General features: G+C 49.1%; 41 protein-coding genes and 2 riboswitches (1 of these 43 only partly in view). Of the genes, 4 read left to right on the forward strand and 37 right to left on the reverse strand.

The annotated features are described in order from the left end of the window. From B2U10_RS12405 to B2U10_RS12430, 6 genes are all read right to left on the reverse strand, one after another. Positions 1-50, reverse strand: the start of a protein-coding gene (locus B2U10_RS12405; RefSeq protein ID WP_290754166.1) for an aspartate-semialdehyde dehydrogenase. Its footprint begins 943 nt before the window's first position; the window shows 50 of its 993 coding nt (coding positions 1-50); it begins with the start codon at positions 48-50; its stop codon lies beyond the left edge, outside the window. 13 nt (positions 51-63) lie between these two features. Beyond that, positions 64-1,263 (reverse strand): aspartate kinase, encoded by a 1,200-nt coding sequence (locus tag B2U10_RS12410; protein WP_035412361.1) that lies wholly within the window; start codon positions 1,261-1,263, stop codon positions 64-66. A 112-nt stretch (positions 1,264-1,375) separates the two neighbouring features. Then, a riboswitch (Lysine riboswitch) is annotated at positions 1,376-1,553 on the reverse strand. 70 nt (positions 1,554-1,623) lie between these two features. After that, entirely contained in the window at positions 1,624-2,994 is a 1,371-nt protein-coding gene (gene argH, locus B2U10_RS12415) for an argininosuccinate lyase (protein WP_290788068.1), read from the reverse strand. Next, entirely contained in the window at positions 2,991-4,196 is a 1,206-nt protein-coding gene (locus B2U10_RS12420) for an argininosuccinate synthase (protein WP_035412353.1), read from the reverse strand. Before B2U10_RS12420 ends, argH begins: the two co-directional genes overlap by 4 nt. 118 nt (positions 4,197-4,314) lie before the next feature. After that, a complete protein-coding gene (locus B2U10_RS12425) occupies positions 4,315-4,743 on the reverse strand; it encodes a GNAT family N-acetyltransferase (protein WP_290788071.1) in 429 nt (142 codons plus the stop codon). Continuing rightward, positions 4,740-5,888 (reverse strand): alanyl-tRNA editing protein, encoded by a 1,149-nt coding sequence (locus B2U10_RS12430; protein WP_290788075.1) that lies wholly within the window; start codon positions 5,886-5,888, stop codon positions 4,740-4,742. The genes B2U10_RS12425 and B2U10_RS12430 overlap by 4 nt, the downstream gene beginning before the upstream one ends. 128 nt (positions 5,889-6,016) lie before the next feature. Here B2U10_RS12430 and phnF point away from each other — a divergent pair, with 128 nt between their 5' ends. Continuing rightward, positions 6,017-6,751 carry a phosphonate metabolism transcriptional regulator PhnF gene (gene phnF / locus B2U10_RS12435; protein WP_081780439.1) on the forward strand — a complete coding sequence of 245 codons (735 nt, stop codon included), beginning with the start codon at positions 6,017-6,019 and terminating at the stop codon, positions 6,749-6,751. A gap of 56 nt (positions 6,752-6,807) precedes the next feature. Here phnF and B2U10_RS12440 read toward each other — a convergent pair whose 3' ends face one another. The 5 genes from B2U10_RS12440 to B2U10_RS12460 form a co-directional block, all read right to left on the reverse strand. Then, complete coding sequence (locus B2U10_RS12440; protein WP_290754186.1) at positions 6,808-7,917, reverse strand: LCP family protein; 1,110 nt, start codon at positions 7,915-7,917, stop codon at positions 6,808-6,810. A 324-nt stretch (positions 7,918-8,241) separates the two neighbouring features. Continuing rightward, positions 8,242-9,003: a glucosamine-6-phosphate deaminase gene (gene nagB, locus B2U10_RS12445; protein WP_290754190.1), complete on the reverse strand. Its 762-nt coding sequence runs from the start codon at positions 9,001-9,003 to the stop codon at positions 8,242-8,244. Beyond that, positions 9,000-10,157, reverse strand: coding sequence for an N-acetylglucosamine-6-phosphate deacetylase (gene nagA, locus B2U10_RS12450; protein WP_290754194.1), 1,158 nt, complete (start codon positions 10,155-10,157; stop codon positions 9,000-9,002). The genes nagB and nagA overlap by 4 nt, the downstream gene beginning before the upstream one ends. Before the next feature lie 184 nt (positions 10,158-10,341). After that, a complete protein-coding gene (gene mprF / locus B2U10_RS12455; RefSeq protein ID WP_290788079.1) occupies positions 10,342-12,900 on the reverse strand; it encodes a bifunctional lysylphosphatidylglycerol flippase/synthetase MprF in 2,559 nt (852 codons plus the stop codon). Further along, positions 12,897-14,252, reverse strand: a complete 1,356-nt coding sequence (locus tag B2U10_RS12460; protein ID WP_290788082.1) for an MATE family efflux transporter — start codon at positions 14,250-14,252, stop codon at positions 12,897-12,899. Before B2U10_RS12460 ends, mprF begins: the two co-directional genes overlap by 4 nt. A 92-nt stretch (positions 14,253-14,344) precedes the next feature. On the opposite strand from B2U10_RS12460, the gene B2U10_RS12465 reads away from it, so the two are divergent. Further along, positions 14,345-15,133: a CHAD domain-containing protein gene (locus tag B2U10_RS12465; RefSeq protein ID WP_290788085.1), complete on the forward strand. Its 789-nt coding sequence runs from the start codon at positions 14,345-14,347 to the stop codon at positions 15,131-15,133. On the opposite strand, the gene glsA is transcribed toward B2U10_RS12465, so the two are convergent. The 3 genes from glsA to B2U10_RS12480 all read right to left on the reverse strand — a co-directional run bounded on the left by glsA (position 15,124) and on the right by B2U10_RS12480 (position 19,624). Next, entirely contained in the window at positions 15,124-16,056 is a 933-nt protein-coding gene (gene glsA, locus B2U10_RS12470; protein WP_035412330.1) for a glutaminase A, read from the reverse strand. The genes B2U10_RS12465 and glsA overlap by 10 nt on opposite strands. Before the next feature lie 127 nt (positions 16,057-16,183). Beyond that, positions 16,184-18,760 carry an ATP-dependent chaperone ClpB gene (gene clpB, locus B2U10_RS12475; RefSeq protein ID WP_290788088.1) on the reverse strand — a complete coding sequence of 859 codons (2,577 nt, stop codon included), beginning with the start codon at positions 18,758-18,760 and terminating at the stop codon, positions 16,184-16,186. A 6-nt stretch (positions 18,761-18,766) separates the two neighbouring features. After that, the gene (locus tag B2U10_RS12480; RefSeq protein WP_035412324.1) at positions 18,767-19,624 is read right to left on the reverse strand and encodes a DnaJ C-terminal domain-containing protein; all 858 of its coding nucleotides are present in this window, start codon (positions 19,622-19,624) and stop codon (positions 18,767-18,769) included. A 195-nt stretch (positions 19,625-19,819) separates the two neighbouring features. Here B2U10_RS12480 and B2U10_RS12485 point away from each other — a divergent pair, with 195 nt between their 5' ends. Beyond that, on the forward strand, positions 19,820-20,014 hold the full coding sequence (locus B2U10_RS12485; protein WP_290754208.1) for a YwbE family protein: 195 nt from the start codon (positions 19,820-19,822) through the stop codon (positions 20,012-20,014). A 55-nt stretch (positions 20,015-20,069) separates the two neighbouring features. Here the strand turns inward: B2U10_RS12485 and B2U10_RS12490 are convergent, their stop codons facing one another. The 3 genes from B2U10_RS12490 to B2U10_RS12500 form a co-directional block, all read right to left on the reverse strand. Next, positions 20,070-21,245: a M20 metallopeptidase family protein gene (locus tag B2U10_RS12490; protein ID WP_290788091.1), complete on the reverse strand. Its 1,176-nt coding sequence runs from the start codon at positions 21,243-21,245 to the stop codon at positions 20,070-20,072. Between the two features lie 13 nt (positions 21,246-21,258). After that, positions 21,259-22,113, reverse strand: a complete 855-nt coding sequence (locus B2U10_RS12495) for a MurR/RpiR family transcriptional regulator (RefSeq protein ID WP_290788095.1) — start codon at positions 22,111-22,113, stop codon at positions 21,259-21,261. Between the two features lie 260 nt (positions 22,114-22,373). After that, positions 22,374-23,552 carry a CamS family sex pheromone protein gene (locus B2U10_RS12500; protein ID WP_035412315.1) on the reverse strand — a complete coding sequence of 393 codons (1,179 nt, stop codon included), beginning with the start codon at positions 23,550-23,552 and terminating at the stop codon, positions 22,374-22,376. A 134-nt stretch (positions 23,553-23,686) separates the two neighbouring features. Here B2U10_RS12500 and B2U10_RS12505 point away from each other — a divergent pair, with 134 nt between their 5' ends. Beyond that, complete coding sequence (locus tag B2U10_RS12505) at positions 23,687-24,268, forward strand: class D sortase (protein ID WP_035412313.1); 582 nt, start codon at positions 23,687-23,689, stop codon at positions 24,266-24,268. 70 nt (positions 24,269-24,338) lie between these two features. On the opposite strand, the gene ligA is transcribed toward B2U10_RS12505, so the two are convergent. The 20 genes from ligA to B2U10_RS12605 form a co-directional block, all read right to left on the reverse strand. After that, complete coding sequence (gene ligA, locus B2U10_RS12510; protein WP_035412310.1) at positions 24,339-26,333, reverse strand: NAD-dependent DNA ligase LigA; 1,995 nt, start codon at positions 26,331-26,333, stop codon at positions 24,339-24,341. 14 nt (positions 26,334-26,347) lie between these two features. Then, complete coding sequence (gene pcrA / locus B2U10_RS12515; protein WP_035412308.1) at positions 26,348-28,573, reverse strand: DNA helicase PcrA; 2,226 nt, start codon at positions 28,571-28,573, stop codon at positions 26,348-26,350. Positions 28,574-28,618: 45 nt separating this feature from the next. Further along, positions 28,619-29,314 carry a heptaprenylglyceryl phosphate synthase gene (locus tag B2U10_RS12520; RefSeq protein WP_023467081.1) on the reverse strand — a complete coding sequence of 232 codons (696 nt, stop codon included), beginning with the start codon at positions 29,312-29,314 and terminating at the stop codon, positions 28,619-28,621. 62 nt (positions 29,315-29,376) lie between these two features. After that, on the reverse strand, positions 29,377-29,601 hold the full coding sequence (locus tag B2U10_RS12525) for a hypothetical protein (protein ID WP_035398958.1): 225 nt from the start codon (positions 29,599-29,601) through the stop codon (positions 29,377-29,379). A gap of 12 nt (positions 29,602-29,613) precedes the next feature. Then, on the reverse strand, positions 29,614-30,993 hold the full coding sequence (locus B2U10_RS12530; RefSeq protein WP_290788099.1) for a TrkH family potassium uptake protein: 1,380 nt from the start codon (positions 30,991-30,993) through the stop codon (positions 29,614-29,616). Positions 30,994-31,030: 37 nt separating this feature from the next. After that, positions 31,031-31,345, reverse strand: coding sequence for a YerC/YecD family TrpR-related protein (locus tag B2U10_RS12535; protein ID WP_023467078.1), 315 nt, complete (start codon positions 31,343-31,345; stop codon positions 31,031-31,033). 68 nt (positions 31,346-31,413) lie between these two features. Continuing rightward, on the reverse strand, positions 31,414-33,153 hold the full coding sequence (locus B2U10_RS12540; protein WP_290788102.1) for an adenine deaminase C-terminal domain-containing protein: 1,740 nt from the start codon (positions 33,151-33,153) through the stop codon (positions 31,414-31,416). Between the two features lie 211 nt (positions 33,154-33,364). After that, the gene (purD, locus tag B2U10_RS12545; RefSeq protein ID WP_214856360.1) at positions 33,365-34,627 is read right to left on the reverse strand and encodes a phosphoribosylamine--glycine ligase; all 1,263 of its coding nucleotides are present in this window, start codon (positions 34,625-34,627) and stop codon (positions 33,365-33,367) included. Between the two features lie 15 nt (positions 34,628-34,642). Further along, entirely contained in the window at positions 34,643-36,163 is a 1,521-nt protein-coding gene (gene purH / locus B2U10_RS12550; RefSeq protein WP_035412295.1) for a bifunctional phosphoribosylaminoimidazolecarboxamide formyltransferase/IMP cyclohydrolase, read from the reverse strand. Beyond that, positions 36,160-36,735 (reverse strand): phosphoribosylglycinamide formyltransferase, encoded by a 576-nt coding sequence (gene purN, locus B2U10_RS12555; protein WP_056063393.1) that lies wholly within the window; start codon positions 36,733-36,735, stop codon positions 36,160-36,162. The genes purH and purN overlap by 4 nt, the downstream gene beginning before the upstream one ends. Beyond that, positions 36,732-37,766 carry a phosphoribosylformylglycinamidine cyclo-ligase gene (purM, locus tag B2U10_RS12560; RefSeq protein WP_056063391.1) on the reverse strand — a complete coding sequence of 345 codons (1,035 nt, stop codon included), beginning with the start codon at positions 37,764-37,766 and terminating at the stop codon, positions 36,732-36,734. Before purM ends, purN begins: the two co-directional genes overlap by 4 nt. Positions 37,767-37,782: 16 nt before the next feature. Next, positions 37,783-39,192, reverse strand: coding sequence for an amidophosphoribosyltransferase (purF, locus tag B2U10_RS12565; RefSeq protein WP_290754221.1), 1,410 nt, complete (start codon positions 39,190-39,192; stop codon positions 37,783-37,785). Then, positions 39,168-41,387: a phosphoribosylformylglycinamidine synthase subunit PurL gene (gene purL / locus B2U10_RS12570; RefSeq protein WP_056063388.1), complete on the reverse strand. Its 2,220-nt coding sequence runs from the start codon at positions 41,385-41,387 to the stop codon at positions 39,168-39,170. Before purL ends, purF begins: the two co-directional genes overlap by 25 nt. After that, a complete protein-coding gene (gene purQ, locus B2U10_RS12575) occupies positions 41,368-42,051 on the reverse strand; it encodes a phosphoribosylformylglycinamidine synthase subunit PurQ (protein WP_035412283.1) in 684 nt (227 codons plus the stop codon). Before purQ ends, purL begins: the two co-directional genes overlap by 20 nt. Beyond that, entirely contained in the window at positions 42,048-42,296 is a 249-nt protein-coding gene (gene purS / locus B2U10_RS12580) for a phosphoribosylformylglycinamidine synthase subunit PurS (RefSeq protein WP_023467069.1), read from the reverse strand. The genes purQ and purS overlap by 4 nt, the downstream gene beginning before the upstream one ends. Further along, positions 42,293-43,000: a phosphoribosylaminoimidazolesuccinocarboxamide synthase gene (gene purC / locus B2U10_RS12585; protein ID WP_290754225.1), complete on the reverse strand. Its 708-nt coding sequence runs from the start codon at positions 42,998-43,000 to the stop codon at positions 42,293-42,295. Before purC ends, purS begins: the two co-directional genes overlap by 4 nt. A gap of 59 nt (positions 43,001-43,059) precedes the next feature. Beyond that, positions 43,060-44,355 carry an adenylosuccinate lyase gene (gene purB, locus B2U10_RS12590; RefSeq protein WP_035398969.1) on the reverse strand — a complete coding sequence of 432 codons (1,296 nt, stop codon included), beginning with the start codon at positions 44,353-44,355 and terminating at the stop codon, positions 43,060-43,062. Further along, positions 44,352-45,455, reverse strand: coding sequence for a 5-(carboxyamino)imidazole ribonucleotide synthase (gene purK, locus B2U10_RS12595; RefSeq protein ID WP_290788107.1), 1,104 nt, complete (start codon positions 45,453-45,455; stop codon positions 44,352-44,354). Before purK ends, purB begins: the two co-directional genes overlap by 4 nt. Then, a complete protein-coding gene (gene purE / locus B2U10_RS12600) occupies positions 45,452-45,943 on the reverse strand; it encodes a 5-(carboxyamino)imidazole ribonucleotide mutase (protein WP_290754229.1) in 492 nt (163 codons plus the stop codon). The genes purK and purE overlap by 4 nt, the downstream gene beginning before the upstream one ends. A gap of 89 nt (positions 45,944-46,032) precedes the next feature. Beyond that, positions 46,033-46,134, reverse strand: a riboswitch (purine riboswitch). 208 nt (positions 46,135-46,342) lie between these two features. Continuing rightward, the gene (locus B2U10_RS12605) at positions 46,343-46,540 is read right to left on the reverse strand and encodes an NETI motif-containing protein (RefSeq protein WP_023467064.1); all 198 of its coding nucleotides are present in this window, start codon (positions 46,538-46,540) and stop codon (positions 46,343-46,345) included. Between the last annotated feature and the right edge of the window lie 117 nt (positions 46,541-46,657).

Below are 46,657 nucleotides of genomic sequence, written 5' to 3' on the forward strand. Positions count from 1 at the left end.
ATTTTTTGACCGACGGCGCCGGTTGCTCCAATGACGGCTACATGATACATGCTGTTTTCCTCCTTATAACTCGAACGCGTTTGCAATCGCTGCAACCGTCCGTTCAATATCTGCTTGTGCAATCGTATACGAGATGCTGATTTCTGATGTCGTGACTTGATAGAACGGGATGTTCTCTGCTCGGAAGATCGCGAACAACTTTGAGGCAACACCTGTCGCATCCCGCATCCCGATTCCGACGACAGACAACTTCGCGTGCTGATCGTGGCGATCGACCTTGACTGTCGTGAAGCGATCCATAATATCTTTCAATGCTTCGTCGAGGAACTCTTCCTCGTCGAGTGGACAAGAGAACGATAAGAAGATGTCACTGTCGAACGTCGTTTGACTGATCATGTCGATATTGACGTGACGGTTCGATAAGAGTTCGAAGATATCGGCTACTGCTGCATTCGTTTGCGGTACGTGTTTGATTGATACCGTCAAGACGTTCTTCGTGACACTGACACTCGTCACCGCTTTTTGTTCCATTGTTTCCGTCGCTTCCATGATCCATGTTCCCCTTTTCGATTCAAGTGTTTTCCCGACGAAGATGTGTACGCCGTATTTTTTTCCTAGTTCGACACTTCGCATTTCCATGACCTTCGACCCGAGGGCGCTCATTTCCATCATCTCATCATACGAGATATGTGGAATCGGTTGAGCGGCGGCATGGATTCGCGGATCAGCTGTATAGACACCGTCGACATCGGTATAGATTTCGCACCGTTTATCAAGGACTGCCGCAAGGGCAACTGCCGTTGTATCCGACCCACCTCGTCCGAGTGTCGTCACGTCACCAAGTTCGTTGACACCTTGGAATCCGGCGACGATGACGACATCGTACGTTTCGAGTTTTTGTCGTAACAGATCTCCATCGATCTGTTTGATCTTACTTTTCGTATGCACGCCCATCGTGCTGATTCCTGCTTGAGCGCCTGTTTGCGATAACGCTTTGACACCGAGCGAGTTGAGGGCGATGCTGAGTAATGAAATCGTCTGTTCTTCTCCGATGGCAAGCAGTCGATCGAGTTCTCTTCGCTCGGGGCGATCCGTGATGGCTTGCGCCTGAGCGATCAAAGAATCTGTCATCTTGCCCATCGCCGAAACGACGACGACGAGTTTTTCACCTTCGGCTGCGCGACTCTTCAAATAATTCGCAATAGACTGAATCTGTTCGACAGTCGCAACCGAGCTTCCACCAAATTTAAGTACAGTTGTCACAATCCTATCTCCTTTGTCCCGATACAGAAAAAAACGACGGGCCGGTAGGAGCGTTCCTACGGCCCGTCGTTATCACGATCGGACAAACGAAGACAAAGTCATTCGTTCTTTTACGTAAGATAGCGCTCCGAAACATCGGTTTCGGCAGTACAACGGATCTTAACCGTTGTACCAGCAAATAAGAAGAAGCATCTTCTCGTTCACTTCGGCGGACTTCCCCTTTCACATCATTCAGCATGCTTGCCTTCAAGAATGATGCTACTCATGTCATCCGCGCCTCTATCTGTCGGTTGTTAGTTACAGTTATAGCAGACATCTTTTGTTAAATCCAGTCATTTGACTGATTTTTTTCAAAATTCGTCAATTCGCAAGATGCTGTTTCGCGAGTTCGAGTTGCTCCGAAACGGCAGCAAACCCTGTACCGCCGTAGCTTGTCCGGCGTGCCACTGCTTGAACCGGATCGAGGAGCGGATAGACGTCTTCTGTGATATCAGGATGGAACGTTTGATACGTCTCGAGATTCAAGTCCTTCAGGAAACAACCGTTCTGCACACAGTAAAGGACGGCTTTCCCTACGATTTCATGCGCTTCCCGGAACGGTATGCCTTTCGTTACAAGGTAGTCGGCGAGTTCCGTTGCATTCGAGAAGTCTTGCATTGTCGCCTTCTTGAGCGCTTCGGTCTTAAACGTCGCGGATTCAATCATTCCGGTGAAGATTTGAACGGACTTGAGAACGGTATCTGCTGTATCGAAGACCCCTTCCTTATCCTCTTGCATGTCTTTGTTGTAAGCGAGTGGTAATGCCTTCATCGTCGTCAAGAAGCCCATCAGGTTGCCGTAGACGCGACCTGTTTTTCCACGAATCAATTCAGCAAAATCAGGGTTTTTCTTTTGTGGCATCATGCTTGAGCCTGTCGAGAAGGCGTCAGACAACTCGATGAAGCCGAATTCTTGCGACGCCCAGATGATGATTTCTTCACAAAAACGTGAGAGATGCATCATGACGGTCGAGGCGATTCCGAGATATTCAATGACAAAGTCGCGGTCGGAGACAGCATCGAGACTGTTCGGATAGACCGACTCAAAACCGAGCAACTCGGCAGAACGGAAACGGTCGATCGGGAACGTGGTCCCCGCGAGCGCGCCTGCCCCGAGTGGTGATTTCCGAATTCGTTTTTGATTGTCCGTCAACCGTTCGACATCACGTTCGAACATCCAGAAATAAGCGAGCAAGTGATGCGCAAGCGAGATTGGTTGTGCCCGTTGCAAATGCGTATACCCCGGCATAACCGTCTCGATATGTTGCTCAGCTTGTTCCGTAATGACCGATTGGAGCTCGCGTAATGCCGTCGTCAACGCTTCGACATGCTGCTCCATCCATAGATGTAAATCGGTTGCGACTTGATCGTTTCGGCTCCGTGCCGTATGCAGTTTCCCTGCAACTGGACCGATCTGTTCCGTCAACAAACGCTCAAGATTCATATGAATGTCTTCGTCCGCTAATGTGTAGGAATGGTCCTTTAACGTCGCTTCGAGTTGCTTTAATCCTTGCTGGATTTGTGTCCACTCATCTTGAGCGAGAATCCCTTGTTCAAATAACATCTGTGCATGTGCGAGACTGCCTTTCAAATCAACGCTTGCTAATTTTTGATCGAACGTGATTGATGCTCCGAAGGCTTCCGCTTGAGCGGAAGCACTTTCCGTAAAACGTCCACCCCAGAGTTTGGTCATTTCGTTACACCCGCCTGACGATGTACACTCGCATGCGTTGAAACGGCAAGACCGTGTAATTTGATGAAGCCTTTTGCTGCTTCATGATCGAATGCATCTTCTTTCGTGTACGTCGCAAGTTTCTCATCATAAAGCGAGACAGCCGACTGACGACCTGTAACAGTTGCATTTCCTTTGAACAGTTTAACGCGAACTTCTCCTGTAACGTCCTGTTGTGTTGCCGTCAAGAAAGCTTTCAAGCCTTTCGTCAATGGCGCATGGAAGAGACCGTTGTAGATTGTTTCTGCGTATTGTTTGCTGAGTAATGGTTTGAAATGCGCGACGTCCTTCGTCAATGTAATCGTCTCGAGTGCAGCGTGCGCTTTGAGTAAAACAGTTGCGCCTGGGCACTCATAGACTTCCCGCGATTTGATACCGACGAGACGGTTCTCGACGTGGTCGATCCGTCCGACCCCATGTGCTCCAGCGATGATATTCAGTTCCGTAATCAGTTTCGCTAATGGATACGTCGTCCCGTTGATAGAAACTGGAACACCTGCTTCAAAGCCGATAATGACTTCTTCTGCCTGATCCGGAGCGTCTTCTGGTGCTACCGTCAACGCATATGCGTCTTGTGGTGGTTCTGTCCATGGATTTTCTAGGACGCCACATTCATTACTCCGTCCCCAAAGGTTCATGTCAATCGAGTATGGGCTATCGAGGTTGATCGGGATTGGCACATTGTTTTCTTTCGCGTAGGCGATCTCTTCTTCCCGTGACCATTTCCATTCCCGAACCGGTGCGATGACTTCGAGTGACGGATCAAGTGCCGCGACCGAAACTTCGAACCGGACCTGGTCATTCCCTTTTCCGGTACATCCATGTGCGACCGCCGTTGCACCATATTCATGCGCGACTTCGACGAGTTTTTCTGCGATCAACGGACGCGAAAGCGCTGAGATCAACGGATAGGCATTTTCGTAATGGGCGCCATATTGAAGTGCTGGCAAGACAAAGTCTTGTGCGAATTCTTCTTTGACATCGAGAACGATTGATTCGATCGCACCGACGAGGAGTGCTTTTTCCTTGATGACGGATAAATCTTTTCCTTCTCCGACATCCATGCATAAGGCAATGACATCATAGTCCTTGCTCAACCATTTGATGGCTACTGATGTATCGAGTCCCCCAGAGTACGCTAAGATTAATTTTTGTTTTGACATGTATAATTCCCTCCTGGTTTTTAATTCATTTGTCTGTATAAAAATTCATTATGAATTATATATATACATAGAAAACAAAAAAAAGAAACCCTTTTTGCAGGATTTCTTTCAAAATAACTTACATTTTCTTCTCCATCGTCCGGTGTGGAATGCCCGCATCGTCGAATTCATCGGAGACGATCGTATAACCAAGACCTTGATAAAACGGGATGGCTTGGACTTGTGCACCGAGTGTCAGCAGTTGTTTTCCTTCACGTCGCGCGATACGTTCCATCGCCTGCATCAACTCACCACCGTATCCTTTTCCTCGGGCTGTCGACAGCGTCGCCACACGCTCCACCTTCATCCGTTGGTCGTCATATGGTCGTGTGCGACCCGTTGCAACCGGTCGACTCTGTTCATCGAGGACAAGCAGATGAATCGCTGTTTCATCATGTGTATCGTATTCAAGATGACGTGGTACGCCTTGTTCCTCGACGAAGACACGCTCCCGGATCATCCGAACGGCTTGATGTTGTTCTGCTGTACGTACTTGAATGACTGTCATAACTGATATTCCTCCCGTAATCGATCGACATATGCCATCGCATCATCCCGATTCGTAAATTGTGCTTGTGCCTGAACCGCACTTCCTCCACCTCGTCCATTGAATGCTTGGACATGCGCTTTAGCGAACTTCCCGAGATGGGGTTCCCCTGGACTACTCATCAGTAACTTGTTTGTCGTCCCATTCCAGACGACGCCGACGCGTCCCGCTTCTTGGATCGCTTTAGCGAGTTGCTCGGATGCTTTGATTTCTTCATTCAGATGTTCAAACATCAGAATACCTTCTTGTTGTTCTAAAGCTTGAGCGAGCGTGAATGTTGCAAGTTGTTCCTGGGCGTGTTCGACCTGTTTCGTTAAGCGTTTCTGTTCTTCTTGTAACGCTTGAACGGCTTCTAGCATTTGAACCGGCTTGACTGACAAAGCTTGCGCCGCTTCCCTCAAGGCGTGACGTTCTGACTGAACAAGTTGGTATGCCCGTTCCTTTGCGACATAGGATAGACGAATGTTCCCACGAATCCGTTCGACCCCAGTAAAGAGAATCAACTCGAGCTGTGCCGTCGAATCGAGATGCGTCCCACCACAGGCACTATAATCAAGTGTGCCGATTTGAACGACACGAATTCGTCCTTCGACTTGTGGTGTTTTTCGTAATGGTAGACGTAGGACTTCCTCCTCGTCATATTCAGTCGCCGTGATCGGTAATCCTTGTTCAATCACATGTCGTAATCGTCGATCCAGCTGTTCTTGTTGAATAGTTGTCCATTCAGGTGTCTCGATATCAAGCGTCGAAACCTCACTTCCCGTCCGAAAACTAAGCGTTTTGATGTTCGATTCATCGTGTAAGATCGCAGAGATGACGTGTTGTGCCGTATGTTGCGCCGCATGATCAATTCGGACTGCATCATCTATGATCCCGGTGACGTCTCCTGTGAGCGGATTCGCCAGTTGATGCCAGACGACACCGTCTTCGATTTGAACGTCAAGGACAGGTTGGTTGTTCAATGTTCCACGATCCGCTGGCTGTCCACCGCTCTCCGGATAAAAGTAACTTTTCTCTAAAGCAACCCAATAGCCGTCTACTTGTTTTGTCGCACGAAGGGATGTCTGAAAGGTTCGGACATCGGATTCTATTTGTTCGGGGCGCATGCCTCGACCACCTTTCTCTGTCAGTTTCACTCTGTATTATGCCATATTTCATCCAGAACCGTTTGTCGGCTTGCCTTTTTCCTAGTACACTAGACGAAAGACTACCGATCGCGAAGGGACGAAATGCCGTGATTCAGCACATCAATAAAAATTCACCACTCCCCATTTACTATCAAATTGAAGCTGCCTTAAAACAACAAATCGAAAGCGGCGTCCTTCAACCTGGAGACTTGATTCCGTCCGAGCGCGAATTCGCCGAGGCCCACCAAATTAGCCGAATGACGGTTCGTCAAGCCATTTCAAACTTGGTCAACGCTGGTTACTTGATTCGTCAAAAAGGACGAGGAACATTCGTCGCGAATAAAAAAATCGTCATGCAACTTTCCGGTTTGACGAGTTTCTCGGAAGAGATGGAACATCTTGGACTAGAACCGACGAGTGCGCTCCTCTCCTATCAAATCATCGACGCGTCGATGACGATCGCAAATAAGCTCCGGATTCGTGAAGGCGCATCCGTATATGAATTGAAGCGTTTACGTATTGCTGATGAGCAAGCTCTTGCTCTTGAGACTGTCTACATCCCAGAGCAACTCCTGCCTGGACTCGATCAAGACGTCGCGACCGCATCACTTTATGCATTTGCTGAAGCGAGTGGATTAAACCTCGGACGTGCGAGTCAAACGTTTGAATCACGTCTCGCGACAAAGGAAGAAGCGAGTCACCTTGGCTTGTCGACCGCTTCGCCTGTCTTATCCGTCGAGCAACTGACGTATCTCGCGACGGAACAACCGTTTGAATACGTCATCTCTGCTTACCGAGGAGATCGATATACCTTCACTGTCGAAATGGAACGCCAACGTTGAAAAACCCCTCGAACCGCCGTACTGTGACGGTGATTCGAGGGGTTTTCGTGTATAGATTACTGCGCAGGGATCGTTTCTGTCTCTGGTGCTTGTTCTGTCGTATCTTGTACAGCATCCGTTTCATCTGCGATCGGCTTGACTTCTTGACCTTGCATCGCTTTCGCTAAGTTGCTCTTCACTTGTTCCAGTTGATTCGGATCGAGGTGGTATTCCCATTTCCCGCTAATGCCGATATAGCCTTCTCCAGCGAGCTGATACTCCGTTGTGTCACGGAGTGCTGCAGTGAAATCTGCTAAGCGTGTGTAATCATTCGGTCCTAAGTTTGTTTCAACATTATCACCCACGGCATCCAAAATATCACGGTATGCACTGAGCGAACGGAAACTTGCCGCTTCTTTTGCGACCGCTTGAATGACTTGCATCTGTTTTTGTCCGCGACCGATATCACCGAGCGGATCATCATGACGGTTCCGGACATAGGCCAGTGCCTGTTCCCCCGTCAAATGTTGCTTTCCTTTATCAACGGTGATGGTACCCGCTTTACGTTTTGAATCTTGTTCTTTAAACGCATACCGTACATCGATATTGACACCATCTAATGCATCAATCAATTGAACGAATCCTTGGAAATTAACTTTGATGACGTGATCGATTTGAATCCCGAGTAGGTTTTCTGTCGTTTCACGTGCTAATTTAATGCCGTTGTAGGAATTCGATTTATCCATCGAACCGAAGTAAAGGGCATGTGTGATCTTATCTTGCTCAACAGCTGTCTTGCCGTACGGGATGTCATATTTCGAATAATCGATGTTCACGAGTGAATCACGTGGGATACTCGTCAACACTAATTGTTCCGTCTTTTTGTTCAAAATTCCGACGATCATGACGTCTGAACGAGCTGGTTCATGACGTTCCTTGCTTTTTTTCGTTTCATCCGTTCCGAGAATCAAGAATGATTCAGACGGAACATCATCATATTTAGAGCTCACTTTTGAGCCGGGAATCTTAATCTGCGTCTTTGCCAATGTTTCTTGCGTTTTGATAAAAACAGCTCCAGCATAACCAGAACCGATGATTGTGACGAGCAGGACGAGTGCAGCGACGACTTTCATGAACATCTTGCCAGCACTTGGCTGTCTCTTTCGTGCGGATCGCGTTTCCATCATGTAAACCCTCATTTTCATGTAAATTTTCCGTAAAGTTCGCTAATCTCCATTATCCGGACATTTAATGAAATGTCAATTTACGTTTCGATTAAAGAAACCGCACAGAATAGTTGCATCTAAAATAATTCCGGTATCGTAGCACTTTGCCTGATTAGCATGAATGCTACCAGCATGTCGTCTTTCGTTATTTCCTCACCTATCTCACGTTAAAATATAAAATCGCATGAGACCGGGCTTTATTCCCTTCTTTCATGAACCACAAAAAAGGTACAAAGCCAATTGATGGGGTGGCTCTGTACCTTGTAATTCATTCGTGTTTCTCCATCATGCTTTCATGAAATTCAAATAAGCAGCCCGCCCTGTACGTTTAGCGTCATCTGACAATAAAGAGGCGGCCTCTTCGTCGAGGATCACCATAACATCGGCATGGCGTTTGAGCACGGTCGCCGGACAATCCGTCGTCGCGACCCCTTCCATCATATCGCGTACGGCTTCTGCCTTTCGTTCGCTTGAAGCGACGAGAAGGATTTTTTTTGCTTCCATGATCGTACCGATTCCCATCGTGATCGCTTTCGTCGGCACTTCCTCCAATCGATCAAAGAAACGTTGATTCGCTTCTCGCGTCGATTCCGTCAATTCCGTCACGTGTGTCTTCGCATCGAACGGCGTACCTGGTTCATTGAAAGCGATGTGTCCATTCGCTCCGATTCCGAGCAATTGGATATCGATTCCTCGCTTGCGCACGAGCGCCTCGTATCGTTCACTTTCTTTAACCGGATCTTCCGTATTCCCGATTGGTACGAAAGACTCCTTGAAACGTACATCATTAAACAAGTGTTCTTGCATGAACGTATGGTAGCTTTGTGGATGTTCTGGGCTAAGACCGACATATTCATCTAGATTGACCGTCGTCACATGTCTGCAGTCAAGCGAGTCCTTCCGCCATTCCTCATACACACCGACCGGTGAACTGCCCGTCGCAAGCCCTATTGTTAATCCTTCCGGATGACGTTCAATTTCCTGTTTCAAAAATTGATACGCCACATGCGCTAATTCTTCTCCTTTTTCTACAATCATCCATTTCATGAGGTAGACTCCTTTCCGTTCGTGATCCGGTATCGCGTACCACGATGAATCGTTTCTTGAATGTGTAATCCCTCGTCGAGCAACACAATATCCGCATCCTTACCGACCGAGAGACTTCCCTTTTGTGTCAACTGAAGCTCTTTTGCCGCATTGACCGATGTCATACGAACCGCTTCTTCGAGCGTACAACCTGTATAGGCGATGATGTTTCGTAAAGCGGCGTCCATCGTCAAAATACTTCCGGCTAAACTACCATTCTCAAGGCGTGCCGCACCGTCTCGAACGAATACAGCTTGTCCCCCTAACTCGTATTCACCTTCTGCGAGTCCTTTGGCGCGCATCGCATCCGTGATGACGATCAATCGATCTGCACCCTTCATCCGGTAGGCGAAGTCCACCATTTCCGGTGCACTATGAATCCCGTCCGGAATGATCTCGGCATAGACTTCCGGTGTCAGGAGACAGTACCCGACTGTTCCCGGTTCCCGGTGATGCAGCGCACGCATTTGATTGTAGAGATGAGTACCATGGGTGACATGACCAGCTTGGTTTTGGGTATACGTCGCATCCGTATGGCCGGCAGACGGAATCGCACCCGTTAATCGCACTGCCTCCTCGAATGCACGCGCTCCCGGGCGTTCTGGGGCATAGGTCACGAGTTTGATCGTATTGCCAGACGCTTCCTGCCATTTCAGGAACTGTTCGACATCGGGTTCAACGATATATTCGCGCGGTTGCGCACCAGCATAATCCGGGTTGATAAACGGTCCTTCGAGATGAACACCGACGATCGTCGTGTCCTCTTCCTCAACGACTGTTCGCACCGTCTCGAGCGCTCGTGTGATGTCTGCCCAATCTTGGGTGATCGTCGTCGCTAAAAAGGACGTCACGCCTTCTTGTAACATCTGTCGACTGAAATGATGCAACCTTTCGGCATCTCCATCCATGACATCGACATCATATCCCCCATGAATGTGCACATCGATCATTCCAGGAATGAGTGATTGATGGTGCGCATCGATCGTCTCTTCTCCTGCGATTTCCTCAAATTCCGACATTGTTCCAATCGCCTCGATGGTTCGGTCAAAGCGAATGAACCCGTCTTCAATCGTCTGCTCTCCCGTGTAAATCCGGGCATTGATGATCACTGTCATCTGGCATCACCCTTTCTCTATCCGTTCCATGACTTGCTTTCGTATTTAGTATAACGTGATTATTTCTAGTTGTATAGACCTTTATACATTTGAACTGAAATTGCAAAAGGGCGATCCCGTTTGTCATTAGACAAAGGGTCGCCCTTTGTATACCCGTCTACTGCCATCTTCATGCGTCAGTCGATCAGGGTAATAAAATTCGGTCTTTCTTTCGAGAAATCAGACGCGTCGCTTTTAAGATTGCTATCGGTAACGATTGCCGCTTTCGGTAAGCAAGGTAGCGCCCTTCCCATTTTGGATCGTATTTTTCTTTGTATCGTCGTAGACCCGTGAAACTATACATGTAACGAATATTATTGAAGACATCTGCCGCCACACGTTCTTGCCAGAAGGACGTTTCATCCTCGCCAACGGACGAGAGTGGCGCCATTCCCATGTTGAATGTCCGGTAGCCTTCTTCTTTCGCATATTCGAATAGCCGAATGAACATCGCATCCATAATCCCGTTCGGTCCGTCCGGTCGAAAACGCATCAAGTCAATCGATAGGACTCCCTCTTGGTAAGCAGGCATGAACGTCATGAATCCAATCAACCGTCCTTCCGCTTCACGCATGATGCCGATTGGTGCTCGATTTAAGTAAGGTTTGTGGAAGTAACCGAGTGAGAAGCCTTTTTCAGACTTCCCACCTAACCATTCATCCGAGACCTCTTGCAGTTCTGCTAACAATGTATCCGAAAAAGGTGGCTCGATCACTTCAAACGTCATACCTTCTCGTTCAAAGCGATTTTTAATCGAGCGAAGTCCAGCTCGTTTTTTTCCTGATACGGTGAAAGACGGAATATCGACGATCGCTTCTTCGCCGAGTTTGAAGAAGTTGAAGCCGAAATCATGATACAGCGACATGTTTTGTGCTTGAATCTGATAGATGTTCGGAATGTATCCGAGATCTTCGACACGGCGCAGGAAGGAGGCGATGACTTGTGAATGCTCCTTTGGATCTCCACTTGGATCACCGAGTACCATGATCCGGTTGCCAGTCTGACTAAACTGAATGAACGAACGACCTGTTTCGGAAAAGAAGAAGCGCTTATCTCCGAGAAACGCCAAATGGCTCAAATAATTGCCACCCTGTTCACGTAATACCGTTTCGATTTTTTCAGCATCAAACTGCTCCCCGAGCACCGGTTGATTAAATGTGTTAAACAAGCGTATGAAAACTAATCCATAAACGAGCGCAAAGATGGATGAGCTTGCGGCAAACATGAAAATCTCATGCGACGGATACACTTCTGTTCCGTCTGCCGACCCGAGTGTATAAAAAGCGTATCCGAAAAAGACGAACCCGCCAATGTACAACAGACCAACGAACGCAACCCGGATGAAACGCGACGTCGTAATCAGTGTCCGTTCCCGATGAAACGCGTTACGAGACATCAGTAACAATCCGAGGACGACGACGACGGCAAGGAAGGAAATCAAGTTAAATCCACGAAGTGCCATCCCGACCAGCGCGAAGAACGATGCGCCATACATCATATACAAGGAACGCTTCGTTCGACGATAGAGCGCCGTCGATAAGAGGACAAATAATAGTCCGCCCATCAAAAAGAAACTGTTTGCGAGCAACAACGCTTCATGGGGCAATTTAGATTCCAGATATTCATATTGTGTCGAGACCGGTGGCAAAATCGCTAGCCCCCAGATCGTGATACCCGCGACAAGCGTAATCAACGCTAAGGTGAAGTGACGAATTTTACTGAGGAATCGCAATTGCAAGCGCCAAATGACACCCCCGACCTCAACCGACGGACCAACAATGGGTTTATCTTCGATCATCTTGACGACTGGACCACTAAACTCTCGAGCCGAGAAGACGACACCGATTAAGAAGGGAATCAAGTAATAAACGAGACGATAAATCAATAATCCCGTCAAGACGATGCCTTCCTCGACTCCGGCACGCTGCATACCGATCAAAAAGACTAAGTCGAATGAACCGAATCCGCCAGGTACCATCGAAATCAAACCGGCTGTCGCAGCGATGATGAAGACACCGATCACTTTTGCAAAACTGACGTCTGTTCCGAGTGCTGCCAAAATGAGATAGACGACGACACCGGCACTAAACCACTCCGCAAACGATACAACGGAGTATAAGGCAATCGATTTCGGATGAATGCTGCTGTTCCCACGTCGAAACGAGAACAATAGATAGAGCGGGAAGAATAAGGCAACACCGATGATGACAGGCCATAACCATTTCTTCATTTCAAGCACTTCAAACGCTGGGAAGACGTGCAAGAGGGATAACGTCGATAAGATTGACAAACCGCTAATCAATGTCGGCGCCATCCAACCGATCGCTTTCAACAGGCGTCCGCCTTCAACGAATGGTCGATACAGGGCGGACCGGATGGCCACCCCTGCGAGACCTCCGAAACCGATGATGCCATTAAAGGAGTTCGCAATCCAGGACGCTCGGAAAATCAATCCGACTGGTGCTTTTGCTTCTAGCGAGCGCAACAAAAAGAAGTCATAAAAGAACATCGTCGAGACTGCCACGAGACCTGCGAGAATCAACAGGATGAACTGCCAAGATGGTACTTGGCGGATTGCTTGAATCGATTCCTTTAGAGACAAACTGCGTAATTCATTTTGTCCTTGATAAAAAATGAATCCGATCAAGACGATCGGCAAGATGATCTTCGCAATCGTCATGAGCCGTTGTTTTGAGAATTTCAAGATGCCAGCCTCCTTGATTTACGGATTAAGTACATAAGACGAACAAGCAATAGTGTCGCTCCGACCGCAAGACCGATGATCAATCCCCACCAGTATCCATCTGGTCCAAGTGCTGTGTAGCGTTCAAGATAAAAACCTAATGGTAGTCCAATGACCCAGTAGGCTACGATCGTCAATAAGAAGGTGACGTTGACGTCTTTGAACCCACGTAGTGCACCTTGCGTTGGTGCAGCGACGGCATCTGACAATTGGAAGAATATCGCGAGAATCATAAAGTGTGCAGCTGCTTCGATGACTTTTGGGTCTCGACTATATAACGCTGCGAGTTCTTCATTCTTTAAGTACAACAGGATACCGGAAAACATGGAAACCGCAACACACATCGTCAACCCGATGCCAACATACTGAACCGCATCCTTGATCCGTTTAGCACCGACCTCGAAACCGACTGTGATTGTCAATGCGGACGCAGCGGACAACGGAATCATATAGACGAACGAGGCGAAGTTGATGGCAGCCTGATAGGCACCGATGATGACGTCGCCATACGCTCCAAGCAACAAGGTGACGGCTGAAAAAATACTGACTTCTGAAAAAATCGCGAGACCGATCGGCGCACCGAGTAGAATCAACTCCTTGATCCGCTTCATGTCCGGACGGTAAAAACGTCGGAGAACACCAAGACGCTGGAACAGCTCTCCTTTCATGACGACAGCGATGATTGCTAGACAAAGAATCCAGTACGTGATGGCAGTCGCAACTCCCGCACCGACACCACCGAGTTCCGGAAAACCGAAGTTTCCGAAAATGAATAGATAATTGAAAAGGACGTTAATGGGTAAAGAGATTAGTAGTAAGACCATCGTAATGTTCGATTTTCCTAATGAATCGATGAGTGTTCGTAAGACGAAGAAAACGAACATCGGCACGATGCCGAGCGCTAGCATCACGAGATAGTTCCGCGCGACTTCGCGCGCTTCTACCGATAACTCCATCCGCTCGAGAATCGGATTGACAGCGAGAAGTCCGATGACGACTGTCAAACCGATGATCACGACAGCGACGTACAACGCCTGCATGACGATCCGTTTGACTTCCCGCTCGCGTTTCGCTCCCATCGCTTGAGAAACGAGCGGCGCGACGGCAAGTAGAATACCGGTCAATCCTGTGTAAACAGGTGCCCATAGACTCGCTCCGACACCGACTCCTGCTAAATCAGCAGAGCCATATCGACCGGCCATGACCGTATCAAAAAAACTGATTAAATAAAACGCGACTTGCGTTACGAGAATTGGAAAGAAGATTTTCATGAATTGTTTCATCTTTCCTGAGAACGTAACTGTTTCTAACATGTTTCCACCACATTTCAGGAGGAGTCCTCCTTAATTTTAAAACGCATCATTCTTGAACTCTTACGAAATCAATCCAAGGAGGGATTCATCTCATGAACCATCGAGATACTGAAAAGCTAACTTTTGAACTACTCGAGACCTGGTCTACCTTCAATCATTATGCCAAAGAATCACAAACGTTTGAAAATCCGGAAGATATCCATCAAGCCCGGATTCGCTTGCGGAAACTGATCACGTTCGCTCGATTGGTCGAGTTGACGGAAGAACCCGTCTATTTGATTTGGAAGCGTCTGATGCACGCCTTCGGTGAAGTGCGCGATCTCGACGTACAGCTCGAAGCGACTTCGAAAAAAACAGAAATCGACCAATTGTTCGCAAACCATGTCGCCTTACAACTCCAAGGAAAACGTTCGACCTTGATTGAGACGATGCATCTCTTGATCTCAAATGAACTAGATCGATCCGTCCGTCGATTTTTAGCGAGTCCGATGACAAAACGCCTCAAGCGGATGTCAGAAAAAGAACTGATTCATGCCGCGGAGAAACGCTATGAGAAAAAACGTGAACAATTTGAAAAAGTACAACTAAAGGATGGTCCAAAACGTATCGAACGGATGCATGAGTTGCGGCTTGCGACGAAAGCGTACCGCTATACGGTCGAGTACTTGCGTCCCTATACGAATCAACCGAAGTCCGCTGTCGATCGTCTAAAAACTACCCAGACGCAACTCGGACATATCAATGACACGTATCAGCGACTGGAAAGATGGCGGTCATTCGAGGTTCCGACTGCTTATCAAGCAGAGCGCTTGCATCAGATCAAACGCTTAGAGGATGAACTGCGTAACGCACTCGATCAAGTTGAGATCGCTCACGGGTGACGTTGAACAAGTAGTTCAAGCATCTTTGTTCCGGCAATCGAATTGCCTTTCGCGTCAAGGGAAGGACCAAACACACCGATTCCGAGATCAGCCATATCGAAATCACTTCTACCACAGGCAACGACCGCACCGGAAACACCACTTTTTCCAGGAAGTCCGACTTGGACAGAAAATTCTCCAGATGCATCATACATGCCACATGTCGTCATGATGGCCCGGATGATTCGTGCGTTACGTCGCGAGATGACTTGACGCCCGGATGGCGTTTTTCCAGATGTACTTAAAATTTTCCCCATCATGGCAAGTCCTTTACAGTTCGTCAAAATCGCACATTGTTTCGTGTAGACGTCGATGATCTCTTCGACGTTGCCTTCGATGACGCCGTGATAGCGCATGAAGTAGAGCAACGCTCGGTTCAAATCTGTCGTTTCGAATTCTGATTCAGCGACATCTGCGTCATATTTTACCATTTCTACTTTAATATCCAATAGTTTTGCGATGAATTGACGCAATTGCAGTAATTTATCCGCAGCATCCGTTCCCGGCAACATGCTGGTCACTGCTAGTGCTCCTGCATTGATCATTGGATTGAGCGGTTTTGTCGGAATCGTCTCTTCAAGTTTCGCAATCGAATTGAACGCATCACCCGTCGGTTCCATCCCAACTTTCGAAAAGACATAATCTTCTCCGAATGTCTCGAGGACGAATGCCAGTGTAATGATCTTCGACACACTCTGTAATGTAAACATCGTGTCCGCATCACCTGCCGAAACGAACGTCCCGTCGGCATTACAGACAGCGATACCAAGTTGGGTCGGATCAACTTTCGCAAGCTCTGGGATGTAACTTGCGACTTGTCCAAGCACCGTATACGGACGACACTCCTCAATCAACTCCTCGAGTTGGGCTTGTGTAACATTCATGGCGTTCCCTCTTTCTCTTTTTTTCTAGCTTATCACGCATCTGGTGGATGCGGATATGGTTCTTCCGTAAACGCTAAAAGGAGTCGACTCGTTTCAGCTGAGTCGACTCCTTTTTCTAGCATCTGCTTTATCCGTTTACGACTAGTTCACCGTCTGCTACATCGATCGCAATCTGGGAACCATCTTGAATCGCCCCACTGATCAAAGCTCGGGCAAGCTTCGTCTCAATCGTCCGTTGCATATAACGGTTGATTGGACGCGCACCGTATTGCGGTTCGAATGCTTCTTCAAAGATCAGCGTCTTCGCAGCATCCGTGACATTAATCGTAATGCCGCGTCCAGACAAGCGAGAAGTCATCTTCTCGACCGCTTTGTCGATGATTCGTTCGATCTCTGTCCGGTGGAGTGGATGGAACAAAATCGTATCATCAATCCGGTTTAAAAATTCCGGTCGGAAGTGACGCTTCAGTTCTTGGCGAACGGCTTCTTCTTCCGCCGCATCGATGACACCATCTTTTGCTGCTTCAAGCAAGATGGGCGCACCGATGTTTGATGTCATGATGACGATCGTGTTCTTGAAGTCGACGACACGTCCTTGCGCATCTGTTAACCGACCATCGTCGAGCAACTGAAGCAAGATATTGAAGACATCTCCGTGCGCTTTTTCGATCTCATCGAATAGAAGAACCGAATACGGGCTCCGTCGGACGGCTTCCGTCAATTGACCGCCTTCTTCATAACCAACGTATCCTGGAGGCGCACCGACGAGACGGGAGACATTGTGTTTTTCCATATACTCCGACATATCGATGCGGACGATATGATCTTCACTATCAAACATCGCTGCCGCCAAGGCTTTTGCAAGTTCTGTCTTCCCGACTCCTGTCGGACCAAGGAACAAGAACGAGCCGATCGGACGATTCGGATCCTTGATACCTGCTCGCGCTCGAATGACAGCATCCGCGACGAGACGGACCGCTTCGTCTTGACCAAAGACACGCTCATGAAGCGTATCTTCAAGATAAAGTAATTTTTCGCGTTCGCCCTGCGCAAGCCGCGTCACCGGAATGCCAGTCCATTTCGAAACGATGTCGGATATCTCTTCTTCCGTCACGGCTTCTCGAACAAGTTCGTGTGAGACGTGTTCAGATGATTCCTCCGCGACTTTCAGACGTGCCTCAAGATCCGGAATTTGACCGTACTTAATTTCCGATGCCCGGTTCAAATCATAGCGCCCTTCCGCTTCTTGTAACGCCAGTTTCGCCTTCTCAAGATCCGCACGTAACTGCTGGACACTTTGCGAACTCTCTTTTTCCCGTTCCCATCGTGTCCGCAACGCACTCTCGTCTTCCCGGACAGAGCTGAGCTCTTGCTGTAAGACGGCAAGTCGTTTCCGGGATGCTTCATCCGTTTCTTTTTTTAACGCCGCTTCTTCGATTTCGAGCTGCATGACTCGGCGGACGAGCGAGTCGAGTTCAGCGGGCATCGACTCCATATCCGTCCGAATCATTGCACATGCTTCATCGACGAGATCAATCGCCTTATCCGGCATGAACCGGTCCGTGATATACCGATCGGATAACATCGCCGCCGCGACGAGCGCATTATCATGAATCCGTACACCGTGGTGAATCTCGAACCGTTCTTTTAATCCACGCAGAATGGAAATCGTATCCTCGACATCCGGTTCCGCGACGAGGACTTGTTGGAAACGACGTTCGAGCGCCGGGTCCTTTTCGATATACTTCCGATACTCATCTAGCGTCGTCGCACCGATACAGTGCAATTCTCCTCGCGCAAGCATCGGCTTGAGCATATTTCCAGCATCCATTGCGCCGTCCGTCTTCCCAGCACCGACGATTGTATGCAGCTCATCGATGAATAAGAGAATCTGTCCTTCGGCTTCCTTGACTTCATTCAGGACTGCCTGCAGGCGCTCTTCGAACTCACCCCGATACTTCGCACCAGCGACGAGCGCACTCATGTCTAAACTGAACAACTGCTTGTTTTTCAGACTCTCCGGTACATCCCCTCGAACGATCCGTTGCGCGAGTCCTTCAACGATTGCCGTTTTCCCAACACCGGGTTCTCCAATCAAGACGGGATTGTTTTTTGTCTTCCGACTCAAAATCCGGATGACACGTCGAATCTCATCATCACGACCGATGACCGGATCTGTTTTCCCGGACCGGAAATCCGCTACGAGATCACGTCCATATTTTTTCAGCACATCAAACGTCTCTTCAGGATTTTTCGTCGTCACCTTCCGATTTCCTCGCATACTGACGATCGCTTCCCGAAGTGTCTCTTCCGTTATGCCTTGACGACGTAAATATTGAGCTGCTGGACTTGATTGTTTGATCAATGCTAACAATAAGTGTTCGACGGAGACATAGTCATCCTGCATAAGACGCGCTTCCGTCTCTGCTTCCGTCAATACGTTCAGCAACGAGCCCCCGATCCGAGGCGTCGTCGCCTGGGACAAGGCAGGAAGCTTGCCGATCGCTTCGTCAATCGCTGCATTCAATGTCTCAATCCGTTGATTCAGCTTTTCAAAGACGACCCGTGCAATTCCCTCTTCTTGAGCAAGTAAGGCAAGCAATAAATGCCACTCTGTGATTTCACTATGACGACGTTGTTTCGCAATCGCTTGGGCAGAGACGATTCCCTCGTGTGCCCGATCCGTTAAACGTTCAAAATCCATCCTTGATCACTCCTTCACTGCAAGCTGACGTTCCCACTCTTCATAAAAGGCGCGGTCCATCTCAGGTAACTTGACTTCGAGTTGAACGAGTAACGCCCCACGATGACCATTCGCTTGACTCAGACCACGATTTGGAATCCGAAGTCGTGCTCCTGGTTTTGTGCCCGGTTTGACTTTCAGTTTGATGCGTTTTCCTTCGAGCGTATCCGCGACGACTTCGCCTCCAAGTACAAGTGTCGTCGGATGAACGCGGACGGTCGAGATGACGTCTTGGTCGACCCGTCGGAACTGATCGTCATCCTTCAGGTGAATCGTCACGTAAACATCTCCCGCGACACCTTGTCGGTTACGCATCGAACTTTTTCCACGTAAGCGGACTTTTTTGCCGTCATAGACATCTTTCGGTAGCGTCAACTGAATCGAACCGGTCGCAAGACGCACCGTGACTTTTTCATTCGTACTGAGATGACTGAGTGGAACCGTCAATTCAAGCTCTTCATCGGTCGACACTTCTTCCTGACTAAAGAACGAACCGAACATGTCTTCAAATCCGAACGATTGTCCAGGTCGTGTCCGTCCACCACCTCCGAACTGTCGGAACAGATCTTCATAATCTCCAGCGCCCCCAGCTCCAGCACCTGCCATCCGGTCGAAGTTACTGCCGTATCGATCGTACTGTGCTCGTTTCTCCTCATCCCCAAGCACATCGAAGGCTTCTTGGATATCCTTGAAGCGCTGGTCCGCACTCGCCTCCTTGTTGACGTCTGGATGATATTGCTTCGCCAGTTTGCGGTACGCGCGCTTGATATCTTGATTCGATGCATCCTTTGCGACACCGAGTGTTTGATAATAGTCTTTTGCCATTCGAGTTCACTTCCTTTTCCTATACTTCATTACCTTAATTATAAAAGTCACATCTTAATTGGTCAAATATAGTCAAACTTTTTTCTGACATTCTGTTCTCTTTTCACTTTACGTCCTTGCGACAAACAAGTTTCACCAGCTGAACCATGTTATACTGATAGCCAAACAGGAAATGAACGATGGGAGGATCTACAGATGGACGGTAAAACACGTAAAAATATCACACCTGGTCTTAAAGTCAGCATCGTGTTGAAACAAGATCAACGAACAGGTAAACGAACAGAAGGAATCGTTAAAGACCTTCTCACGAAATCACCGCAGCATCCGCACGGGATCAAAGTGCGATTAGAAGACGGACAAGTTGGTCGTGTTCAAGAAATTTTAAGTTAAAAAGACAATAATCGCTCGCCCTGATTCCTTTTCGGAGTCAAGACGAGCGATTTTTTCATGCTTCAGCAGTTTGTTCTAAATACCGCCACGTTGCTTCGACTAGAATACGTGCTGCGTCAAGCATCGCTGGCTCTTTAAAATCAAACTGGGGATGATGATGCGGTGGATAGGAAGCGTCCCCGGCTCCTGTAAAGAAAAATGCACCGGGTACGTGTTGCAGATAATACGCGAAGTCCTCGCCGCCCATTGTCGGTTCGATTTCAAATACATGCTTGTCTCCTAAGATTTCTCGTGCGACGGATTCGATCAATACGGTGGGTACCGCATGGTTGACGACAGCTGGATACCCTTTTTCGTATGTAAATTGATACGTCGCTCCGACCGCCTGACAGATTCCTTTGATCGTCTGCTCCATCCGCTCAATGATTTCGTCCGCTGTCGCTTCATTAAACGTTCGGACCGTTCCTGTTAATGTCGCTTGATCTGCGATGACATTAAACGTATTCCCCGCGTGCAACGTTCCGACGGTCACGACTGCCGGCTCTAGCGGATTAAGTTGACGACTGACGATCGATTGTAATTCCTTGACGATCGTTGCCCCGAGTAAGACAGCATCAATCGTCTCGTGTGGCTTCGCACCGTGCCCGCCTTTTCCATATAAGATCAGCTCGAACTTATCAGCTGCTGCCATGATCGGACCGGTTCGAATACCGACGTGTCCTTGATCGATCGTTGACCAAAGATGCGTTCCGAAGATGACATCGACCCCTTCAAGACAACCGTCGGCAATCATATCTCGCGCACCACCCGGGACGACTTCCTCCGCATGTTGATGAATCAAGACGACATTCCCCGGTAACGATTCCCGCTGTTGCATGAGCGTCTTTGCGACGGCAAGCAACGTCGCCGTATGACCGTCATGACCGCACGCATGCATCACGCCCGGAACTGTCGATCGATACGCGACCTCTTTTCCGTCAGCAATCGGTAAAGCATCGAAGTCGGCACGTAACGCGACGGTCTTCCCCGGTTTTCCTCCACGAATGTACCCGACGACACCACGTCCACCCACTCCTGTCTTGACTTCGATTCCGAGCGTTTTTAAATGTTGCGCGATATAACGCGGTGTCTCGACTTCTTGAAACGATAACTCCGGGTGCTGATGGAGATAACGACGACGCTCCACCATTTCCGGATACAACGCGTCTAGTCCGGCAGTTCGTTCTGACATGTATGTATCCCCCTTATTTTTTTTGATGCAGTGTCTTAACGCTCTCCCGCGTAAATTGGAGACGTTCGAGTGTATCTTCATAGTGTCCCGCAGAATAGGACAAGAATAAGACGTCAATCGCAAACAGTTGAGCCAGTCGTGAACTGAGTGCCGCACTACGAAGCGGCGCTTCCGGTGCGCGTGATGTCCAAAGCGCGATATCCGCTAGTTGGCTGATCCGATTGTCCCCGAAACGTGTCAGACTGATGACCTTCAGCCCTTGGATTTTCGCCAAACGGATCAACTCGACGACCTCTTCTGTCTCACCGCTGTAGGAAATCGCAAAGAAGACATCTTCTTTACGTGCATTCGCTAAGATCGTCGCAAGTAGATGCTGGTCCGTTTCTTGAATCGCTAGTTTCCCGACACGCGTCCATTTTTGAGCAGCGTCTTCAGCGACGACATGCGATGCCCCAATCCCGTAAAAATAAATCGCGCGTGCCTGATCAATCACATCAATCGCATCCGCAATCCGTTCATCATTCAACTGCTTCGCAGTATCCTGCAACGCTTGAATACTGTTACTAAGCGTTTTTTCAATCAAGTCGACGGGACGTTCATCCTTTTCGATATCGTGATACCCTTTTAAATCCGTCCGTGCTGTATCGGCAGAAATGCGCATCCGCAACTCCGGGTATCCTTTTAATCCAAGCGCGCGACAGAAGCGGACGACTGCAGCGGCACTTGTATCTGATTCCTCTGCAAGTTGGTGGATCGTCATGCGTGCAATTTGGTTCATATGCGTCAAGACATAGTCTGCGACTTTTCGTGAGGACGATGGTAGTTCCTCTCGAACTGCACCGATTTGTGAATAGATACCGCCTTTCATCTACATCTCTCCTTTATCATCTTCTTTAAAAGAACTGGCGATTCATCGCGCCGTCCCCGTTTATAGAACTGTTCTTCTTCCATTATGCTCTCTCCTACTGACTTTCGTAAATCTAAAAAATGGGAAAGTGAAACAAAATATCATTCTTCTTCCATACCCTTCCTTTCATACTCATATACTTCTATCTTCAAGCGTTCGTCATACAAAAAAGCGACATTCCGCTAAATAAGGAATGTCGCTTTATAAAGTAAATGGAGAAATCAACGAATCTTGACGATTGGTTTTTTTGTATCCGGATCGAGGAATAGCATCGCTTCCGTATCACCGTTCAAGTTCGTCACAGTGATCGTCGTCGGAATGTTTCGATTATATTCCCAGCGATTCTCAAGCAGGTACGTCACGTACTGAACGAATGCGACGAGTTCTGCTTTTCCGTAAAATTGAACGGGAATCTTCATTTCAAGCTTTTTAAGTTCATCTTCTTGATAGAAGCCTTCCCCCATCATACCAGTGTAGTTCGGGAAGTAGTCTTCTAGACGGTCTTTGAATAAATCAAATTTCGCCGCATCATCACGAACATCATTCGTTGCACGTGCTGACGGGTAGTAGTAATAGCGTTCATTGTAGTTCTTCCAATCATTCGCGCTGATTTGATTCCCGCGACCGATGAATGCAGACGAGAGATAATGACCGGAAACCGGTGAACCTTCTTTTTCCTGGAGGTAGAGGGCGACGTGAATCGGTGTCGTCTTCATACCCTGCGTCTTACGCATTTTCTTGACTAAATTGTTTGCCATCCGCTTCCCTTCAGCAACGACTTTCTTTTCATCAAGTTTAACGGTATAGGTCGGTCCATAGTTTTCATCTTGGAAAACATACTCACTATTTAAGACGAGAGCGATTGATGTACCACCGAGTTCAAGCTTCTTATCTTCTTCAAGCATGTAGTCTTGCTCTAAGATATGCGATAGAATCATAGGTGACTTTTGATTTTTTTCTTTATATGACTTACCTGACGTGTAGGCTGGGTTTAAACCTTCAGGATCGCTGACGCCATCGCCTGCTTTCCCTTTTCGTAACAACCATTTTGCGATTTGGTCGGCTTCGAGTAACTGACCTTCTTGGTAATAGTATTTTTCCGGATCAAAAAATTGTGTCGAATGACGCATCAATCCTGTTTCGATTTCATCGAGTTCAAGACGCGAACTGACACGCTTTTGTGTCATTCCACGTGCGACGCTTGGACGAAACGGTAAGACCGTCCGGTAATACGAATCCGTCGTATCAATGGCTGGACTGACGACGGCTTGGACTTCCTTACCTTGTTCACTTTCAGTAATGACTTCTTTTGTATCGCTACTTGGCGAAAGGTCGAACGAACAAGCACCCAAAAATAACGTGCTCGATAACGTCAACGCTACTGCTTTTTTATAGTTCATCTCTATTTGCACCCCATGTTTTCAAATCGTTCTCTTTATCATAACAGAATCGTTTTCCATCGGGGAAGGACAAGTTTTCCCCTGTTTTTCAAAAAAGATGATGCGCCCTCACGCATCCGAAAGGACTTTTTATCATGACACGCCGTAAATTCATCGGTCTGCTTTTTTTGTTAGCAGGCATCGCACTCATCGTTTGGCCCTTCATCAGTGATTATCAGCGCGAACAAGAAGCTGAACATTTAAAGAAACAATGGACCAACAGTCTAAAAATCGTCGATGCAAAAGAAACCAAACAACCTCTTGCAAAATCAGGTGTCGGATTACTCTCGATACCAAGCATTGATTTTGAACAAGTCATCTTAGAGGGGTCGACGACAGCAGTCCTCGATCGAAGTATCGGTCATATTCCGAAAACCGGATCGCCTGGAAAAGGCAATTATGCGCTCGCCGGACACCGAAGCTTCACAGAAGGTCTCCACTTCAATCGTCTGCCTGACGTCAAGAAAGGCGATACCGTTATCGTCACGACGAAAACACATCGGTATACGTACCGGATCACGTCAAGTCGTCTCGTCACACCGACGACGTTGTCCGTTCTCAATCAATCCGTCGCCTCTCCGACGATTACGTTGATCACTTGCGATCCACCGGAAACGGCAACGAATCGTCTCATCAAACAAGGTACCTTAATTCGAAGCGAGACGATTGCTTCGTGACAATTGGATCAATACGAATAAAGGAAGGCGGAATCCCGCCTTCCTTTATTTAGTTCATATAGCAGTGGTCTTAAGCCTCGTGTTTGGCTAATTCTTCTAACAGACGCGCTTCATCCCAAATTTCGATGCCGAGCGATTCTGCTTTCGTCAGCTTAGAACCTGCCTTTTCCCCTGCGACGAGCACGTCTGTCTTTTTACTGACGCTTCCCGTCACATCGGCACCAAGTGCTTCAAGACGCTTCCCTGCCTCTGACCGTTTTAGGCTTTCGAGTGTTCCCGTCAAGACGATCGTTTTTCCACCGAGCGGTGCATTCGTCTGATCAACTCGTTCACCAAGGAACTGTTGATTAACACCGAGTTGTTCCAAATCACGAATCAATGCTTGTGCTTCTGGGTGCTCGAAGTACTTTACGATGGAGTCCGCGATTTTCCCACCGATACCATCGATCGCGACGATCTCCTCGTAGCTAGCTGCCGCAATCCCTGCTAACGAATCAAAACGTTCCGCTAAGAGATACGCCGCTTTTTGACCGACGAGTCGAATTCCGAGACCAAACAAGAGACGTTCGACTGAGTTCTGCTTCGAGGCTTCGATCGCCGCAAGTAATTTATCGACGGACGTCTCACCCATTCGGTCGAACGTCAACAACTCGTCGCGATCGAGTCGATATAAATCGGCAATCGTCCGGATTGCTTCATGGTCATACAATTGACGGACGACTTTTTCACCGAGACCATCGATGTTCATCGCTTGACGCGAAACGAAGTGAATGATACCTTCCATCAATTGCGCTGGACATTCCGGACTGACACAGCGGATGTCGACTTCGCCTTCGAGACGGACGAGTTCCGATTGACAGGCCGGACAATGGGTCGGGAAGACGATTGGTGTCTCTTCTCCCGTTCGCTCTGCCGTGACGACTTGTACGACTGCCGGGATGACATCTCCCGCTTTTTTGATGATGACCGAATCTTGAAGGCGAATATCTTTTTCGGCGATGAAATCAGCGTTATGCAGTGTTGCATACGTCACCGTCGATCCTGCAACGACGACCGGTGCAAAACGGGCACGCGGCGTCACTTTCCCGGTCCGACCGACACTGAAATCAACGTCTTCGACTGTCGTCATGACTTCTTCCGCCGCAAACTTATAGGCTGTCGCGAAGCGGGGACTTTTTGCTGTGAAGCCGAGCTCTTCCTGATCATCGTATCGATCGACTTTCAGGACGATTCCGTCGATCTCATATGGCAGGCTCGCACGTGCTTCTGTCCAATGTGCGATGTAGGCAAGAATCTCTTCGACCGTCTCACACGTCTGCATATGTTGATTGGTCGGTAAGCCAAGTGAAGCGAGTTGTGCCATCGCTTCGCTATGTGAACGAGCCGTCAACGTATTGACGCCGACGCCATACACGAACAACGACAGATTACGCGACGCCGTGATCGACGAATCCAGCTGACGCAGACTACCTGCTGCCGCGTTACGTGGATTCGCGAACAACGTCTCTTCCCGGCTTGCCCGGTCTTCATTCAATCGTTCGAACGATTGTTTCGGCATATAGGCTTCACCGCGAACTTCGACCGTCTCTTCTGCCTGCAGACGAAGTGGTAAGGCTTTGATTGTCCGTAGATTCTGCGTGATGTTTTCGCCGACTGTTCCATCACCCCGCGTCGCCCCACGAACGAATCGACCGTCTTCGTATTTCAGCGAGATGGCAAGTCCATCGAATTTCAGTTCGGCGACATAAGTTGTCGAACGTCCGAGCGACCGCTCAATCCGAGCGACCCATTCGCGAATTTCTGTCTCATCAAAGACGTTTCCGAGTGACAGCATCGGTAAGTCATGCGTCACTTTCTCGAACGCTTCAAGCGGTGCTGCACCGACGCGCTGCGTTGGCGAGTCTGGCGTGATCAGTTCCGGGTGCGCTGTTTCTAGCTCCGTCAGTTCACGAAGCAATTGATCGTACGTCGCATCTGGTACCGTTGGTTGATCCAGTACATAATATTCGTAGCTATATCGGTTCAATGTTTGACGAATCTCATCTATACGCTGGCTTGCATCCATCTGTGGACCTCCCGTCATACCTTTTTAATCGGTGCGAATTTTGCGAGCAATCGTTTAATTCCGACTGCTGGGAATGCGATATCGATTTCAAGATTATCTCCTTCACCCCGAGTCTGGACGACTGTACCGAGTCCCCATTTCCCATGCTCTGCCTTATCTCCGACCGACCAACCGAGCGTTTCCGCACCTGACGTCTTCATTGCTGTCGGTTTACTGATTGAACGACCGATGACCGCTTTGCCTTGTGGGACAGGGCGATCTTCCCATGGGAGTGGCTTCGCTTTTTTACCGGTCCGCTCGATGACGACTTCCGGCAGCTCCGCTAGGAACCTTGATTCTTGGTTTGCGTTCGTTCGTCCGTACAGGGAGCGCATCCGCGCATGTGACAAGTAAAGACGTTTCTCAGCACGTGTGATCCCGACATACGCGAGGCGACGTTCTTCTTCCATCTCGTCTTCATCTTGAAGCGAACGGCTATGCGGGAACAAACCTTCCTCCATCCCAATCAAGAAAACGACTGGAAACTCGAGTCCTTTTGCCGAGTGGAGTGTCATCAACGTGACTTGTTCTTCCGGATCCGTCTCGTCGAGTGAATCGACATCGGCGACGAGTGTCAAGTCAGTCAAGAAGGCGATGATCGTCCGGTCTTCCGGATCGGCTTTTGCCGTCTCCTTCTCAAAGTTCTGTGCAACGGTGATAAACTCGTTGATGTTCTCAAGACGACTCTGTGCTTCAAGCGTCTTATCTTCCTTCAGCACTTGACGATAGCCCGATTTCTCAAGCACTTCTTCAACCAGTTCTGAAAGACTGATGAATTCTTGCATTTGACTGAGTCCGAGAATCATCGTCCGGAAATCCGTCAATTTCGCTGCCGTTTTTGGTGCGATACTCGACAATTCGATATCGCGAATCGCTTCCATCAGTGACACGCCTTGTAAATCGGCGAAATCACGCAGCTTATCAATTGTCGTCGCGCCGATACCGCGTTTTGGTTCATTGACGATTCGCGCGAAGGACAGGTCTTCGTCCGGATTCGAAATTAAACGGAGATAAGCGAGCACGTCTTTGATCTCTTTACGATCGTAGAACTTCGTGCCGCCAATCATTTTGTACGGAACGTTCGATTTGAGAAGTGTTTCCTCGATCGCACGCGATTGTGCGTTCGTCCGGTATAAAATCGCGATATCACTCAGTTTCATCCCGTAGCGAAGTGAATTCCGAATTTCCTGGACGATATAAAATGCTTCTTCCCGCTCGTTCTCTGCCGTATGAACGATCAGCTTCTCGCCTTCGTCGTTATCCGTCCAAAGTTTCTTATCTTTACGTGTTGAGTTGTTTTGGATGACATGGTTGGCCGCTTCCAAAATTCGTTTCGAGGAACGGTAGTTTTGCTCGAGTAGAATGACGGCTGCATTCGGATAATCCTCTTCGAACGAGAGGATGTTCGCAATGTCAGCACCACGCCAGCGGTAAATCGACTGATCCGAGTCCCCAACGACACAGAGATTCTGATGTCCCGAAGCTAACAGATTGACGAGATCATACTGAGCTTTGTTCGTATCTTGATACTCATCAACATGGATGTAGCGGAACTTCTTCTGATAGTACGCAAGGACATCCGGACTCTTCTTGAATAACTCTGTCGTTTTTCCGATTAGATCATCAAAGTCGAGCGCGTTGTTCCGGCGTAGGACCGCTTCGTATCCTTTATAGATTTCAGCAACGGTCTTCTCATACGGACTCGTCACGATCGAGGCGTAGAATTCAGCACTGCGTAATTCATTTTTCTGTGACGAGATGATCGTCAGCATCGATCGCGGATCCCATTTTTTCGGGTCCAAGTTTTGTTCCTTTAAGACGAGCTTGATCGCCGATTGCTGATCACTTGAATCAAGGATCGTGAAGTTGCGATCGTATCCAAGCTGATCGATGTCGCGACGTAACATCCGGACACACATCGAGTGGAAGGTCGAGACCCAAATATCGTTTGCGACACCACCGACCAAACGACCAATCCGGTCCCGCATTTCCCGCGCTGCCTTGTTCGTGAACGTAATCGCAAGGATGTTCCACGGCGCGACTTGTTTAGCCGCCATCAAATAAGCGACCCGGTGTGTCAGGACGCGTGTCTTCCCGGAACCGGCTCCTGCCATGATCAGCAGTGGACCTTCCGTATGCTTGACTGCTCTTGCTTGCTCAGGGTTTAGTCCACTGACGAGCTGTTCACTCAAATTAAACATATCAATAGCCTCATTTCTTATATTCCGAACTTTTGTTCCTATATTTTATCGTGTCGCTGCGACGGTCGCAAGCGCTGCTTTTAAATCCTCATAAATGACGTTCCCAACGACGATCGTATCCGCATACTGCAGCATCTCACGCGCCCGCTCCTCGGAGTCGATGCCGCCGCCGTAAAACAGGCGTGCCTGCTTCAACACATCGCGAACGGCTGCTACTCGTTCTGGTTCCCCGTAAACGCCACTGTATTCGAGATAGACGACCGGTAAGCGGAAGACGCTATCCGCAAGTTGTGCGTAAGCGACGGTTTCATCCAACGTTAACGGCTTTGCTTGTGTCACACGCGCGACCTTCGCATCAGGATTCAGGACGATATACCCTTCCCCGACAAGATCAGCGTGCGCCAGCATATGACCGACTTGTTCTAATGCCTCGACCTGTTTTTCGACGACATATTCTAATGTTCCCGCATTCAGGACCGTCGGCGTCAAATACGTATCGAATCCCATCGTCGCGGCTTCGAGTTCTGAAATCTCAAGTGCCACCGCGACTGGATATCGTCGCAAACGCATTAAGAGATCAAGCGTTGCATCGAGTGTGATGTCATCTGTTCCACCGACAAGAATCGCATCCGTTCCGGACGTCGCAATCGCCTGTAGGCTAGCATCATCAATTGGTTTTGCTGGATCTAGTTTAAAGACATGTCGCCATTCATTAAAAGGTAATAACACGGTTCGTCCCATCCTCTCTTTCTCATTCCACATTCAGTATAAAACAAAAAACCATCTCGCGCAGAGCGAGATGGTCAGACGTGTGTCCGTCGTTTCGTCAACAGTGACGCCAGTAACAACGCGAAGACGGCATATACCGGCACGAACGCCCACGGTTCTGCCAAAAAGAAGCCGAGTACCGGAACGTCCAGTAACGGTGAATCTGGCGAACAGAGCGCTCGCCCATTGACGAGCGCCAAAAACGGTAAGACAGGCACAGCAAAGATATACGCGAAGTTGATCCAAAAGGCACGTTTCATACAAGAGCCTCCTTATCCGATAATGACGGATTCCTTCGGATAGTTGTAGTTACGTTTCGGTTGGTTCGCTTTCAACAGAAGAACGAACGAGATGACACCGATTCGACCAATGAACATCAGCACAGACAACGTCCATTTTCCGATATCCGATAATTGATCCGTGATGCCGAGTGATAGACCGGTCGTACCGAACGCTGAACACGCTTCAAAGAACAGCACCAGGAACGGCGCGTCCTCAACGATCAACAAGACGATCAATCCAACCATCGTCACGCCAGTCGAGACGACGATGACGACAAAGGCCTTCCAAATATCCGATTGACCAATCTCACGACCGAAGATTTTGATACCATATTCCCCTCGTATGAAGGCGATGACACTCAAGACAGCGACAGCGAACGTCGTCGTTCGAATCCCCCCACCAACGGAAGACGGTGACGCTCCGATGAACATTAAGAGCGACAAGACGAAAATCGAGGCTTGTGAGAAGGACGTGATATCGACCGTCGTCAATCCACCGTTACGAGTCGTAACGGATTGGAACAAGGCGTCGACGAGCTTCTCATCGATTGGTAAGCCTTTAAAGGATTGGTTCCATTCGAATAGTAGTAGTGCTACCGTTCCAAAGAGAACGAGAATGAAGAACGTCGACGCCGTCAATTTCGTGAACAGTGAAAAATGATACGGTTGACGTGTCGCTTGACGTGTCGCCCGGTAGGAAATATAACGTCGGACTTCAACGAGTACCGGAAAACCGATCGCGCCGAGCGTCAAAAGCAGAATTTGCATGAAGACGACGAACAGATCCCCGCGAAACGGCAGTAATGATTCTCCCGTGATATCAAAACCGGCGTTCGTTGTCGCACTGACCGATCCGAACAACCCTTGAAGCATCGCTTCTCCGAGCGTCGGAAAATACTTTGTGTAGTACAGCCCGAGAATCAAAGCACCAATCAATTCAATCGAGACGATGATCAAGATGACTTCCCGAATGTATTTGACGACACCTTGCATCGTCGTCTGGTTCTGATCTCGGACGACGAGCTGACGCTCCCGGAAGCCAATTCGTTTTCCGAGGATGACCCACATCGCGATATGAAGCGACATCAAGCCGATCCCGCTGACTTGTACTAAAATCATGATCATGAAGTACCCGAACGTCGTAAAGGTATCCGAAACCGAGACCGTTGTCAGACCGGTGACACTAACACAACTGACCGCCATGAAGACAAGGTCCGTGAAGTCCCAGTCGTAATTTCCTTTCGTCGACCACGGTAAGCCGAGCAGAATGATCCCAATGATGACAGCAACGAAGTAGATGATGACGAGCGACTGGATAGGCGTCAGCTTACGAATGAAATGTTGAATTCTTTGTTGTAACGCAAAATCCAATGTAACACGCCCCCCTTCATAGAAGTAGCGGATAACATTAGTTATCCGCTACTTCTTGCTCGATAAGACCTAGGCGGGCAAGCGCCAGATCATAACCGCCCGAACCGTAGTTCAAGCAACGTTTGACACGCGAAATCGTTGCTGTTGAAGCACCGGTCGCCTTTTCGATTTTGTGATACGTATTGCCTTCACGTAATTGACGTGCGACTTCCAGACGTTGGGCGAGCGCCTGGATTTCGTTGACGGTCGCTAAGTCTTCGAACAACGTATAACAATCTTCTAATGAATCCATCTTCATGATGGCTGTAAATAACTGATCTAATTCTTTTCCACGCAATTTATCGAGTTGCATCTTGTGACTCCCTTTCCCATTCAATTGCTCTTTAATAGTTTAAAGCGCGACGTTTTAAAATTCAAGCGTCATCGCAAAATCGCCGGGAAAAGGACTTTTTTCCGAAGGACTTCGTAAATACCTTGTGGTGTGATTCGCACATATGGTAGATGTGTAGACGCTAGGAATAGCAACGTATAGACCGGATCTTCAAAGGCATATCCACGGGCAAATAATGCCTCCCGTAAAGCGGTTTCTTGAACGATCAAATCCTCGAGTGGTAAGTCGGACGTCTGCCCCATTAAGGTCAATGGAACTTCAGCGATGACTTCTCCGTCTTCGACGAGAACGATTCCACCGCCAAATGTTTTCATCCGCTCAAACGCAACTTGCATATCTCGTTTTGATTTACCGATCATCAAAATATCACCACTAATCGAGTACGAACTGACGAGACCTCCGACTTGTGTCGCAAAGTTCTTCAAGACGGTATTCAAACGCCACTTCCCTTCGCGGTCCAGTAGCATCAGGAAGGATTCATCGCAACCTGCTGGTAGCATAGGTACACTCGTGTCATGCTCGACTTGATAGAGCTTCATGATGACGGAATTGACCATTTCAAGACCAACCGGCATGCTGAATGAAAAATCCTGCTCCGTTAAGGAAATCTGGACTTCTGATTGTGGCATAAGGGCATAAGCAGCATCAAGCGCTTCGGCTGGGTAACATGGAATGTCGGCTTGACGGACCCATATGCCGCGTGCAAGTACAGCGACAGGTGTCGGAGCATCTTTTGCCTCAAGGAAATTGAGATGTGCAATCCGTCCTGGCGCGATACTTCCGAGTAGATGATCGAGATTAAAATGACGTGCTGCATTGTATGACGCAATCCGGTATGCTTCTTCGACCGGAATGCCTGCCTCGAGCATCAGTCGGATCGTCTCATCCATCATACCCGCTTTATAAAAGGACGGTGTCGAACCATCTGTTGTCACTAGTACCTTATCGAACTGCGTCAATCCCGCTTCGACAAGCCCCTTAAAGATATCCGGTAGATCCGGACGAATCGATGAATAACGAATCGTCGTCGTATAACCAAGTTCAAGACGTGTCATCGCTTCTTCGACCGTCATTGCCTCGTGATCACTCGTCACACCATACAGCGCCATCTTTGTCAGCGTCTTCGCTGAAGCACCAGGGAAATGACCTTCGATTGGTTTTCCAAGTTTGATCGCATCCTGCATCCAGTGGAGCAGTTCATCGTCCCCTTGCGAGAGACGTGGCCATCCCGTCAACTCACCCGCTTGGATGACTTGTGGATGTTTAAGCCATGCTTGAATCCGGCGATTATCGATCGAGATACTATCGGCATCAAGCTCGGTCTGCGCGTCGAGTCGTGCCCACCAGTACATCGAGGTCGGTAAGTCCGCTAGCGCCTCGACTTGAGCAAACGCTTGCTCCGTCGGCTCTAATAATAACAACATGTTGTCGTTGACGAGGGTCGATGTTCCTCGCTCTGCTGCGAATTTTGCAAGACTCGCTGGATTATAAAGTTGAAACGGATGGGCATGAGGTTCAATGTAACCGGGTACGATATATTGACCTGTCGCATCATAGTAGGCATCGGCTTGTTCCGGCATCTCTGGACCGACATAGACGATCCGGTCGCCACTGATCCAGATGTTCGCCGTCCGCCATGCTTTGACACCATGATTTAGGTAAGTGGCATTCAGTATGACAAGTGTCGGTGCAAGCTTTCCGCTGATGACCGCTTGGTGTGTTCGTACTTCAGATTTCGTCCAAGGGGATCTTCCACAATTTTTTTTCACGAAAGCTCGACCTCCTTTATTTTATTGAAAACGCTTTCTTATAGTTCTTATACTAAAATGTTGCTAAGTAAGTTTCAAGAAGTTTTGCCCCGTTCCGGATTCATTTGGTCAAAATAACACAAATTCGCCATGGAAGACAAATCTTTTCGTGCACTTCGCCAAGAAATAAAAAAACCAGACGAGACTCTGTCGAGTGCGTCTGGTTCAACTATCATGATTCATGTGAGGCACGAAAGGCTTTTTGAGCGATATCAGTTCGGTAAAAGAATGGCTGATGCGTCACGTCTGGTAAGTTCGCATAGACCTGTTCGACAGCTTGCTCGATCGTCTCTGCACGACTGACACAGACGAGGACACGTCCACCAGCTGAGACAAGTTGACCGGATTGTTCTGCTGTTCCGGCATGAAAAACGAGAAGGTCATCCCCGATCTGATCGAGTGGAATCATTTGTCCCGTTTTTGGCGCTTCTGGATATCCTTCTGCAGCGACGACGACACCGACAGCTGCTTGGTCCGTCCAAACGACTTCTGGTGTCTGTCCGTCCATCAGTGGTCTGATGACATCAAGTAACGGTGTCTCTAAGCGTGGGAGAATGACTTCCGTCTCCGGATCACCGAACCGAGCATTGAACTCGATGACGAACGGTCCTTGTTTCGTTAACATCAGACCGGCATAGAGGAAGCCAGTGAACGGTATTCCTTCGCTTGCCATCTGATCGACGAGCGGCTGTATGATGCGATCAACAGCTTCTGTCGTCAACGCTGCCTCGTCCCACTGAGGTAACGGTGAATACGCGCCCATTCCTCCTGTGTTCGGACCTAAGTCACCGTCAAATGCCCGTTTATGATCTTGCGACAATACCATCGGAATGACCGTCTCTTCGTGGACGAACGCCATCAACGAACACTCTTCCCCGACCAAACACTCTTCGATGACGACGCGGCTTTGCTGCCCGTATTCCCCGGCAAACGTATCGTGGATCGCTGCAAGTGCCTGGTCCACAGTTTCTGCGACCGTGACCCCTTTTCCGGCAGCGAGTCCGTCGGCTTTGATGACAATCGGTGCACCCGCTTTGCGAACATACGCTTCTGCCTCTGCTGCTGAAGTAAAGACGGCGTGAGCAGCGGTCGGAATACCGGCACGCGCCATCAATTCCTTCGCGAACTGCTTACTTCCCTCGATTGCCGCAGCTTCCCGTGTCGGTCCGAAAACCTGCAGTCCCGCTGCCTGAAAGGCGTTAACGACCCCGAGAACGAGTGGTCCTTCTGGTCCGACGATCGTCCAATCAATCTGTTCGTCTTGTGCGAACGCCACGAGTTCATCGATGGCATTTTCGGCGATCGGAACACATGTAGCTTGTGTCATCCCGGCATTCCCAGGCGCAGCATACACTGTCTCGATCCGTTCATCCTGTGCCAGCTTCCAGACGAGCGCGTGTTCACGCCCTCCTTTACCAATCACCAATACCTTCATTCAAATCGCCTCCGCTTAGTGTTTGAAATGTCGAACGTTCGTAAAGACCATCGTGATGCCGTGTTGGTTACACGCATCGATCGACTCTTGATCGCGAATCGAGCCGCCTGGTTGAATGATTGCTGTAATGCCAGCTGCTGCTGCCGCTTCGACCGTATCGCCCATTGGGAAGAAGGCATCGGAAGCAAGGGACGCGCCGATCGCTTTTTCTCCAGCTTGCGTGATTGCAATGTTCGCTGAACCAACACGGTTCATCTGTCCTGCACCGACACCGACGGTTACTTCGTCTTTTGCGAGAACGATCGCATTCGACTTGACGTGTTTGACAGCGCGCCATGCGAGTTTCAAGTCTTCCCATTCCGCTGCTGTCGGTTTGCGGTCTGTCACGACACGTGCTGCTGCATCATCTAATGTCTCATCGTCACTGTCTTGGACGAGCATACCGCCGGCAACTGCTGTATAGCGGATCGCTTGGACACGTTTGACGTCAAGTTCAAGTAGACGAATGTTCTTTTTCGCTGACAATAAGGCGAAGGCTTCTTCCGTGAAGGACGGGGCAATGATGATCTCAAGGAAGATACCGCTTAGTTGTTCTGCTGTCTCTAGGTCGACTTCACGGTTCAAGGCGACGATGCCTCCGAAAATTGAAACCGGATCGGCTGCATGCGCGCGACGGAATGCCTCTCCGATCGTTGGACCGACGGCAACACCACACGGGTTCATGTGTTTGACGACGACGGCTGCTGCTTCGCGGAACTCGTCGAGAATTTCGAGTGCAGCGTTCGCATCTTGGATGTTGTTATACGACAACTCTTTACCATGCAACTGTTTCGCTGAAGCGAGGGAAGCCCCACGGTAAATTGGTGTTTTATAAAAGGCTGCTTCTTGGTGTGGATTTTCTCCGTAACGGAGATCCTGGACTTTCTCAAGCGTGATCGTCAACTGGTCCGGGAACTTCTCGCCTGTTTGCGTCAAGAAATAATCCGCGATCAACGCATCGTACGCCGCTGTATGACGGAAGGCTTTCGCTGCAAGACGTTGGCGTGTCTCAAACGTTGTTCCACCTTCACGAACCTCAGCAACGACTGTTTCGTAATCAGCTGGATCGACGACGACCGTCACAGCCGCGTGGTTCTTCGCTGCAGATCGCAACATGCTTGGACCACCGATATCGATGTTCTCAATCGCATCCGCATAAGCAACGTCTTCTTGTAAAACTGTCTGCTTGAACGGATACAAATTGACGACGACGAAATCAATTGGTTGAATCTGTTGCGCAGCCATCTGTTCGCGATGGGATTCAAGATCACGACGACCAAGTAGTCCACCGTGGACCATCGGATGAAGTGTCTTGACACGTCCATCGAGCATCTCTGGGAATTGTGTGACTTCACTGATACCAATGACCGGAAGCCCAGCTTCCTCTAATGCTTGATGTGTTCCGCCTGTCGAGACAAGCTCGATCCCTGCTTCATGAAACGCTCGTCCTAGTTCGACGATCCCTGTTTTATCCGACACACTAATTAACGCTCTCATACGTTTGCCTCCTCTTTCATCCACTCTTCGATGACTTGCGGATACAGTCTATGTTCGACACGCTGAATCGCTTGTTGCAACGTTTCACGCGTCATCTCTTCTGTAATCCGAACGGCTTCTTGAGCCATGATGGGTCCTGTGTCCATTCCTTCATCGACTATATGAATTGTAACACCTGTGATTTTAACTCCGCCACGAAACGCTTGTCCGATCGCATCTTTTCCCGGGAACGCCGGAAGCAGCGACGGATGAATGTTGACAATTCGCCCTGCGTATCGTCCGAGCAACTCTTCCCCGATCAAACGCATGTACCCGGCAAGGATGATCCGTTCAACACCTTTTGCTTCAAGACGAGCGATGATCTCCCGCTCAAAGCTCGGTTTATCCGGATAGTCCTTTGCTCGAAAGACGAAGATGTCACATCCACGTCGTTTTGCTCGCTCGATGACTGTTGCGTCCGGTTGGTCGCAGACGATTAGTTCGATCGAGGCATGTAACGTCCCTGCCTCGATTGCTTCAAAAAGTGCTTCGACATTACTACCGCTTCCTGATGCAAAACAGGCGATCTTCATGCGTCGACCCCTTGAATCCGGACACCTTCTTGATCGGTCACGTGACCAATCACGTACGCCGTCTCATTTTCACGAGCGAGACGTGTTGTTACTTCCACGACATCTTCCGGTTTGACGATCAACATGAAACCAATCCCCATGTTGAAGACATTATACATGTCATGTCGTGGCAGATCACCTGCTTGCTCGAGCCAGTCGAAGACCGGTAACGTCGGCCACTTTTTCGGATCAAACGATGCACCAAGACCCTCTGGCAAGACGCGTGGTACGTTTTCGTAGAAACCACCACCTGTAATATGGACCATCGCTTGAATCTTTTCCGTCTCAAGGGCAGCTTTGACCGCTTCGACGTAGATACGTGTCGGCATGAGAAGGGCATTACCAAGCGTATGACCGAGCATCATGACTTCATCTTCGTAGCTAAGGCCACTCTCGGCGACAATTTTACGGACAAGTGAAAAGCCGTTCGAATGGACACCGGACGAAGCAAGACCGAGAATGACATCGCCTGCTGCGACCTTGTCACCGGTAATCAATTTTTGCTTCTCGACGGCACCGACGGCAAAACCAGCGATGTCGTATTCGCCATCCGCATACATCCCTGGCATTTCTGCCGTCTCACCACCAATCAACGTACAGCCCGCTTGGACACATCCTTCAGCAACACCGGCGACGATCCGTTCGATCTTCGCTGGAATCGCCTGACCGAGCGCGATGTAGTCGAGAAAATAAAGCGGTTCTGCACCTTGGACGATGATATCGTTCACACACATCGCAACACAGTCGATCCCGATCGTATCGTGTTGTTCGAGTGCGAAGGCAAGCTTGAGTTTCGTACCGACCCCGTCTGTCCCACTGACGAGGACCGGTTCTTTCAACTGCAATTGGCTGAGGTCGAACATCGCACCAAAGCTACCGAGTCCCGTTAATACTTCTTTGCGCATCGAACGGGCGACGTGTTTTTTCATTCGAGTGACGGACTCATATCCTGCCGTCAGACTCACACCTGCTGCTTCGTAATGTTTGCTCATGTTCTTCCCCCATCTATCAAAGTTTAGCTTCTAACTCGAGCGAACCGAGCGGTGTCGGATACTCTCCTGTGAAGCAAGCGGTACATTGTCCTTTTAATGGTCCATCGAACGGGCGGTCGATTGCATCGACCATACCCGGTACAGTTAGGAATTCAAGTGAATCAGCACCGATTTCTTGACGGATTTCTTCCGGCATCAACCGGGCAGAGATCAACTCGTCTTTTGACGATGTATCAATCCCGTAATAACATGGATTCGTAATCGGTGGTGCCGTGATACGGACATGAACTTCCGTTGCACCGGCTTCACGTAATAAACCGACGATGCGGCGACTCGTCGTTCCTCGGACGATCGAATCATCGACCATGATGACACGCTTCCCTTGTACGACACCGCGTAACGCAGACAACTTCATTTTGACCCCACGTTCCCGTAACTCCTGTGACGGCTGGATGAACGTCCGTCCGACATAACGATTCTTGATCAATCCCATTTCATACGGAATACCACTCGCTTCCGCGTAACCGATCGCTGCCGAGATACTGGAATCCGGTACCCCTGTAACGACGTCTGCTTCGACCGGTGCTTCTTCATACATCTTTTTCCCGAGTGCTTTCCGGGCCGTATGGACGTTGACGCCATCAATGATTGAATCTGGACGTGAGAAGTAGATGTATTCCATCGAACACATCGCTCGTTCGCGTGGTTGCATGTATTGACGAGACGACATGCCGTGTTCTGTGATCGTCACGAGCTCCCCCGGCTCGATATCACGAATGAACTCTGCACCGACGATATCAAAGGCACATGTCTCTGACGCAAATACGATGCCGCCGTCCGGTGTCTTCCCGAGTGACAGTGGACGCAGTCCGTGTGGATCAACCGCCACGAATAACGTATCTTCCGTTAAAAAGAGGAAGGCAAATGCCCCGACAAGACGCGCGAGACTGTCGGCAATCCGGTCTTCAAGTGTGTCGAGCTTACTGCGTTTGACGAGATGGGCGACGACTTCCGTATCGCTCGTCGTCTGAAAGATTGCACCTTCTGCTTCGAGTAGATGCTTCAGTGAATCCGCGTTGACGAGGTTCCCGTTGTGTGCGAGAGCGAGATCTCCCGTCCGCGACTTGAAATGCAGCGGTTGGGTATTCTCAAGTGTGTTTCCACCTGCTGTCGAATATCGGACATGTCCGATCGCATGATGTCCTTTAAGATTCGTCAGTATCTCTTCCGAAAAGACTTCCGTCACCAGTCCTTGCCCGCGGTGCGGGAAGAGGTCGTCGCCGTCACTCGTGACGATGCCTGCCCCTTCCTGTCCCCGGTGTTGCAAACTATGCAAGCCGTAGTAAGCGAGTTGCGCTGCATTCGGTTGTCCGAAGATCCCGAAGACGCCACACTCCTCATTTAGTCCTTTGATGTCATATAACACGCGATTGCTCCTTCCCAGTCTCCCTGTAAGGTCGAACGGTCTGCTTCGATCCGTGTCTCTGCCGTTTCGATGACAAGAAGCTCATCGTTCGTGACGACACCGATCGCTTGAGCACCGGTCCGTTGTTCGAATGCTGCAACGTGCGTTTGTGGCACAGTGACGACGAAACGTGATTGCGATTCACTGAACAGATGTAACGTTGGTCCATCAAACTGAACCTTCAACCCAAAGTTCGTTCCAAACGTCATCTCAGCGAGGGCGATTGCGAGACCACCTTCTGATACATCATGCATCGCATTGACTTCACCTGCTTGTACTGCTTGTTGTAACACTTGTAAGCGTGCATGTTCGACTGCTAAATCGATTTGTGGTGCGCGACCGAATGATTTACCGAATTGCATATATTGAAGCTCACTACCACCAAACTCGGCTGTTGTTTCACCTAACAGATAAATCTGGTCACCTGCTTGTTTGACGTGTTGCGTTGTGATCCATTCGGTTTGCTCGTGTAATCCAACCATTCCGACGACCGGTGTCGGGTGAACCGCTTGACCAGCTGACTCATTGTAGAGCGAGACGTTTCCACCGATAACAGGTGTCTCAAGGACACGACATGCTTCTGCCATACCGGCTGTTGCTTGCTGCAACTGCCAGAAGCCTTCTGGTTTATCCGGATTTCCGAAGTTCAGGCAATCCGTGATGGCAAGTGGTGTCGCCCCACTCGCGACGATATTACGAGCTGCTTCTGCAACGGCGATCTGTCCACCGACATATGGATCCAAGTAGACGAAGCGACTGTTGCAGTCGGTCGTCATGGCGAGTGCCTTGTTCGTACCACGGACACGGATGACGGCTGCATCTGATCCCGGTGCGACGACCGTCGATGTCTGGACCATATGATCGTACTGATCGTAGACCCAGCGTTTTGAAGCGATCGTCGGCTGACGGAGTAGTGCTCGCCATGTCTCAACAATGTCCTCGACGACTGGAAGTGTCTCTTCCATCGCTTGAAATTCTTCATAATACGCAGGCACGCGAGATGGTTTTTCATAGACTGGTGCTTCTTCCGCTAACGCGTCAACCGGAACTTCCGCCACGATATCCCCATGATGGATCAACCGTAAGACTTTCTCTTCAATGACTTCTCCGACGTGAACGGCATGGAGCCCCCATTTGCTGACGATTGCTTCAATCTCTGCTTCGCGCCCCCGTTTGACGACGAGTAACATTCGCTCTTGTGATTCTGAGAGCATCATTTCGTAGGCTGTCATCCCTGTCTCCCGTTGCGGGACGTCATCGAGGTGCATCTCGATGCCCATGCCTGCTTTTGAAGCCATCTCTGCTGAAGAAGATGTTAGTCCAGCAGCGCCCATATCCTGCATCCCGACCAGTGCTGGATGACCAACGATCTCAAGACAAGCTTCAATCAATAGCTTCTCCATGAACGGATCGCCGACTTGAACAGCTGGACGTTTTGCTTCCGTATCTTCTCCGAGATCTTCCGAGGCAAATGTCGCACCATGAATACCATCGCGCCCAGTCGCTGCACCGACGTACATGACTGAGTTCCCGACACCTTTTGCCTGACCTTTTTGAATATCGGCATGGTTGATCAAACCGATACACATCGCATTGACGAGTGGATTTCCTTCATACGAACGATCAAATCCGATTTCGCCACCGATCGTTGGAATACCGACACAGTTGCCATACCCCGCGATCCCTGCAACAACTTGTTCGAACAGTTGATTAACACGTGGTGTACCGAGATGACCGAAGCGGAGCGAGTTCATGAGCGCAACTGGGCGCGCACCCATCGAGAAGATGTCACGAATGATACCGCCGACGCCTGTTGCAGCACCTTGGTACGGTTCAACAGCAGATGGATGGTTGTGGCTTTCAATCTTAAAGACGACAGCCTGCTCATCACCGATATCAACGACCCCTGCCCCTTCACCCGGTCCCTGTAAGACACGTGGTCCAGTCGTCGGGAATTGACGGAGGACGGGTTTAGATGTCTTGTATGAACAATGCTCAGACCACATGACCGAAAACAATCCTGTTTCCGTATAGTTCGGTTGGCGTCCGAGTAAATCGACGACCATCTGGTATTCCGTATCACTTAATCCCATCGTGGCATAAACGCGTTGCTCTTGAATCAATTCTGGTGTTGGTTCAGACTGTTGTTTTAGCATGGTGTGCCCCCTGTTTGACGAGTGAAGTAAAGAGTTTCAATCCATCTGTTCCGCCAGTCAATAGCTCGACTGCTCGTTCTGGGTGTGGCATCATCCCAAGAACATTGCCAGCTTTATTCGTGATCCCGGCGATATCGCCGCGCGAACCGTTCGGATTATCGACATATGTGAAGGCGATTTGCCCGTTCGTTTGGAGCATCGCGTAAGTCGCATCGTCGCAGTAGTAGTTTCCTTCGCCATGTGCGATTGGAATCGAGATCGTCTCGCCTGGCAGATAATCTGATGTAAACCGTGTCTTCGTGTTTTCAACCTTCAGTTCGACCGTCCGACACATGAACTTCAAACCGTTATTTCGATGCAAGACACCTGGTAAGAGTCCCGCTTCGACAAGAATCTGGAATCCGTTACAGACACCGAGGACGGTTTTTCCTTCTGTTGCAAAACGTTTGACCTCTTCCATAATCGGTGAGAAGCGTGCGATTGCCCCGCAACGAAGGTAATCTCCGTAGGAAAATCCACCTGGTAACAGGACACCATCGTAGCCTTCAAGTGATGTTTCGGTATGGAAGACGTATTCGGCTTCTTCTCCGAGCGCATCCTTAACCGCATGGTACATATCTAAATCACAGTTCGATCCCGGAAAGACGATGACCGCGAACTTCATGCTGGCGTCACCTCTTCGATCGTAATCTGATAATCTTCCATCACCGTGTTAACGAGTAGTTTTTGACACATCTCATGAATCATCGCTTCTGTCGTTTCCGTTTCAACGAGCAGTTCAATCTGTTTTCCGATTCGAACACTCTCGACACCCGTAAAACCAAGCTGTTGCAATCCGCCTTTTACAGCAACTCCTTGTGGATCTAAAATGCTTTCCCGTAATGCGATCGATACGATGACTTTTTTCATTGTGTGTTTCCCCCTAGGCGATTGAATAGTGTTTGGTAAGTCTCTGTCAGTGAACCGATATTGCGTCGGAAGACATCTTTATCGAGATGTTCTCCAGTTTCCTGATCCCACAGGCGGCATGTATCAGGTGAGATCTCATCAGCCAGTAGAATCGTTCCATCTGCCGTCTTGCCGTATTCCAATTTAAAATCAATCAACGTGATTCCGTTTTGACGGAAGTAAGGTTGCAAGACTTCATTCACGCGAAGTGCTTTGTCCGACAGCTCTTCTAGCTCCTCAGAAGTCGCAATCTTCAGTAAATTGATGTGCGATGAGGTGACGAGTGGATCGCCTAACGTATCATCTTTATAGTAGAACTCAACGATTGGTGTTTCGAGCACCGTACCTTCTTCGATACCGAGCCGTTTACTCAAGCTTCCTGCGACGACGTTCCGGACGACGACTTCGAGTGGAATGATAGTGACACGACGTACGAGCTGTTCGCGCTCCGAGACACGCTCAATGAAATGTGTCGGAATGCCCGCTTGTTCGAGGATTTCAAAGAAATGACTCGTCAATCGGTTGTTCAATTCGCCTTTTCCAGCAAATACTTCTTTTTTCTCGCCGTTGAATGCCGTGGCCTCGTCTTTATAGACGATCCGGAGCACATCCTGCTCCTGCGTCGTGTACAATCGTTTTGCTTTTCCTTCATAAAGTGGTTGCATCGCTTTCGTCCCCCATGATCCTAAGATGTAGACGGGGCAAATGCCCCGTCTCAGGTTGATTAGTTCAAGCCACACCGTTCAAAAATTTCATCGACACGACTCGTATGGTACGTCGGATCGAAACACGCATCGAGCTCTTCTTCTGTGAACAGCTGTTGAATGTCCTGTTCTTGCCACAATAAGTCACGGAACATGATTTGTTCTTCCCACGCCTGCATCGCACGCGGTTGAACGAAATCATACGCTGCTTCACGCGACCAGCCTTTTTCGATTAAAGCGAGTAAGACATGTCCAGAGAAGATGACCCCAAACGTCCGGTCCATGTTCCGCTTCATGTTGTCCGGGAAGACCGTCAAGTTCTTCACGATGTTTCCGAAACGGTTCAACATGTAGTTGAGCAGTCCTGTTGCGTCCGGAAGAATGATGCGTTCTGCCGAAGAGTGCGAGATATCCCGTTCGTGCCAGAGTGAGACGTTCTCGTACGCCGTCACCATGTGTCCACGGATGACTCGGGCAAGACCTGTCATGTTCTCAGAGCCGATCGGATTCCGCTTGTGCGGCATCGCCGATGATCCTTTTTGACCTTTAGCGAAGAATTCTTCGACTTCACGCGTTTCCGTCTTTTGTAGACCGCGGATCTCCGTTGCCATCTTTTCGATCGATGTCGCGATCAGAGCAAGCGTCGACATATAGTGTGCATGACGATCGCGTTGTAACGTCTGTGTGGAAACTGGAGCTGGTTTCGTTCCTAACTTTTCGCAGACGTATTTTTCAATGAACGGATCGATATTCGCGAATGTTCCGACGGCTCCTGACATCTTGCCGTATTCGACCGTCTCACGTGCTGCTTCGAAGCGGACTTTGTTTCGTTTCATCTCTTCGTACCAAAGCGCTAGTTTCAGACCGAACGTCGTCGGTTCTGCATGTACGCCATGCGTTCGTCCCATCATGACCGTATATTTATGTTCGTTCGCTTTGACCTTTAAGATGTCGATGAATCGATCGAGATCCGCAGCAAGAATGTCATTTGCTTGCTTCAACAGATATGAGAGTGCTGTATCGACGACGTCCGTTGACGTTAGTCCGTAATGAACCCATTTACGTTCTTCTCCGAGTGTCTCAGAGACGGCACGCGTAAAGGCGATGACATCATGACGTGTCTCTTGTTCGATTTCAAGGATCCGGTTGACATCAAAAGAGGCATTGTCCCAAAGTAATTGAACGTCCTCTTTCGGGATGACTCCTAGTTCACTCCATGCTTCACACGCAAGAATCTCGACTTTTAACCAAGCCTCGAATTTGTTTTGTTCGGTCCAGATCGCTTTCATCTCAGGACGTGTATACCGTTCGATCATTGAACTGTCTCCTTCCATATCGACAGGCGTTCGACTTCTGCCAAAGCATCGTCGACCGTGTCCGCAAGGATGTTTAAATGTCCCATCTTGCGACCTGTCTTGGCTTCTGCTTTTCCATATAAGTGAACTTTCGTCCGAGCGCTTAGTCTCGGTAGTTCCTCGTATAATGCTGTGACATGCTGACCCAGGATGTTCGCCATGACGACCGGTGTCGTCAGACGGGTATCACCGAGTGGAAGACCACTGATGGCACGGATATGTTGCTCGAATTGGGATGTTTCGCAAGCATCGATTGAATAGTGACCCGAATTGTGTGGTCGGGGTGCTAGTTCATTGACGATTAGTCTAGAACCGACGACGAACAACTCGATGGCGAGTGTACCGATCAACCCGACAGCATCTGCGATCGATTCAGCGAGCGCAATTGCTTCTTGTTCGAGCGATTCCGAAATGCGAGCCGGTACGATCGATAGATGCAAGATATTTTCCCGATGAATGTTCTCACTGACTGGGAAGACGCGTGTTTCTGTTGCGCTTCGCGTCACGATGACGGAAATTTCCTGATCAAACGGTAACCACTGCTCCGCGACATACTCTGTCGGTTCGAATCGTTCGATTGCCGCTTGGAACTGTTCTTCCGTCCGAATGACGGTCTGTCCTTTTCCGTCGTATCCGAATCGTGCTGTCTTCAAGACGAACGGTAATCCGAGTCGTTGCTTCGCTTCCTCTAAGTCAGCAGGATCTGTCACCGGATAGTATGGAGCGACGGAATGCCCGATGCGTTCAATCATCTCTTTTTCTCGAACTCGATGTTGCGTTTGAAAGAGGAGATTCGTTCCGTGAATCAGTTTCGTTCCGATCGCTTCAGCGACTTCCGTTGAGATATTCTCGAATTCGTAGGTGACGACATCCGATTCAGCTGTAAGTTGCTTCGCTGCTTCAATATCCGTGAAAGCTGCCTGAATGTGTTGATCCGCCACTTGCGCACACGGTGCGTTGTCTGTTGGATCAAGCGTCAGAATCTCAAAGCCCATCTCACGGGCGGACAGTGCCATCATTCGACCGAGTTGACCTCCACCTAATATTCCGATTCGCTTCATAGTAGGTTCCCTCCAGATGCAATGACGTCCCCTTCGAGTTCGACACGCATATGATCGAGCTTACGGGCAAGTCGTTCATCTTGAATCGACAGAATTTGAGCGGCTAGCAATCCAGCGTTTTTTGCGCCTGCTTCTCCAATCGCGACTGTTGCAACCGGTACACCACCTGGCATTTGAACAATCGAGAGCAAGGAATCAATTCCTTGGAGCGCTTTACTCTTCACAGGAACACCGATGACGGGTAATGTCGTTTTAGCGGCGACCATGCCTGGTAGATGAGCGGCACCGCCTGCACCGGCAATGATGACCTTCAGTCCTCGTTCACGTGCTGATTCAGCATAACGAAACATCAGATCCGGTGTCCGGTGTGCGGAGACGACTTTTTTTTCATATGGAATCTCAAGTTGCTCCAACACATCGCATGTATGTTTCATCGTTTCCCAATCCGATTGACTTCCCATGATGACGCCGACTTCTACATTTCCCATCGCTGTTTCCTCCTTTGTGCATAAAAAAAGCCCAAACCACGGCTAAAAGGGTGGCTTAGGGTATAAAAAGGTACGCCAAAGAAATATCGACGAACATCCATATACCCCATAGTCCAACGATTTAGGGTCGTTGGGTAGAAACTTGCAAGCCATATCCCTGCTATTATACGAGGTGTTTATATTCAATCATCCTGTCACGACTTCATCTTAACAAGTCCATCCCAAGGCGTCAACCAAAGGCGAACAATTTAATTATCTGAAAATTTATCGTTCGGTTTTAAAAGCGGTTTTTCTGATTTCATCGATTGTCCATTCGGAGTTTATTTTCTTGAAAGGCATCACATGGAATCAAGAACGAAAAGAGCACCCTCCACATGAATCGGAGGATGCTCTAGGCAGTTACTCATTCTCTTTCACTTTACAATCGAAGACGATTTGTTGACGAATTGGATACGGTTCGCCATTAGCGTCTAATCCAAAGATCGGTTCTTCTCGTCGGACCGTCGGGCGGTATCCCATGGCATCGATACGATCCAAACAAGCACCAATCGTCTCGTTCTCTTCGACGGCTACACGTAGTTTCGTTTTTTTCGCCATATCCCTGTTCAGTCCCTTCATTAAAATGGATACGTGTCTTTCTACAAAAAGACACAAAAAAGCGGCGGCCCTTGAGCGTATGCTCCAGAACCACCGTTTGCCTGGCAACGTCCTATC

Source organism: Exiguobacterium sp. UBA7533 (genome assembly GCF_002479335.1).
Lineage (GTDB): Bacteria > Bacillota > Bacilli > Exiguobacteriales > Exiguobacteriaceae > Exiguobacterium_A.

Excerpts from the sequence above, each read along its gene's own strand:
- argH (WP_290788068.1), bottom strand. The coding sequence starts at position 2,994 with ATGACCAAACTCTGGGGTGGACGTTTTACGGAAAGTGCTTCCGCTCAA.
- B2U10_RS12420 (WP_035412353.1), bottom strand. The coding sequence starts at position 4,196 with ATGTCAAAACAAAAATTAATCTTAGCGTACTCTGGGGGACTCGATACA.
- B2U10_RS12425 (WP_290788071.1), bottom strand. The coding sequence starts at position 4,743 with ATGACAGTCATTCAAGTACGTACAGCAGAACAACATCAAGCCGTTCGG.
- B2U10_RS12430 (WP_290788075.1), bottom strand. The coding sequence starts at position 5,888 with ATGCGCCCCGAACAAATAGAATCCGATGTCCGAACCTTTCAGACATCC.
- B2U10_RS12440 (WP_290754186.1), bottom strand. The coding sequence starts at position 7,917 with ATGATGGAAACGCGATCCGCACGAAAGAGACAGCCAAGTGCTGGCAAG.
- nagB (WP_290754190.1), bottom strand. The coding sequence starts at position 9,003 with ATGAAATGGATGATTGTAGAAAAAGGAGAAGAATTAGCGCATGTGGCG.
- nagA (WP_290754194.1), bottom strand. The coding sequence starts at position 10,157 with ATGACAGTGATCATCAATGCCCGGATTTACACGGGAGAGCAGACGATT.
- B2U10_RS12460 (WP_290788082.1), bottom strand. The coding sequence starts at position 14,252 with ATGTTAGAAACAGTTACGTTCTCAGGAAAGATGAAACAATTCATGAAA.
- B2U10_RS12465 (WP_290788085.1), top strand. The coding sequence starts at position 14,345 with ATGAACCATCGAGATACTGAAAAGCTAACTTTTGAACTACTCGAGACC.
- glsA (WP_035412330.1), bottom strand. The coding sequence starts at position 16,056 with ATGAATGTTACACAAGCCCAACTCGAGGAGTTGATTGAGGAGTGTCGT.
- clpB (WP_290788088.1), bottom strand. The coding sequence starts at position 18,760 with ATGGATTTTGAACGTTTAACGGATCGGGCACACGAGGGAATCGTCTCT.
- B2U10_RS12480 (WP_035412324.1), bottom strand. The coding sequence starts at position 19,624 with ATGGCAAAAGACTATTATCAAACACTCGGTGTCGCAAAGGATGCATCG.
- B2U10_RS12485 (WP_290754208.1), top strand. The coding sequence starts at position 19,820 with ATGGACGGTAAAACACGTAAAAATATCACACCTGGTCTTAAAGTCAGC.
- B2U10_RS12490 (WP_290788091.1), bottom strand. The coding sequence starts at position 21,245 with ATGTCAGAACGAACTGCCGGACTAGACGCGTTGTATCCGGAAATGGTG.
- B2U10_RS12495 (WP_290788095.1), bottom strand. The coding sequence starts at position 22,113 with ATGAAAGGCGGTATCTATTCACAAATCGGTGCAGTTCGAGAGGAACTA.
- B2U10_RS12500 (WP_035412315.1), bottom strand. The coding sequence starts at position 23,552 with ATGAACTATAAAAAAGCAGTAGCGTTGACGTTATCGAGCACGTTATTT.
- B2U10_RS12505 (WP_035412313.1), top strand. The coding sequence starts at position 23,687 with ATGACACGCCGTAAATTCATCGGTCTGCTTTTTTTGTTAGCAGGCATC.
- ligA (WP_035412310.1), bottom strand. The coding sequence starts at position 26,333 with ATGGATGCAAGCCAGCGTATAGATGAGATTCGTCAAACATTGAACCGA.
- pcrA (WP_035412308.1), bottom strand. The coding sequence starts at position 28,573 with ATGTTTAATTTGAGTGAACAGCTCGTCAGTGGACTAAACCCTGAGCAA.
- B2U10_RS12520 (WP_023467081.1), bottom strand. The coding sequence starts at position 29,314 with ATGGGACGAACCGTGTTATTACCTTTTAATGAATGGCGACATGTCTTT.
- B2U10_RS12525 (WP_035398958.1), bottom strand. The coding sequence starts at position 29,601 with ATGAAACGTGCCTTTTGGATCAACTTCGCGTATATCTTTGCTGTGCCT.
- B2U10_RS12535 (WP_023467078.1), bottom strand. The coding sequence starts at position 31,345 with ATGCAACTCGATAAATTGCGTGGAAAAGAATTAGATCAGTTATTTACA.
- purD (WP_214856360.1), bottom strand. The coding sequence starts at position 34,627 with ATGAAGGTATTGGTGATTGGTAAAGGAGGGCGTGAACACGCGCTCGTC.
- purH (WP_035412295.1), bottom strand. The coding sequence starts at position 36,163 with ATGAGAGCGTTAATTAGTGTGTCGGATAAAACAGGGATCGTCGAACTA.
- purN (WP_056063393.1), bottom strand. The coding sequence starts at position 36,735 with ATGAAGATCGCCTGTTTTGCATCAGGAAGCGGTAGTAATGTCGAAGCA.
- purM (WP_056063391.1), bottom strand. The coding sequence starts at position 37,766 with ATGAGCAAACATTACGAAGCAGCAGGTGTGAGTCTGACGGCAGGATAT.
- purL (WP_056063388.1), bottom strand. The coding sequence starts at position 41,387 with ATGCTAAAACAACAGTCTGAACCAACACCAGAATTGATTCAAGAGCAA.
- purQ (WP_035412283.1), bottom strand. The coding sequence starts at position 42,051 with ATGAAGTTCGCGGTCATCGTCTTTCCGGGATCGAACTGTGATTTAGAT.
- purS (WP_023467069.1), bottom strand. The coding sequence starts at position 42,296 with ATGAAAAAAGTCATCGTATCGATCGCATTACGGGAAAGCATTTTAGAT.
- purC (WP_290754225.1), bottom strand. The coding sequence starts at position 43,000 with ATGCAACCACTTTATGAAGGAAAAGCAAAACGATTGTACACGACGCAG.
- purB (WP_035398969.1), bottom strand. The coding sequence starts at position 44,355 with ATGATCGAACGGTATACACGTCCTGAGATGAAAGCGATCTGGACCGAA.
- purK (WP_290788107.1), bottom strand. The coding sequence starts at position 45,455 with ATGAAGCGAATCGGAATATTAGGTGGAGGTCAACTCGGTCGAATGATG.
- purE (WP_290754229.1), bottom strand. The coding sequence starts at position 45,943 with ATGGGAAATGTAGAAGTCGGCGTCATCATGGGAAGTCAATCGGATTGG.
- B2U10_RS12605 (WP_023467064.1), bottom strand. The coding sequence starts at position 46,540 with ATGGCGAAAAAAACGAAACTACGTGTAGCCGTCGAAGAGAACGAGACG.